Genomic DNA, 53,592 nt, shown 5'->3' with positions numbered 1-53,592 from the left:
GCACCTCCGCGCGATCCAGGACGCCGGCCTCAGCCTGGACACGCCGGGCGGCGTCCTGACCCTCGACGTCGCCGCCGTCGCGGACGCGAGCCAGGTCTCCTGGACCGAGGACACCGTCGTGCTCCTCAGCGTCAAGGGCCAGCAGACCGAGGCCGCGCTCGAGGATCTCGCTGCGTACGCTCCACCGGGCACGCCGGTGGTCGCCATGCAGAACGGCGTCGCGAACGAGGCGCGGATCCTGCGCCGGTTCTCCGGGACGTACGCCATCCACGTCGTCCTCCCCGCGACCTTCCTGACCCCGGGTGCGGTCGTCCAGGACTCCGGCAACACGCCCGGCATCCTCGACATCGGCCGCTACCCGGCCGGCGTCGACGAGACTGCCGGTGCGATCGCGAACGATCTCGTCAAGGCCGGGTTCCTCAGCGAGCCGCGCGCCGACATCATGGCCTGGAAGCACCGCAAGCTGCTCAACAACCTCGGGAACGGCATCAACGCCGCGATCGCCCCCGGGCCCAGCGACGAGGAGATCTACGCCCGTTGCCTGGCCGAGGCGGAGGCCGCTCTCGCCGCCGCCGGCATCAGCGTCGTCACCGCCGACCAGGACCGGGCCCGGCGGGCCGACCACATCACCGGGCGCGGCCGCCGCAACCACAGCTCGACGTGGCAGAGTCTCGCCCGCGGCAGTGGCGTCGAGATCGACTACCTCTCCGGCGAGATCGTCCTGCTCGGCCGCCTCCACGGCGTCCCGACCCCGGTCAACGAGGCCATCCAGCGCGCGGTCCACGACATCGCGCGCACCGGTGCGGAGCCCGGCAGCCTCGACGGCGCCGCGTTCCTCGCTGGTCTCTGAAAAGCACTGTGGCCCGCCACCCTCACGGGTGACGGGCCACAGTTCAGAAGCCGATCAGGCCTTGGCGTCGTCCTCGGTGGTCTCCGCAGCGGGAGCCTCCTCGGCAGCAGCCTCGGTCTCGGTGGTCTCCTCGGCAGCGGTCTCCTCGACCGGCGCCTCCTCGACCTTCTCCTCAGCGGGGGCGGCAACCGGAGCCGCGGCAGCCGGAGCAGCCTTGGTCTTCGGCTCGTAGGCCTCGTTGACGAGCTCGATCACAGCCATCGGAGCGTTGTCGCCCTTGCGGGGACCGATCTTGGTGATCCGGGTGTAGCCACCCGGACGCTCCGCGAACTGCTCGGCGATCTCGGTGAAGAGGGTGTGCACGACGGACTTGTCGCGGATGGTCTTGAGGACCTCGCGACGGTTGTGCAGGTCACCCTTCTTGGCCTTGGTGATCAGCTTCTCCGCGACGGGGCGGAGAACCCGGGCCTTGGCCTCGGTGGTGGTGATGCGGCCGTTCTCGAACAGCGCGGTGGCGAGGTTCGAGACGATCAGCTTCTGGTGCGCGGGCGAACCGCCGAGGCGGGCACCCTTCTTCGGGGTAGGCATCGTGCCTGCTCCTTCTCTCCGGCCGTGCTAGGTACCGGGGTAGACGCCACGTGGGCGATTTTCTTCATGGGTTACGCCGGGCCGTGGCGAAGCCGCCTGGCCCGGCGCTACAACTCAGTACTGCTCGTCCTCGACGAACGCGTCGTCGTCATCGTCACCGTAGGCGGCGAGGGCGGCGGACGGGTCGAAGCCGGGAGCGCTGTCCTTGAGCGACAGGCCCATCTCGTGCAGCTTCAGCTTGACCTCGTCGATCGACTTGGCGCCGAAGTTGCGGATGTCGAGCAGGTCCTGCTCCGAGCGCGAGATGAGCTCACCCACGGTGTGGATGCCCTCGCGCTTGAGGCAGTTGTAGGAACGGACGGTCAGCTGCAGGTCCTCGACCGGGAGGGCGAGGTCGGCGGCGAGCTGCTCGTCGACCGGCGACGGGCCGATGTCGATGCCCTCGGCGTCGACGTTCAGCTCACGGGCCAGGCCGAAGAGCTCGACCAGGGTCTTACCGGCCGAGGCGATCGCGTCGCGGGGAGCGATCGACGGCTTGGTCTCGACGTCGATGACGAGCTTGTCGAAGTCCGTGCGCTGCTCGACACGGGTGGCCTCGACCTTGTAGCTGACCTTGAGGACCGGCGAGTAGATCGAGTCGACCGGGATCCGGCCGATCTCGTTCTCGGCGCCCTTGTTCTGGACCGCGGAGACGTAGCCACGACCGCGCTCGACGACGAGCTCGAGCTCGATCTTGCCCTTGTCGGACAGCGTCGCGATCTTCAGGTCGGGGTTGTGCACCTCGACACCGGCCGGCGGCGCGATGTCGGCGGCGGTGACATCACCGGCACCGGACTTGCGCAGGTACATGGTCACGGGCTCGTCGTGCTCGGAGGAGACGACCAGACCCTTGAGGTTGAGGATGATCTCGGTGACATCCTCCTTGACGCCCTCGATGGTCGAGAACTCGTGGAGAACGCCGTCGATCTTGATCGAGGTGACCGAAGCACCGGGGATCGAGGAGAGCAGGGTGCGGCGAAGAGAGTTGCCCAGCGTGTAACCGAAGCCCGGCTCGAGGGGCTCGATCACGAAGCGGGAGCGGAACTCCTCGACGGACTCTTCCGACAGGGTGGGGCGCTGTGCGATAAGCACTGATTTGTCCTTTCCGGGCCGACCGCTATTTGACGGACCCGAACTTCAAGGGGTGATGACGGAAGGCTGTGGGGGCGGCAAGGCCCCGGCGTACCTCTTCTGTGAAGTTTGAACGCCGGGGACCCACCGTGGTTACTGCTGAGGGCTGATCAGAGCTTCGAGTAGTACTCGACGATCAGCTGCTCCTGGACCGGGACGTCGATCTGAGCCCGGACGGGGAGCTGGTGAACCAGGATGCGCATCCGGCTCGGGACAGCCTCGAGCCAGGCCGGGACGACGCGCTCGCCGTGGGTCTCGCGAGCCACGATGAACGGGGTCATCTCCAGCGACTTCTCGCGAACGTCGATGACGTCGTGAGCCGAGACCTGGAACGAAGGCACGTTGACCTTCTTGCCGTTGACCAGGAAGTGGCCGTGGACGACCAGCTGGCGGGCCTGGCGGCGGGTGCGGGCGAAGCCGGCACGGTAGACGACGTTGTCCAGGCGGCCCTCGAGCAGCTGGAGCAGGTTGTCACCGGTCTTGCCGTCGCGACGGTGGGCCTCGGCGTAGTAGGAAGCGAACTGCTTCTCCATCACGCCGTAGGTGAAGCGAGCCTTCTGCTTCTCACGAAGCTGGAGGAGGTACTCGCTCTCCTTGATGCGGCCGCGGCCGTGCTGACCCGGCGGGTAGGGGCGCTTCTCGAACGCTGCGTCGTTGCCGACAAGGTCGACACCGAGACGGCGCGACTTGCGGGTCATGGGTCCGGTGTAACGGGCCATTACTCTTCAGTCTCCTTCTATGTCTCGGTGGGGATCAAACGCGGCGGCGCTTGGGCGGACGGCAACCGTTGTGCGGGGCCGGCGTGACGTCCTGGATGGTGCCGACCTCGAGGCCGATCGCACCCAGGGAACGGATCGCGGTCTCGCGGCCCGAGCCCGGGCCCTTGACGAAGACGTCGATCTTCTTCATGCCGTGGTCCATCGCGCGGCGGCCAGCGGCCTCGGCGGCCATCTGAGCCGCGAACGGGGTGGACTTACGCGAGCCCTTGAAGCCGACGGTGCCGGCCGAGGCCCACGAGATCACCGCACCGGTCGGGTCGGTGATCGTGACGATCGTGTTGTTGAACGTGCTCTTGATGTGGGCCTCGCCCTGAGCGACGTTCTTCTTCTCCTTGCGACGGATCTTCGTCGCACCCTGACGGGTCTTCGGAGGCATGCATTAACTCCTGTGTTGGCTGGTCTGTGAGATCGAGGCGAAAGCCGGATCAACGCGCAGGGCGCGTCGGATCACTTGGCCTTCTTCTTGCCGGCGACGGTGCGCTTCGGGCCCTTGCGGGTGCGCGCGTTGGTCTTGGTGCGCTGACCGCGGACCGGGAGGCCCTGGCGGTGACGGCGACCCTGGTAGCTGCCGATCTCGATCTTGCGGCGGATGTCAGCCTGGACCTCACGACGGAGGTCACCCTCGGTCTGGATGCCCTGGGCCTCGATCTCGTCGCGGAGCTTGACCAGCTCGTCCTCGGCCAGAGCGTGCACCCGGGTGTTCGGGTTGACGCCGGTGGCCTCGAGGAGCTTCTGCGAGGTGGTACGGCCGATGCCGTAGATGTAGGTGAGAGCGATCTCCACGCGCTTGTCGCGCGGAAGGTCAACACCTTGGAGGCGTGCCATTGTGTTCCTTCTGGTTGCGTCAGAGGTGTCGGTCGGGTCGCGTCCCGGGGTGGCACCCTCGGGCTCCGGCCTCTGCTCCGGAGGTGAGTTCGGACCTGCGTCCTAGCGACTCGATGAAGTATTCAGTTGTGCTGCGAGCTGGGACTCAGCCCTGGCGCTGCTTGTGGCGCGGGTTCTCGCAGATCACCATGACGCGGCCGTGGCGACGGATCACCTTGCACTTGTCACAGATCTTCTTCACGCTCGGGTTGACCTTCATGTCAGCCCTTTCTTGTCTAGACCGGCTTACTTGTACCGGTAGACGATCCGACCGCGCGTCAGGTCGTAGGGGGACAGCTCGACCACCACGCGGTCCTCAGGAAGGATCCGGATGTAGTGCTGTCGCATCTTGCCGCTGATGTGGGCGAGAACCTTGTGTCCGTTGCTCAGCTCCACACGGAACATGGCGTTGGGAAGGGCCTCCACTACGGTGCCCTCGATCTCGATCACGCCTTCTTTCTTCGGCATGCCCTCTGCAATCTGTTGGTCGGTCATCTACCGTTCAAACCACGGATCGGATGACCCGCGGGCGGTCCGGGAACCTCTCCGAGACTCGGAGTGGACCTCGTGAAGCCATCTGCATGTCTCACCCGCGAGCGCACAGGAGCGCGCTGACCGGGCAGCCGCGAGGCACGACGAGACAGACCCACGTTGGACCGACTACCAAGCCTAGACCCCTAGAACAGCAATGCCCTAATCGTCAAGCCCTGGCCGCCGCGTCGGCCTCGGCGACCTCCGCGACGTACGCGAGCGCCGCCTCCGGATCGCCCAGGAACGGCCCGAGGTCCTCCGGGTGCGGGAACAGTCGGGTGAACCGGTCGGCGACGGGCTGATACTGGGTGGCCGCACCGAGCACCTGCTGGACGTGGTCGGGCAGCGGGTTGAGCAGCGCGTCGGTCAGACCGGTCGAGTGCTGGGCCCGGTTCTCCCAGAAGGTCTCGAAGGTCGCCTGCATCCATTCCGGGTCGAACGGCTGGTCACCGCGCTCGAGGATCGCCTGGGTGTAGATGCCCGCGCAGTGGGCGGCATTGTTGGAGCCCTGCCCGGCGATCGGGTCGTTGACCACGACGACGTCGCCCATACCGAACACGTAGGTGCCGTCGGCCACCTCGGCGTACGGCTTGCGGACCATGCCGGTGAAGGCACCAGAGAGCGAGGCGCGGGCGTCGGTCGGCTCGCAGTCACGCATCAGCTCGCCCTCCCACGGCATGTGCTCGAGCATCACGTGCTGCAGCCGGCGCAGGTGCTCGTCGGGCCGTGGGCGGTCCCAGAAACAGTCGAACGGGCCCTCCGGGATCGCCTCGACGAACGCCACCCGGCTCGGTCCGAACTGGGTCAGGGCGCTGATCACGAACAGCTCGCCGACCCCGGGCGCGACGTTGATCCGCATGCTCCCGGCCGGGAAGTCGTCGGGCTCGACCATGCCGTGGAGGTAGATGGCCGACAGCGCACGGCCGGGCTTGTCGTACTTCGACCTCACCGGGTCGCGGTCGAACAGGTCGACGATCTCGCCCTTGCCCGCCGCGATCAGCGTCAGGTCGTACATCGACGCCAGGCCGGCCAGGTCGGAGGTCATCACGGGGTGGTAGATGATCCGACCGCCGCGGTCCTCGAACAGCTCCAGCCAGGTCGACATCTTCAGCCGCTGGTCGACGGACATCGCGTACGGCTCCCACGGGCCGTCGAACTTCAGGGCCCTCACACCGGGCTCCGGACTGACCGAGATGCCGACCGCGGGGATGCGTGGCGCCTCGTCCTCCCACAGGTTCAGGCCGTAGGCGCGCTCGTAGGCGAGCGCGGGCTCGAACATGACCTGGGTCGACATCGGCCAGCCGTCGCGCAGCTCGTCGGGCGTACGCGCGGACATGACCGTCACCTCATAGCCCTCGACCTGGAGGCTGAGGGCGAGCTGCATGCCCGCCTGTCCGGCGCCGACGATCAGGATCTTGCGCAAGGAAACTCCTTCGGAGTTGGCACGCCTCCGGGCTCAGGCGCGTGTGGGGGTGGTTTTCATCGTGTGCGTCAGGCAGGTGACCAGGGTCTTGGCCGTCGACCTGCGGTCGCGGGCGTCCACGGTCACCAGCGGAGTCCGCTCGTCGAGGCAGAGCGCGTCGCGCACCTTCTCCAGCGAGTGCGTCAGCTTCCCGTCGAACAGGTTCACCGCGACGATGAACGGGACGTCGGAGTCGTTCTCGAAGTAGTTGACCGCCGGGAAGGACGCGTCGAGCTGGCGGGTGTCGACCAGCACGACGGCACCGCTGGCGCCGCGGCACAGGTCGTCCCACATCGGCCAGAACCGGGGCTGCCCCGGGGTGCCGAAGAGGTAGAGCAGCAGGTCGGGGGCGAGGGTGACCCGGCCGAAGTCCATCGCCACCGTGGTGGTCGTCTTCGCACTCGCGTCCGAGAGCGGGTCCACCGACTCACCGGCCTGCGTCATCCACGCCTCGGTATTGACCGGCGGGATCTCGGAGACCGAGGCGACCATGGTTGACTTCCCGACGCCGAAACCACCTGCGACCACGATCTTGGCAGAGGTGACGGTCAGCGCCGGGCGGTCAGCCGAGCTCGGAAAGGCCATCGATAACTCTCTTCAACAGACGGTGGTCGAACGGGGAGTCGTAGGCCCCGTCATTGATCTGCAGGTGCTCCGTCGAGGCGAGGTCCTCGAGCAGCACACGAGTCACGCCGAGGGAGATCCCACAGTGTGCGGAGAGCTCCGCGACCGACTGCGGACCGAGGCGTACGCGGTCGTAGAGCCGACGCGACTCCGGGGTCAGCTTGGTCGCCGCGCGCGCGTCGAAGTGCGCCGCGGAGACCAGCGTGTGCACGTAGAGCTGGTGCTTGGTCTGGGTGCGGCCGCCGGTCAGTACGTAAGGACGTACCCACGGGTTACCGCTCACGTCGCCGCCTCCGTAGCGCAGGCGCCAGGGTACGGACGCGGCGACGTGTTGGCCCCTTGGTTCGCTCGCTGACGCTCGTTCACGCCCTCTCCCCTGCCATCGAGCTGACCGTCATCTGACGCAGCTCGTCGCGCATCTGCGGGGTGAGTACGTGGCCGACGGCGTCGACCATCTGCGCCATCTTGTGGGCCACGACGCCCAGGTTGGCGCCGGCACCGACGAGGACGGCGAAGCCGGCCAGGTCACCGATGCCCATGAAGAGGAAGTGTCCGGTGTGGAACTTCAGCATCACCTGGTCGCAGCCCGGCTCGCCCACCTCGCGGGCGATGTTGTTGCCGAGACTGATCACTCCGGCGGTCATCGCGGCGAGCGGATCGGCGACGTTGGCGGACATGCCGCCGGCACCGATCAACGGGAGGCCGTCGGAGGAGACGATCAGCGCATGGGTCACACCGGGGGTGGAGCTGGCGAAGTTGTCGATCAGCCAGCTGAATTCCTTGGGGTCGCGGGGGGCGACCGGGCTTTCCATTACGAAAGGGTTCCTTTCACTACTGGGGCTTAGCTACCAAGGGAGAACGCGTCGAGGTCGTCGGCGAAGGAGTGCCGGGCCGCCGACTGGTCCTCGGGTGACGTCTCAGCGGTCTGCTGTCCAACGGCTGCATCCGGCTCAGTCTGATTGGTGCGCAGGCTGACCGGCTCCCGGCGCGGGAGCGCACCCGACTCTACTGGGCCGCTCTGCTCGGCCGGCGTTGAGGTCTCGTTCGTCTCATCCGTCCCAGCCGTCTCACCCGGGAGCGGGATCGGAGTCTTCATGGTGTCGGTGGACAGATCCTGAGACGGCTGCTCGCTGGGTGGCGGAGCGAACTGCGCCGCGGGGTGTCGTGCCGGCTGCTGCACGGGGAACGATCCCGTCTCCGGCGAGGACTGTTGCATGGGCCTCCGAACAGGCTCGAGGGAGGACGATCGCGTCTCCGGCCGGGCCGCCTGGGCCGCCGGCCGCGGCACGGCCTGGGGTCCACGCCGGCGCGGGGCCGGGGGCAGGACCGCGATGCTGCTCGCGCTTGACGTCGTCGGCGCCTCGGCCCGCTCCATCGGCGCGACCGGGACCTCGCACAGGAGCTGGGCCGGCACCGTCACCATCGCGATCATCCCGTTGCCCGGAGCGGGGCGGGTGGCGAGGCGTACGTCGATGTCGTACTTGCGGGCGATCCGGTGCACCACCGGGAAGCCGGTGTGGCTGCCGGACTTGCTGACCAGCTCCACGATCGGGCCGGCGAGCAGCGCGTTGAGGCGTCCCACCGACCGCTCCGGGATGCCGATGCCGGTGTCCTCGATGCGGAACAGCACATCTCCAGCGTCGGCCAGGTGGACGTTGATCGTCACCGCGCCCGGGGAGTATTTCGTCGCGTTGTCCAGCAGCGCCGCGATCAGGCAGGAGACGTCGTCGGCGGCGTAGCCGATGACAGCCAGGTCGCTCACCCGCCCGATCGTCACCTGGTTGTAGCGCTCGATGCCCGACAGCGCCATCCGGATGATGTCCAGCAGCGAGGTGTCGATGCCGCCCATCTCGTCCTCGGCGCGGCCCGCGAGCGTACGCAGGTCGCGGCTCGCCCGCCGCATGCGGGTGACGGCGTGGTCGACCTCGTAGAGCTTCTTCAGCCGCTCGGGATCGTCCTCGTCGGCCTCGAGCCCGTCGAGCGAGATGCGCATCTGCTCAGCGAGGCTGATGAGCTGGATGCCGAACTGTTCCATGATCTCTGGCCACGCCTCGTCCTCGTCCTCCTGCGGTGGCGGAGGCGTGGAGGAGATCGGTGGCGTCACAGGTGTGGGTGGCACCGGCGGAAAGGGCAGAGCCTGACCGCCGGTCGGTGGGAATGAGCGAGCAAGACCCGGATCTGACTGCTCAGCGAGCGTCGCAGCCTGGGGCCCCCGGCGCTTCAACCAGCGCAGGCTCCAGCGTGTCATGAGGCGGCACTTTCAAATGTGGAGAACGAAACAGAGCGGTGAACAGATTGGCACAACCGGCGCGCGAGCGTAGCGATACGCGCCCGGAACCAGACAGTGTCCTAGGTCCCTCGTACCGACCGGCTCAGGCGCGCCGCGACCTCACGACAAGGTGAGCCGATCCTACGCACCCTCCGAAATCAGCTCGCCAGCAGGCGCAGGGTCTCCTCGCGAGCCGGCGCCGTGCGCGGGTCCGTCCCCTCGTACGCAGATCCGACCGGGTTCACCATGACCTCGTCCACACCGTACTCGTCGGCCATCCCGGCCAGCCGTGCCTTCGCGTACGCGGCGGAGCCGATGACCCAACGGCCGCGCATCGTGTCCACGAGCCCCTGGTGGGCCTCGGGGATCTCGGTCTTCTCGGCCTCCTCGATGCTGGGCTGCGCGGTCAGCGGCTGACCGGTGCGCAGCTTCAGCATGGTCAGCAGCTGCGGCAGCGCCCGGCGGTCGGCCTCCTCGGCGGTCTCGGCGACGCTCGCGTTGACCGTCAGGAACGTCTTGGGCTCGCTGAGCAGCTCGGAGGGCTGGAAGGTCGAGCGGTAGAGCTCGATCATCGCCTTGGTGTCGGTGCCGTTGCCCGCGAAGTGGTGGGCGAAGACGTAGGGCAGGCCCTTCTCGGCGGCCAGGCGCGCGGAGTAGTCGGAGGAGCCGAGCAGCCAGAGCTCGGCGACCGATGCGGCCGACGGGGTCGCGTGCAGCACGTGCTGGCGGCCGCCGGCCATCAGCCCGACCCCCTCGGGCGCCATCATCGAGACGATGTTGTCGAGGTATTCCGGGAACCGGTTGACCGCGTCATCGGTGACTCCCCCGGCGCCGTGGCGCAGCGCCCACGACGTCACCGGGTCGGTCCCCGGCGCACGGCCGATGCCGAGGTCGATACGCCCGGGGAAAGCCGCCTCCAGCAGCGCGAACTGCTCGGCGACGACCAGCGGCGCGTGGTTGGGCAACATCACTCCCCCGGACCCGACCCGGATCCGTTCGGTCGCACCGGCCACCAGCGAGATCAGCACCGGCGGGTTGGTCGACCCGACCGCCGGCATGTTGTGGTGCTCGGCGAGCCAGTAGCGCTCGAACCCCAGCTCGTCGGCCACCTTCGCCAGCGACAGCGTCGCGGCCAGGGCATCAGCAGAGGACTGGTCCTTGCGGACAGGGACGAGGTCGAGAACGCTCAGCTTCACGTCAAGCCTCAACCCCCGCCGAGACGTCACTTATTCCTGCGGAGGCGTCATGTACGTCGACCGAGACGTCCCTTACGTCGGCCGAGTTGGCATCTTCGTGACCACTCGGCCGACGCGGGTGACGCCTCGGCGGGTCAGGTCGGGGGCAGCAGGGCGCGCAGGCCGTCGGCGACGGCCGAACGCCACCAGGCGTAGTCGTGACCGCCGTTGTGCTCGGCGGATACGACGTCGATCCCGGCCGTGCGGAGGCGGTCGACGAGGTCGTGGTGGAGCTCGTCGAGGACCCACTCCTGGGTGCCGTGCGCCAGGTGCACACGGGTCTTGGCGTCCGGCGTGACCGCGTCTGCCAGGTCGTCGAGCCACAGCGACGCCGACTGGCTGGCGACACCGTCGATGTGCCCGGGATAGGTCAGGCCGGCGCGCAGGGCGGTGACGCCGCCGAGGCTCTGACCCACGACGTAGGTCTCCTCGGAGACCGCACGACGCTCGCGCACCCATGGCAGCAGCTGGTTGACGATGTAGTCGGCACCCTCGCCGCCGGCGAGCTCCTCCCACCGCTTGTCGCGACCGCCGGAGGCGGGCAGGACGCAGCGTACGTGGCGGAGGTGGCCGTCGGCGATCAGGTTGTCGAGCGTGGTCGGCAGCGAGTGGTGGTCGGTCCAGATCTCACCGTCGAGCGCGACCACGAGCGGCAGGTCGACGTTGAGCCCGGCGCCGGCGGGGTCGTAGAGCCAGACGTCGCGGCCGTCCGGGCCCGCCTCCAGCGTGACGGTGCCGGGCACGACGTCGTCACGGCGGAACAGCCACGGCTGCAGCGGGGCGTCGGGCAGCGAGACGACCGACTGCTTGATGCCCTGCCGGTTGTGGCACCAGTCGGGGTTGAGCGGGTCGAGGTAGCCGCGGTGCAGGACGGCACGCAGCTCGACCTGCCCCTCGCTCTCCCAGGGGGCCGGCTCGCCGGGGTGCTTGCAGAGGAAGGAGTAGGAGGCCCGCCAGTCGCGCTTCATCAGGAACGAGGCGTGCCACAGGTCGGTGCCGGCCTTTCGCTCGAGCATCGTCTCGCCGAGGTGACGCTCGTCGGTGAGCCGGTTGGCGAAGAGGAGCACCTCCTCGGCCTCGTCGTCGCGCCAGCAGAAGGTGACGATCACCTCGTCATTCGCGGCGTCCGCGCCGGTCTCCTCGACGAGCGGGAGCGAGGTGGCGATCTGGTCCCAGAACATCTCGATGTCCTCAGGACTGAGGCGGTCGATGATCGCGCTCCGCGTCCGTGCTGATGGATTGGGTCGCGCCGCCGTTGGGGGTCGCAACTGCGTACTCATCCGGTTCTTCCTCCCGAGTACGGGGCTCTCCCTGTCCCCGCGGGCTGACCAAGTTACTCACAGTCGAGGCGAGACGCGAGATCCTGAGGTCCCTTTCTCTGTCAACTGATAGGTGATGTCGCATATCCGCTAGTCAAACCTGTGGATAGGCGGGATTCGTTCAGTTTCCTATCAGTTTTCGGTCCACATGTCGGCACAGATCGCGACAGCGCCGAGGAATCCGGAGTCCTCCCACTGGGTGATCCGGACATCGCCGATCCGGTCGGCGGGACCGATCTCGGCGAGGACGTCGAGGCGCTGCGCCGCCGCCATGCTGCCGCGGCCGGCCTTCACCAACGCCTCCTTGCGCACCCACAACCGCGTGAACGCGTACGCAGCGTCCTCCTGCTCCGCCACCCAGACCCTCTCGCGCGGCGAGAGCGCCCGGTCGGGTCCGCGCGAGACCTTCTCGACGTCGATCCCGCACCGCCGGGTGGCGGCCACCGCGGCCACCCGACCGCGGGCGTGGCTCAGGCTCACCTGGACCGCTGCGCCACCGGCCACCGACGGCGCTCCGTGCTCGACGCTGCCGCACCGCGCGCAGCGCTGGTCGATCACGACCTCTGCCCGCGTCGTGCCCAGCAGATCCGCGGCGCACTCTCGGACGAGGACGTGAGCGGCGGCGTACGCCTGCTTGTCGGCCTCGGCCACCAGCCGCTCGTGGCGGGCCCGCTCGGCGGCGGTCAGCAACCCGAGGTCGGCGTCGACCTCGGCCACCGTCGCGAAGCGAACGATCTCGCTCATCCGGGCCCGGAACCTTGGCGGCTCAGTGACCGCCCCAGGGCACACCGAGCTTGCCCAGCATCTCTTCGCCGCCGTCGAGCGCGGTGAGCACCCAGGCGCCGTCGGAGGTGAGCGCGAAGGTGTGCTCGAAGTGGGCCGCCCAGGAGCCGTCGTCGGTCACGACGGTCCAGTCGTCCTCCAGGGTCGTCACCTCGGGGCCACCGAGGGTGAGCATCGGCTCGACGGCCAGCGCGATGCCGCGCTGCAGCTTGGGGCCCTTGCCGGGCTTGCCGTAGTTGAACACCGACGGCTCCATGTGCATCTCGGTGCCGATGCCGTGGCCGCTGAAGTCCTCGAGGATGCCGTAGTCGCCCTGGGAGTCGACGTAGGTCTCGATGGCGTGCCCGATGTCGGTGACCCGTCCGCCGAGACGGGCCGCGGCGATGCCGCGCCACATCGACTCCTCGGTGACGCGCATCAGCTCGGAGACCTCCTCGGGCACCGAGCCCATGGCCACCGTGATGGCGGCGTCGCCGTGCCAGCCGTCGACGATGGCACCGCAGTCGATCGAGATGATGTCGCCGTCCTTGAGCACCCGGGAACCCGGGATGCCGTGGACCACGACCTCGTCGACCGAGGCGCAGATCGAGCCCGGGAAGCCGTGGTAGCCCTTGAACGACGGGACGCCACCGCGGGACCGGATCGAGTCCTCGGCGATGGCGTCGAGCTCGGATGTGGTGACTCCGGGCCGCGCCGCGGCCCGGAGCACCTCCAGCGTCTCGCCGACCACCAGGCCGGCCCGACGCATCTTCTCGATCTGCTCAGGGGTCTTGATCTGGACCTTGTTCAAGAAGCCCACTGCTCCCCCGTTGCGTACAAAGTTGTCCTTCTCAGGATTCCCGGATCAGGATTCCGGGATGATGTCGAGCTCGTCGAAGATCCGCTTGGTGACGTCGTCGACGTCACCCATGCCGTCGATCTCGTGGACCAGGCCGCGGCCCTTGTAGACCTCGATCAGCGGCGCGGTCTCCTCGAGGTAGACCTCCTGGCGACGACGGATGACGTCCTCGGTGTCGTCGGCGCGACCCTCGAGCTCGGCACGCTGCAGCAGCCGCTGCACGATCTCGTCCTTGTCGACGGTCAGCACGACCACCGCGTCGAGCGCGTGGCCGGTGAACTTGATCATCCCGTCCAGTTCCTCGACCTGCGCGAGCGTGCGCGGGTAGCCGTCGAGCAGGAATCCCTTGGCAGCGTCGGGCTCGTCGATGCGGTTACGGACCATCAGGTTCGTCACCGAGTCCGGGACGTACTCTCCCTTGTCCATGTAGGACGCCGCCTCGACACCCAGGGGCGTGCCCTGGGAGACGTTGGCGCGGAAGATGTCGCCGGTCGAGATCGCCGGGATCCCGAAGTGCTCGGCAATGAACTTCGCCTGGGTGCCCTTGCCGGCTCCCGGCGGGCCCATGATGATCAGTCTCATCGGAGGAACCCTTCATAGTTGCGCTGCTGGAGCTGGCTCTCGATCTGCTTCACCGTGTCGAGGGCGACGCCGACCATGATGAGGATCGAGGTGCCACCGAACGGGAAGTTCTGGTTCGCGTTGATGAGCGCCAGGGCGATCAGCGGGATGAGCGCAACCAGACCGAGGTAGAGCGAGCCCGGCAGTGTGATACGGGACAGAACGTAGGACAGGTAGTCCTCGGTCGGCTTCCCGGCCCGAATTCCCGGAATGAAGCCGCCGTATTTCTTCATGTTGTCGGCGACCTCCGGCGGGTTGAAGGTGATCGACACGTAGAAGTAGGTGAAGAAGATGATCAGCGCGAAGTACGTCGCCATGTAGACCGGGTGGTCGCCACGGACGAAGTAGGTGTTGATCCAGTCGACCCACGCCGGCGGGTTCTGCGCGTTCTGGTTGAACTGGGCCGCCATCGCCGGCAGGTAGAGGAGCGACGAGGCGAAGATGACCGGGATGACGCCGGCCTGGTTCACCTTGAGCGGGATGTAGGTCGACGAGCCGCCGAACATCTTGCGACCGACCATCCGGCGGGCGTACTGGACCGGGATCCGGCGCTGGGCCTGCTCGATGAAGATGACCGCCGCCATGATCGCCAGACCGATGACGATCACGATCGCGAAGGTCCACCAGCCCTTGTCGTTCTTGACCGCCCACATGGTGGCCGGGAAGGTCGCGACGACCTGGGTGAAGATCAGGATCGACATACCGTTGCCGATGCCGCGCTCGGTGATGAGCTCACCGAGCCACATGATGACTGCGGTGCCGGCGGTCATGGTGACGACCATGACCAGGAAGGTGGCGGTGCCGTCGTCGTGCAGCAACGGCTGGGTGCAGCCCTGGAGCAGGTCGCCGGAGCGCGCCAGCGCGACGATGCCGGTCGCCTGCAGGACCGCGAGGCCGAGAGTCAGGTAGCGGGTGTACTGCGTGATCTTCGTCTGCCCGGCCTGGCCCTCCTTCTTGAGGCGCTCCAGGCGCGGGATCACCACGACGAGCAGCTGCAGAATGATGCTCGCGGTGATGTACGGCATGATGCCGAGCGCGAAGATGGTCAGCTGCAGCAGAGCGCCGCCGGAGAAGAGATTGACCAGGTTGTAGAGGCCGGCGCTGTCACCGGTCTGGGCGGCGTCAAGACACTGCTGGACGTTCGCGACATGAACGCCAGGAGCAGGGATCTGGGATCCCGCTCGGAAGATCACGACGATCAGGAGAACGAAGAGCAGCTTCTTGCGCAGGTCCGGAGTACGGAACGCTGATGCGAACGCGCCAAGCACGAATGGTTCCTCTTTCGACAATCAGGGGTCGCAGGGCCTGCGCCGATGCGAAAACCCGTGGCAGCCTAACAGCCCCCACGGAAGTTCTTGCACGTAGGGCTGAAACAGCGGGAGCGCGGGCGGGACCCCGAAGGGGCGACCCGGCCGCGCTCCCACGTGACAGGCTCTACGTTAGTAGAACTGTCAGAGAACCGTGACAGTTCCGCCAGCAGCCTCGATCTTCTCCTTGGCAGAGCCGGAGAAGGCGTTGGCGCTGATCTCGACCTTGACGGTCAGGTCACCCTGGCCCAGGACCTTGACCGGGTGGCCCTTGCGGACGGCACCCTTCTCGATCAGGGTCTCGGGGGTGACGACGCCACCCTCGGGGAACAGCTCGTTGAGCTTGTCGAGGTTGACGACCTGGAACTCCACCTTGAAGGGGTTCTTGAAGCCCTTCAGCTTGGGGAGCCGCATGTGCATCGGGGTCTGGCCACCCTCGAAGTAGGCGGGGACCTGGTAACGGGCCTTCGTGCCCTTGGTACCACGGCCGGCCGTCTTACCCTTGGACGCCTCACCACGACCCACGCGGGTCTTGGCCTTCTTGGCACCGGGAGCCGGCGCCAGGTTGTGCACCTTGAGTGCCATATCAGTCGACCTCCTCGACCGTCACCAGGTGACGGACGGTCTGGACCATGCCGCGGATCTCCGGGCGGTCCTCCTTGACGACCACGTCGCCGATCCGCTTGAGACCGAGCGTACGCAGGGTGTCTCGCTGGTTCTGCTTCAGACCAACGAGGCCCTTCTTCTGCTGGACCTTCAGCTGCGCCATCAGGCCGACACCTCCACCTTGGGCGACTCCGCGACCTCGGCCTGCGCCTTCAGCAGCGCCTCCGGGGCAACGTCCTCGACCGGGAGACCACGGCGGGCGGCGACGGCCTCAGGCTGCTCGAGCATCTTGAGGGCCTCCACCGTCGCGTGGACGATGTTGATCTGGTTGGACGAACCGAGCGACTTGCTCAGCACGTCGTGGATGCCGGCGCACTCCAGGACGGCGCGCACCGGGCCACCGGCGATGACACCGGTACCAGGGGCGGCCGGACGGAGAAGGACCACACCAGCGGCCTTCTCACCCTGCACCGGGTGCGGGATCGTGCCCTGGATGCGGGGAACGCGGAAGAAGTGCTTCTTCGCTTCCTCGACACCCTTGGCGATCGCCGCGGGAACTTCCTTCGCCTTACCGTAGCCGACGCCGACCAGACCCTCACCGTCACCGACGATCACGAGGGCGGTGAAGCTGAAGCGACGACCACCCTTCACGACCTTGGCAACTCGGTTGATCGCGACGACCTTCTCGATGTAGGCGGTCTTGTCGGCGCTCTGGTTGCGACGGTCGTCGCGACCTCGGCGCTCGCCACCACGCTGTCCGCGCTGGGCTCCGCTCATCAGACTTTCCTCTTCTCTCGTTCGATCGTTGCGATCAGAAGGTCAGACCGGCCTCGCGCGCGCCATCGGCGAGCGCGGCGACACGGCCGTGGTACTTGTTGCCGGCACGGTCGAAGACCACGGTCTCCACCCCAGCGGCCTTGGCACGCGACGCGACCAGCTCGCCGACCTGCTTGGCCTTGGCGGTCTTGTCGCCCGAGGCCGACCGCAGGTCGCCCTCGATGGTCGAGGCCGAGGCAAGCGTCTTGCCGGCCAGGTCGTCGACGACCTGGGCGGTGATGTGCTTGGCCGACCGGGTCACGACGAGGCGCGGACGCTCCGGCGTACCCTCGATCTTCTTGCGACCACGAGCCTGACGACGCAGGCGCGAGCGGACACGAGAAGCGGTGTGCTTGTTGTTCGACAGCGAGATGGCCATCACTTACCAGCCTTTCCGACCTTGCGGCGGATGTTCTCGCCGGCGTAACGAACGCCCTTGCCCTTGTACGGCTCCGGCTTGCGCAGCTTGCGGATGTTGGCCGCAACCTCACCGACGAGCTGCTTGTCGATGCCCACGACGCCGAGCTTGGTCGGACCGTCGGTGGTGAAGGTGATGCCCTCCGGCGCGTCGAAGATGATCGAGTGCGAGTAGCCCAGCTGGAACTCCAGCTTGGTCGGGCCCTTCGACAGGACGCGGTAACCCACGCCGACGATCTCGAGCTTCTTCTCGTAGCCCTCGGTGACACCCAGGACCATGTTGTTGATCAGCGTGCGGGACAGGCCGTGCAGGGCCTTGCTGTCCCGGCTGTCGTCGGGGCGCTTGACGTCGAGGACGCCGTCACCCTTCTCGACGGTGATCGGGTCGACCACGGTGTGCGACAGGGTGCCCTTGGGGCCCTTGACGCTCACGACCTGGCCGTCGATGGTGACGTCCACGCCGGCCGGAACCGGGACGGGGAGCTTGCCAATACGCGACATTTTCTTCTCTCTCCCTTCCCTGATTACCAGACGTAGGCGAGGACTTCCCCACCTACGCCCTTCTTGTTCGCCTGGCGGTCGGTCAGCAGACCCTGGCTCGTCGAGATGATCGCGACACCGAGGCCGCCGAGCACCTTGGGGAGACCGGTGTGCTTCGCGTAGACACGCAGACCGGGCTTGCTGATGCGGCGGACGCCGGCGATCGAGCGCTCACGGTTGCGGCCGTACTTGAGGGTGATCGACAGGGTCTTGCCGACCTGGCCCTCGGTGGGCTCCAGCACCTCGTACTTGGTGATGTAGCCCTCCTGCTGGAGGATCTCAGCGACGCCCTGCTTCAGCTTGCTGTACGGCATCGAAACCGCATCGTGGTACGCCTGGTTGGCGTTACGCAGACGAGTGAGCATGTCTGCGATCGGGTCAGTCATCGTCATTGGCCGAACGGCCCTTTCTCGTAGTGGTTTCCTCACGACACGGAGTCATGAGGACCTTCAACGTCAGTGGTTGGAACGGTGATCGCTCACCAGGAGGACTTGGTGACGCCGGGCAGCTCGCCGCGGTGGGCCATCTCACGCAGGCAGATACGGCACAGGCCGAACTTGCGGAACACAGCCTTCGGGCGGCCGCAGCGCTGGCAGCGGGTGTAACCGCGAACCGCGAACTTCGGCTTGCGGGCGGCCTTCACCTTGAGAGCGGTCTTCGCCATCTCAGTTCTCCTTGAACGGGAAGCCGAGCGCCTTGAGCAGCGCGCGACCCTGGTCGTCGTTGGTGGCAGTCGTCACGAGGGTGATGTCCATGCCCCGCGAGCGGTCGATCTTGTCCTGGTTGATCTCGTGGAACATGACCTGCTCGGTGAGACCGAAGGTGTAGTTGCCGTTGCCGTCGAACTGCTTGCCGTTGAGGCCGCGGAAGTCCCTGATGCGGGGCAGCGCGAGCGAGAGCAGGCGGTCGAGGAACTCCCACATGCGGTCGCCGCGCAGCGTGACGTGCGCACCGATCGGCATGCCCTCACGCAGCTTGAACTGCGCGATCGACTTCTTCGCCTTGTTGATCAGCGGCTTCTGGCCGGTGATCGCGGTCAGGTCGTTGACAGCGCCCTCGATCAGCTTGGAGTCGCGAGCAGCCTCGCCGACACCCATGTTGACGACGATCTTGGTCAGACCGGGGATCTGCATGACGTTGGAGATGCCGAACTCCTGCTGGAGTGCGGGGGCGATCTCCTCGCGGTACTTCGTCTTGAGGCGCGGGGCCACAGCGGTGTCGGTCATGATCAGATGTCCTTACCGGTCTTGCGCGAGATGCGAACGCTGCGCTCAGCGGCGTACGTCGACCCGTCGGGGCGACGCTTCTGGACCGTCTCACGGCGGAAGCCGACGCGAACCGGCTCGCCACCCTCGAGCAGCTGGACGTTGGAAACGTGGATCGGGGCCTCGGTGGTCACGATGCCGCCGGTGGTGCCGGCGCGACCGCCCTGGTCCTGGACCTTGGTGTGCTTCTTGATGAGGTTGATGCCCTCGACGATCACACGGTCCTCGTTGGTGAGGACAGCGATCACCTTGCCGGAGCCGCCCTTGTCCTTACCGGCGATCACCTTGACGGTGTCGCCCTTCTTGATGTGCGAGCGACCCATCACAGCACCTCCGGCGCGAGCGAGATGATCTTCATGAACTTCTTGTCGCGCAGCTCACGGCCGACCGGGCCGAAGATGCGGGTGCCTCGCGGCTCGCCGTCGTTCTTGAGAATGACGGCGGCGTTCTCGTCGAAGCGGATGTACGAGCCGTCAGCGCGGCGGCGCTCCTTGACGGTGCGCACGATGACGGCCTTGACGACGTCACCCTTCTTCACGTTGCCACCGGGGATAGCGTCCTTGACGGTGGCGACGATGGTGTCGCCGATGCCGGCGTAGCGACGACCGGAACCACCGAGCACACGAATGCAAAGGATCTCCTTCGCACCAGTGTTGTCGGCGACCTTGAGTCGCGACTCCTGCTGGATCATTACTTCTCCTTGTCGAGCTGGTTCTCTCCCCGCTCCAGGGCGGGTGAGCCTTGCCGAACGTAATGGGATTTGATGGGCACAGGCCCAGCGAACAATGGTCGCTGGACCTGCACCCTTTGGTCAATTTGGCGGCGTTTGCAGCCAGCCGGATCCGTCTCCTAGGAGACCAGGATCACTTGGCGCGCTCGACGACCTCGACGAGGCGCCACCGCTTGGTCGCGGACAGCGGCCGGGTCTCCATGACCAGGACGCGGTCGCCGATGCCGGCGGTGTTCTGCTCGTCGTGAGCCTTGAGCTTGCTCGTACGGCGCATGACCTTGCCGTAGAGCGGGTGCTTCACGCGGTCCTCGACCTCGACGACGATGGTCTTCTCCATCTTGTCGCTGACGACGAGGCCCTCGCGCACCTTGCGCGTGTTGCGCTCGGTGGTCTCGGTGGACTCAGCCATTTCAGGCCTCCTCGGTGGTCTCGGTGCCCGGGGCCACGCGGATGCCGAGCTCGCGCTCGCGCACCACGGTGTAGATCCGGGCGATGTCCTTCTTGACGGTGCGGAGCCGACCGTGGCTCTCCAGCTGGCCGGTGGCCGCCTGGAACCGGAGGTTGAACAGCTCCTCCTTCGCCTCGCGCAGCTTCGCCTCGAGGTCGACGTCGGTGAGCTCGTCCAGCTCGAACGCCTGCAGGGAGTTAGCCATCAGAACTCACCAGCCTCTCGCGTGATGAAACGGCACTTCATGGGCAGCTTGTGGATCGCGCGGCGCATGGCCTCGCGAGCCGTGTTCTCGTCGACACCGGAGAGCTCGAACATGACTCGGCCCGGCTTGACGTTGGCGACCCACCACTCGGGGGAACCCTTACCGGAACCCATGCGGGTCTCGGCAGGCTTCTTGGTCAGCGGGACGTCGGGGTAGATGTTGATCCACACCTTGCCGCCTCGCTTGATGTGGCGAGTCATCGCGATACGCGCCGCCTCGATCTGGCGGTTGGTCACGTAGTGACCCTCGATCGCCTGGATGCCGTAGTCACCGAAGGCCAGCTTCGTGCCACCCTTGGCCACGCCGGTGCGCTTGGGGTGGTGCTGCTTGCGGTGCTTGACTCGACGGGGCATCAGCATGGGTCAGCCCTCCTGGGTCGTGGTCTCGGCGGCGGGAGCCTCAGCGGCAGCCGGCGCCTCAGTCTTCGCCGCGCGGTCGGCGCGGTTAGGGCGGTCCCCACGGGAGCCACGCGACGGACGGTCGCCGCGGCCACCGCGACGGTCGTTGCCACCGCGACCCGGGACGCCCGCACGGGCGGCCTGGGCGGCCTGACGCTCGGCGCGCGAGCCGGAGACCTCACCCTTGTAGATCCAGACCTTCACGCCGATGCGGCCGAAGGTCGTGCGGGCCTCGTAGAAGCCGTAGTCGATGTCGGCACGCAGCGTGTGCAGCGGGACGCGGCCCTCGCGGTAGAACTCCGTACGCGACATCTCGGCACCGTTCAGACGACCCGAGCACTGGATCCGGATGCCCTTGGCACCGGAGCGCATGGTGGTCTGCATGGCCTTGCGCATCGCGCGGCGGAACTGCACGCGACCGCTGAGCTGCTCGGCGACACCCTGGGCGACCAGCTGAGCGTCGACCTCGGGGTTCTTGACCTCGAGGATGTTCAGCTGGACCTGCTTGCCGGTGAGCTTCTCGAGCTCGGTGCGGAGGCGGTCGGCCTCGGCGCCACGGCGGCCGATGACGATGCCCGGACGCGCGGTGTGGATGTCCACACGAACGCGGTCACGGGTGCGCTCGATCTCGACCTTGGCGATGCCGGCCCGCTCCATGCCCTTGCTGAGCAGCTTGCGGATCTTGACGTCCTCGCCGACGTACTCCTTGTACTGCTTGTCGGCGTACCAACGCGACTTGTGGTCGGTCGAGATGCCCAGGCGGAAGCCGTTCGGGTTGATCTTCTGACCCATTACTTCTTACCGCCCTTCTCGACGACGTCGGCCGGCTGCACGGCCAGGGTGATGTGCGAGGTCCGCTTGTTGATGCGGGTCGCACGGCCCTGGGCGCGGGGACGCCAGCGCTTCATGGTCGGACCTTCGTCGACCATGGCGACCGAGACGACGAGGTCGTCACGGTCCAGACCCTCGGTCGACACCGCGTTGGCGATGGCGCTCTCGAGAACCTTGTAGACAGTCTCGGAGGCTGCCTGCGGCGCGAACTGCAGCAGGGACAGGGCCTCGTCGACAGGCAGGCCGCGGACCAGGTCGACGACCCGGCGCGCCTTCAGCGGGGTGATCCGCACGAAGCGGGCACTCGCGAAGGCGCCCGGCTGGTCGCCGAGCAGGGAGTCGCGGCGGGCGCTTACGCGCACACGCTCGGTGGTGCTCATCGACGGCGTCCCTTCCGGTCGTCCTTGATGTGACCCTTGAAAGTGCGGGTCGGGGCGAACTCGCCCAGCTTGTGACCGACCATGGAGTCGGACACGAAGACCGGGACGTGCTTGCGACCGTCGTGCACGGCGATGGTGTGACCGATCATCTCGGGCACGATCATCGACCGGCGCGACCAGGTCTTGATGACGTTGTGGGTGCCCTTCTCGTTCTCGGCGTCGACCTTCTTCTGAAGGTGATCGTCGATGAAGGGGCCCTTCTTCAGGCTGCGAGGCATTGCTTACTTCCTACCCTTCCCGCTCTTACGGCGGCGGATGATCTGCGAGTCAGAGGCCTTGCGCTTGCGCGTGCGGCCCTCGGGCTTACCCCAGGGGCTGACCGGGTGACGGCCACCAGAGGTCTTACCCTCACCACCACCGTGCGGGTGGTCGACCGGGTTCATGACGACACCACGGACGGTCGGGCGAACGCCCTTCCACCGCATGCGGCCGGCCTTACCCCAGTTGATGTTGGACTGCTCGGCGTTGCCGACCTCGCCGACGGTGGCGCGGCAGCGCACGTCGACGAAGCGCATCTCACCCGAAGGCATACGCAGCGTGGCCTTGGAGCCCTCGCGAGCGACCAGCTGGGCGCTCATGCCGGCGGAGCGGGCGATCTTCGCGCCGCCACCCGGACGCAGCTCAACATTGTGGATGGTGGTACCAACCGGGATGTTGCGCAGCGGCAGGTTGTTGCCGGGCTTGATGTCAGCGGTCGGGCCGGACTCCACGACGGTGCCCTGGCTCACGCCGACGGGAGCGAGGATGTAGCGCTTCTCGCCGTCGAAGTAGTGCAGCAGGGCGATACGGGCGGTGCGGTTCGGGTCGTACTCGATGTGAGCGACCTTGGCCGGCACGCCGTCCTTGTCGTAGCGACGGAAGTCGATGATCCGGTACGCACGCTTGTGACCGCCACCCTGGTGACGCGTGGTCACGCGACCCTGGTTGTTGCGGCCGCCCTTCTTGGGGAGGGGCTTGGTCAGCGACTTCTCGGGCGTGGTCCGAGTGATCTCGGCGAAGTCGGCCACCGACGAGCCACGACGGCCCGGGGTGGTCGGCTTGTACTTACGAATAGCCATGTTCAGTCAGTCCTTCTCACGCGCCGAAGATGTCGATGCGGTCGCCCTCAGCCAGGGAGACGATCGCGCGCTTGGTGTCGGGGCGCTTGCCCAGGCCGTAACGCGTACGACGGGCCTTGCCCTTGCGGTTGATCGTGTTGACCGAGGTCACCTTGACGTCGAACACCTTCTCGACCGCGATCTTGATCTCGGTCTTGTTCGCGTCGGGGCGAACGATGAAGGTGTACTTGTTCTGGTCGAGGAGGCCGTAGCTCTTCTCGGAGACCACCGGCGCGATCAGGATGTCGCGGGGGTCGTAGTGCAGCGTGCTCACTTGTCAGCCTCCTCAGCCTTCTTCTTGCCGGCCTCGACGAAGCCTGCGGCGATGGCGTCCTCGGCGGACTTGAAGTAGAACTCCGCCTTGGTGGACTCGTACCAACGGCCGCCCGGAGCGTGGAACTTCTTGTCCTTGCCCTTGACGTTGCCCTTGATGTCGTAGCCCTCCGGAGCGGAACCGTCCTCGAGCGGCGCGACTGCACCCTCGGGAAGGTCGATCTCCTTGGTGGGCTCGGCGGCGGGCTTCTTGGCCGCGTCCTTCTCGACCTCACCGATGGTGACGGTCTCCTTGGCGGCGACGACCGGCTTGCCCGAGACGAAGATCTCGTAGGCCGGCTTGGAGAAGACCACGTCGTCGGAGACGAGGACGTCGTAGGTGTTGAGCTGGTCGGCCCAGAGCAGGTGCACCTCGGGCGCGTTGCGCAGGCTCAGCGCGGCGACGGACTCGGAACGGTCCAGCACCACGAGGAAGCGCTTCGCGTCGGAGATCGCCTTGAGGGCGGTCAGCGCGGTCTTGGTCGAGGGCGCCTCGAGGGCGAACTCGGCCACGTGGATCTGGCCGGCGCGAGCCCGGTCGGAGAGGGCACCGCGGAGGGCGGCGGCCTTCATCTTCTTGGGGGTGCGCTGGCTGTAGTCACGCGGCTGCGGGCCGTGGACGGTGCCACCACCGGCGAACTGCGGCGCGCGGGTCGAACCCTGGCGGGCGCGACCGGTGCCCTTCTGCTTGTAGGGCTTGCGGCCACCACCGCGGACCTCGCCGCGGGTCTTGGTGGCGTGCGTGCCCTGGCGCGCAGCGGCCTGCTGCGCGACGACGACCTGGTGGATCAGCGGGATGTTGAGCTCAACATCGAAGATCTCAGCCGGGAAGTCGACCTTGACGGTCTTGATAGCCATGATCAGGCCTCCAGCTTCTTAGCAGCCGAGCGGAGGACCACGAGGCCACCCTTGGGGCCAGGAATGGCGCCCTTGACCAGGATGAGGCCCTTCTCGGTGTCGACGGCGTGCACGGTCAGGTTCTGGGTGGTGACGGTGTCAGTACCCATGTGACCGGCCATGCGGACGCCCTTGAACACGCGACCCGGGGTGGCGCACGCGCCGATCGATCCCGGCTTGCGGTGGTTGCGGTGAGCACCGTGCGAAGCGCTGACACCGGCAAAGCCGTGGCGCTTCATGGTGCCCGCGAAACCCTTACCCTTCGAGGTGCCCGTCACGTCGATCTCCTCGCCCACGGCGAAGGTGTCGACGGAGAGCTCCTGGCCGGCGGCGTAGGACGCGGCGTCGGCGGTGCGGATCTCGGCCAGGTGGCGGCGCGGCGTGGTGCCGGCCTTCTCGAACTGGCCGGCGCCCGGCTTGTTCACCTTGCGGCCGTCGATCTCGCCGTAGCCGATCTGCACGGCGTTGTAGCCGTCGACCTCGGGAGTGCGGACCTGGGTCACGACGTTGGTGTTCGCCGCGATGACGGTCACGGGGACGACGACGTTGTTCTCGTCCCACAGCTGGGTCATGCCGAGCTTGGTGCCCAGGAGACCCTTCACGTTGCGTTCGATCGTCATGTCGTCAACCTCAGAGCTTGATCTCGATGTCGACACCAGCAGGCAGGTCGAGCCGCATGAGGGAGTCAACAGTCTTCGGGGTCGGGTCGATGATGTCGATGAGGCGCTTGTGGGTGCGCATCTCGAAGTGCTCGCGCGAGTCCTTGTACTTGTGGGGCGAGCGGATGACGCAGTACACGTTCTTCTCGGTCGGCAGCGGCACCGGGCCGGCGACCTTGGCACCCGTACGGGTGACCGTGTCCACGATCTTTCGCGCCGAGGTGTCGATCACCTCGTGGTCATAGGCCTTGAGCCTGATGCGGATCTTCTGTCCCGCCATCTGTCTCTCTCGTCCTTCTTGGTCAGCGTGCCGCGTGCTACAGGCTTCCTCCGGCTGAGTCGGCCCGGTTGCTCACCTCTGGCTCCGACCCCCGCGGTCGGGCGTGTCGCTTATTTTCCACAAGCGAACGCCGATATCTCGACGGGACTTTCACCATCAGCTTCACTGGAACCACGCCTTCGGGATGGGCACACGGCGACCACAGACCACATCCGGACAGGCTGATCAGCCTGCTCAGGTGACGCGATTCAGTAGTCAAGGTGTGCGCACCCCAGCGCACATTCACTGGAGCAACCAGAGAATCTTGTCACGCGTACGCAGGTGGCTCCAAATCAACGATGTCGCCTGGGTCGCTCTGAGAGGATGCCCCCAACCGAGCGAGATCGCCGGCCGTCGCGACGAGGAGCATCAGGATGTCAGGAGTGTGGCCACCCCCACCGGGTGAGCAACCTCAACAGGGGGCTGGTGCACCGTCCAGCCCTCCCCCGCCGGGCCAGCCGGTACAGAATCAGCCGGCGTGGGCGCAGCCGCTGCCTCAGCCGGGGTGGGCGCAGCCGCTGCCGCCGGCCCACAAGCCTGGAGCGATCCCGCTGCGGCCGCTCGGCCTCGGCGACATGCTCGACGGCGCCTTCCGGCTCGTACGCTTCAACCCCGGTGCCACGGTCGGCGCGTCTGTCCTCGTGGCGGCGGTCGCGATGGCTCTCCCGCTGGTCGTGACCGGGGCGATCACCGCCACCGGGGACAGTCTCGAAGGATTCGGGGCCTCGCTCGAGGACCCGAACTGGGAGCCAGGCAACTCCGAGATCGTGGGGATGGTGGCCGCGTTCGGCTCGCTGCTCCTCGGCACGGTCCTGCAGGCCTTCGGCACGATCCTGGTGTCGGGGATGATCTCCCACGTCGCCCACGCGGCCGCGATCGGCAAGAAGCTCACCCTCGGCCAGGCCTGGGCGGCCACCCACGGCAACCGCTGGCGCCTGATCGGGCTGGCGGTGTTGTTCCTTCTCCTCTACCTGGTGATGTTCGCGCTGGCCGCGGTCCCCGTCGTGGCGCTCGCCATCATGGTCGACAACCCGGTGCCGGCCATCCTGGTCGGCGTCCTGATGTTCCTGCTCCTGATCGTCGCCTCGATCTTCGTCTCGGTGCGGTTCTACCTGCTCGCGATCCCCGCGCTGATGCTCGAGCACACCGGCGTCGTCGGCGCGGTCCGCCGCGCCTGGCAGCTCTCGGCGCGCCAGTTCTGGCGTCTCCTCGGGATCTGGCTGCTCACCGCGATCATCGCCGGGTTCGCCTCCCAGATCGTCGGCTTCCCGATCAGCCTGGTCTCCAGCATCGTCGGGATCGCCGTGCCGGACCTCTACTTCCTGGCGACCATCGCCGGCACCGCCATCTCGACGGTGGTGGCCGCTGCGATCGCGACCCCGTTCACCGGCGCCGTGACCAACCTGCAGTATCTCGACCAGCGCATCCGCAAGGAGTCCTACGAGGTCGAGCTGATGGAGCAGGCCGGGCTGCTGAGCCGATGATCCTCCTCCAACAGACCCCTCCCCTGGCGCCGACGCCGGAGGAGGGTCGCTCCTGGCTCCGGCGCGAGCTGGCCGGGCCCGAGTATCACGACCTCGACCTCATCGAGCGGATCATGCGCTGGATCGAGCGCACCGTCTCCGGCGGACTCCCCTCGGCCGATGACGTGCCCTGGGCGCAGACCGTCGCCGCGATGGTCGTCTTCGCGGCGATCCTCGTCGGGCTCGGCCTGCTGGTCTCGCGTGCCCGCCGCAGCCCCCGGGTCGCCCGCGACCGCAACGGCGACGTCCTCACCGACGAGTCGCTCTCCGCTGCTGCGCTGCGGGCTCGGGCCGAGGGTGCGTACGCCTCGGGGGATCATGGCACGGCCGTCATCGACGGGTTCCGGGCGCTGGCCAGGCGTCAGGTCGAGCGCGGCCGGCTCGCCGAGGACCCGGGCCTCACCGCCGCCGAGGTCGCCGCGGGCCTGGAGCGGGAGATGTCGCTCGAGGGCCGCGCCGGGAAGGCGGCGGAGCTCTTCAACGAGGTGCTCTACGGCCACCATCCCGCCACGCGCGAGCAGGCCGAGGGCGTGCTCGACCTCGAGCAGGAGCTGGCGGTGGCGCGATGAGCACGCAGACCGCGGAACCATCGGCCGGGTCGACCGGTCGACTGCGGGGCTGGTTCCTCCGGAACCGACCGTGGCTGATCGTGGCGGTGGCCTTCGTGATCGCGGTCGTGCTGGCGTACCTCGCGGCTCCGAAGGGCGGGGAGTCCTTTGCCCCCTACGACCCCGAGAGCCCCGACCCCGACGGCACCCGGGCGCTGGTGCGGGTGCTCGAGGACCACGGCGTCGAGGTCGACATCGTGCGCTCCTCCGAGGCTCTCGACGACACCGGGATCGAGGCGGACACGACCGTCTTCGTCACCGGCACCGACGCGCTCGGCGAGAACACCGCCTCCCGGCTGCGCGAGCGCACCGACGACGCCGGCGACCTGATCCTGGCCGAGCCCGCGCCCTACGTGTCGGCGATGCTGGGCATCCCCTACGCGGTCGCCCAGACGTCCGAGACGGTCGAGGCCGACTGCGACGATCCGCGCTGGGACGGGCTCAGCGTCCATGCCGATGCGGTCACTGCGTACGACGCCGGCTCGTGCTTCCCGCACGAGGGCGGGGCCGTGCTCGCGCCCGCGGAGGGGCTGACCGTCTGGGGTGCCCCTCAGGCGCTGACCAACGACCAGATCCTGCGGGCGGACAACGCGGCGGTGGCGCTGCGGCTGCTCGGTGAGAGCGACCACCTGGTCTGGTACATCCCCTCCATGGACGACCTCGCCCCCGACGAGGGCCACTCGCCCTCTTCGTTGTTGCCGCGCTGGATCAACCCGGCCCTGTGGCTCCTGCTGCTCGCGGTGATCGCCTTCGCCATCGCCCGCGGGCGACGGCTCGGTCCGCTGGCGGTCGAGCCGCTGCCGGTTCACGTGCGCGCCGGGGAGACCACGCGCAGCCTGGGCCGGCTCTACCGCCGCTCCGGCGATCGCACCCACGCCGCGACGATGTTGCGACACGCCGCCCGCACCCGCCTCGCCCGGCGGTTGCGGCTGGGGCGGGAGGCCACCCCGGAAGCCGTCGTACGCGCCGTCTCCCACCGCACCGGACGGCCCGACCTCGAGGTCTCCGCGCTGCTCACCGATGCCCCGATCACCAACGACCAAGACCTGATCACGCTGGCCGGAGCGCTGGCGGCCCTTGAGGAAGAGGTACGACACCCATGACCCAATCCGAGACCATACCCTCCGTGTCGCCCGACGGCGCACGGGAGCGGCTCACCGCGGTCCGGGCCGAGGTCGCCAAGGCGGTCGTCGGGCAGGACGCCGCGGTCTCCGGACTGCTGGTCGCCCTGGTCTGTGGCGGGCACGTGCTCATGGAGGGCGTGCCCGGCACCGCCAAGACCCTGCTGGTGCGATCGCTGTCCGCCGCTCTGTCGGTCGAGACCCGCCGGGTGCAGTTCACCCCCGACCTGATGCCCGGCGACATCACCGGGTCGATGGTCGTCGAGTCGACCCACGGCTCGCTGACCTTCCGGGAGGGGCCGGTCTTCACCAACCTGCTCCTCGCCGACGAGATCAACCGCACACCACCGAAGACCCAGTCGGCACTGCTCGAGGCGATGGAGGAGGGTCGGGTCTCGGTCGACGGCGTCACCCGCGACCTGCCCCGCCCGTTCCTGGTGGCCGCGACCCAGAACCCGATCGAGTACGAGGGTGTCTACCCGCTCCCCGAGGCGCAGCTGGACCGGTTCCTGCTGAAGGTGGTCCTGCCGGTGCCCGAGCGCGCCGACGAGGTGCAGATCCTCACCCGGCACGCCTCCGGCTTCGACCCGCGCGACGTCGCCGGTGCCGGGGTCCGTCCGGTGGCCTCCGGCGCCGACATCGAGGCCGCCCGGCAGCACGTCACCACGGTCCAGGTCTCCCCCGAGGTCACCGGCTACATCGTCGACATCGCCCGGGCGACCCGGGAGTCCCCGTCGCTGTCGGCCGGGGTCTCCCCGCGCGGCGCCACCGCGCTGCTCCGCTCCGCACGCGCCTGGGCCTGGCTCGCCGGCCGCGACTTCGTCACCCCTGACGACGTGAAGTCGTTGGCTCACGCCACCCTCGCCCACCGGCTGGCGCTGCGCCCCGAGGCCGAGCTCGAGGGCGTCCAGGTGAGCCAGGTCCTGAGCTCCGCCATCGGGGCCGTCCCCGTCCCGCGATGACGATCACCTGGCGCGTCCCGCTGCTGATGCTGGCCGGCATCGTCCCGGTCGTGCTGCGGCCTGCTGCGAGCACGGCCGCGCTCTGGGTCCTCCTCGTCGTGGTGCTGGCGCTCCTCGACGTGCTCCTGGCGCCGAAGCCGGCGACCCTCGAGATCAACCGGGTGCGCCTGGGCGGGATCCGGCTGGGCGAGTCGACGACCTCGGAGCTCCTGGTCCGCTCCCCTGCCCGGCGTGTCCGAGCGCTGGTACGGGATGCCTGGCAGCCCACCGCCGGCGCCACTGCGAACCGCCACCGGATCCGGCTCGGCCGCGGCGACAGCACCCGTCTGCGTACGCCGCTGCGGCCGCGCCGCCGCGGTGACCTGCGTGCGCTGGGCGTGACGGTGCGTGCCTTCGGGCCGCTCGGTCTCGGCGCCCGGCAGCGCACCATCCCGGTGGCGGGCTCGGTGCGGGTGCTGCCCGCCTTCGAGTCCCGCAAGCACCTCCCGTCCCGTCTTCAGCGGCTGCGCGAGCTCGACGGCCGGGCCGCGGTCCGGGTGCGCGGGCAGGGGACCGAGTTCGACTCGCTGCGGGAGTACGTCCGCGGTGACGACGTACGCTCCATCGACTGGCGCACCACCGCCCGCTCCCGCACCGTCGTGGTCCGCACCTGGCAGCCCGAGCGGGACCGCCGCGTGGTGCTGGTGCTCGACACGTCCCGCACCTCGGCCGCCCGGGTCGAGGGCGCCGGCGGCGGGGTGCCTCGGCTCGACTCGGCGATGGATGCCGGCCTCCTGCTCGCCGCCATCGCCTCCCGGGCCGGCGACCGGATCGACTTCGTCGCCGGCGATCTGCGCGTACGCTCCCGGGTCCGCCTCGCCGGCCAGCGCGACGTCACCCAGCGGCTGCAGGAGGCGATGGCCGACCTCGAGCCGGTCATCGCCGAGGCGGACTGGTCCAACCTCGCCGGCGCGGTCGCGGGCCTCGGCCGCCACCGCGCGCTCGTGGTCCTGCTGACCCCTCTCGACCCGCACGCGATCGAGGAGTCGCTCCTCCCCGTCCTCCCGGTCCTGACCCAGCACCACCGCGTCGTCCTCGCCTCCGTCCGCGACCCCGAGCTCGAGGCCACCGCCGCCTCCCGCGACACCCTCGACGACGTCTACGCCGCGGCCGCCGCCGAGCAGACCCTCCGCCGCCGCGACCACACCGCCGCCATGCTCCGCACCCTCGGCGTCGACATCGTCGACGCCGACGCCGAGTCCCTCCCGCCCGCTCTCGCCGACCACTACCTGCAGCTCAAGGCCACCGGTCAGCTCTAGAAGCTAGGCCTGGGTTGCGACGCGGTCCTCGAGGAGGCGCTCGTCGATGTCGCCGGTCTCCCCGCGGGAGGCGGCGGCGCGGCCGACGATGAAGACGTACGCGAAGAACGCGAGCTCGGCGAGGATGCCGATGCCGACGCGAGCCCAGGTGGGCAGGGGCGAGGGGGTGACGAAGGCTTCGATGATGCCGGAGATCAGCAGCACGACGATGAGACCGAGGGCGATGCCGCCGGCGGTGCGGCCCTCCCGGGCCATCGACTGACCACGGGTCAGGGAACCGGGGTCGATCCAGGACCAGAAGATCCGCAGGCCGACGGCGCCGGCGACGAAGACGGCGGTGAGCTCGAGCAGCCCGTGGGGCAGGATCAGGCCCCAGAACAGGCCGCCGCGGTCGTGGCGGTGCATCAGGGTGCCGATGATCGCCAGGTTGGAGATGTTCTGGAACATCGAGTAGATCACCGGCAGCCCGAGCACGCCCAGGGCGATGCAGATGAACGAGACCCAGACGTTGTTGACCCAGACCTGGGTGGCGAACGACGAGGCGGCGTGCTCGCTGTAGTAGCCCTCGATGTCGTGCTCGACCAGCTGCTTGATCTGCTCCGGCCCGAGCAGCGACTGCTCGACCTCCGGGTGACGCAGCAGCCACCAGATCATCACCGCCGTGACGACCACGTTGGCCACCATCATCCCCAGCCACCACCACCGAAGCCGGTAGAGCGCCGCCGGGAACCGGTGGGTGAAGAATCGCAGGAAGCCCGACCAGGTGCTGGTCCGGGTGCCGGTGGTGCGGTTGCGGGCCGCGGCCAGCAGCACCGACAGATGTTGGACGACGGTCGGGTCGGGCGCGTTGCTGCGGACCACCGACAGCTGGGTGCTCACCCGCTGATAGAGCTCGACCAGCTCGTCGGCCTGGGCACCACTCAGCCGGCGTTCGGCCAGCAGCTGCTCGAGCCGGGTCCGGTCGGCCGCTGTCGCAGCCAGATACGCGTCGAGATCCACGCCCGCAGCGTACGCTGACCGCCATGACCCCCGCGCCGCAATCGCCCGAGCAGCGCCCCCAAGAGCGGGCGCTGCTCACCGAGGACGACCTGATCACCGGAGACGCGGTGGCCCTCGACCTCCCGGCGGCCGGCCTGGGGATGCGGCTGCTGTCGGGCCTCATCGACGTGCTCGTGGTGACCGCGCTGCTCATCGTGACGCTGTTCGTCTTCATGACCGCCGCCCCGGCGACCGACGAGGCGCTCGCCTGGGCCGCCTACATCGCGGCCACCGCCTCGGTCCTGCTGGTCTTCCCGACGGTCATCGAGACGCTCACCCGCGGCCGCTCGCTCGGCAAGCTCGCACTCGGCCTGCGCACGGTGCGCGACGACGGCGGCGCGATCAGCTTCCACCATGCCTTCGTGCGCGCCCTGGTCGGCGTCATCGAGATCTACGGCACCAGTGGCGCCGCGGCCTTCCTCACCGCGATGATCCACCCGCGTGGCAAGCGCCTCGGCGACATCGCGGCCGGGACGTACGTGATCCGGGTGCGGGTGCCGCTGCGCCCCCCGGCACCGATCCAGATGCCCCCGCCGCTCGCCGCCTGGGCCTCCCGCGCGGACGTCGCCACCATCCCGGTCGGTCTGTCCCTGGCGGTGCGGCGATTCCTGTCCGGCGAGGTCGGCACCCACACCGACCCGGTCCGCCGCCACGCGCTGGCCGAGCGCCTGGCGACCCACGTGCAGGAGTACGTCGCCCCCGGCCCTCCCCCGGGCACGCCGCCGGAGGCCTATCTGGCCGCAGTGCTCGCCACCCGGCGCGATCGCGACACGGCCCGGTTGGCCCGCGACGAGGAGCTCCGGGCGCGCCTCACCGCACGCTAGGAGCCCTTGAGCCGCTTGGCGCTGAGCCCGATGGCCCTCAGTTCCAGCTCGGCCAGCTTCGCCACGACATCGGCGTCACCGTCGCGCCACGCCTTGACGGGGTCGTCGCTGATCTTGACCAGCTTGTGCAGCGGCTGGGTCGACATCGCCCGCAGGGCGACCAGATCGGCACCGGTGCCCGCTTCCAGGAACCGCTGGGTCGAGGTCGCGGTGCGGATGAACCGCCACCGGAGCGGGACATAGACCATCAGCCACATCAGCACCGGGAAGACCACGACCGCGATCGCCAGCCCGATCGCGATGCCGGCGACGGCGTCGACCTGCGCCTCCCCCGCCGCCCGGAGCTGGTCGGCGGCCTTCGCGGCACCCTCGAACGGGGCGGCGATGCCGTCCTTCACGAGCGGCAGGTCATCGACCCGGCCGGCCGCCTCGAGCATCTTCTCCGAGAGCGAGGTGCCGGCCTCGTCCATCTTCTGACCGGGCACGGCCAGGGCCGAGATCAGCTCGTGGACGAGCTTCCCGAGGAGAACCCAACCGACGATCCAGGCCACTGTCAGCAGGTCGGCGAAGAGCTGGGCAACGCGGCGTGAGGGTGTGTCGGCGTACAACTTCATGGCGTCGATCCTGACGGCTCCGAGCCCACAGATCAGTGACGACACGGGTAGTTGGGGTCAACGCCTCCGGTAGAGCAGGTCGGTGATGACCCGATCCTTGGCCAGACCCTTGCGCTCGAACTTGGTCACCGGACGCTCGTCCCAGCGCTCGACCACACCGCCGCTCAGCAGTGGCTCCGCGTCGAGGACCTCGACCATCTGCTCGGCGTACTCGACCCAGTCGGTCGCCAGCCGCCAGGTCCCACCGGACTCGAGCCGCTCCGCGATCATCCGCGCGTTGGCGGGTGTGACCAGGCGGCGCTTGTGGTGGCGGGTCTTGTGCCACGGGTCGGGGAAGAACGTCCAGATCTCGCGGACCGACTCCGGCGCGACGATGTTCTCGAGCATCCAGAGCGCATCGACGCTGCAGAACCGCACGTTCGTCGCGCCGGCGGCGCCCACGCGGCCGAGGCTCTCCGCGACGCCCGGTCGCCACACCTCGAGCGCCAGGATGTTGGCCTCGGGGCGGTTGGCCGCCAGCACTGCGGTCGCTTCTCCTACGCCTCCGCCGATGTCGACGATCAGGGGTGCCTTGCGACCGAACCAGGTCTCCAGCGAGAAGCCGGGCTCGTCGACCGCCACGTCGGGGATCACCCACTCCTCGGCGTACGCGTCCCAGGCTCTTTGCTGCTTGGTGTCCAGGCGGCTGCCGCGGCGGGTGTAGGTGAGGACCTCGCGTACGGTGCGGCCGTCGTCGAGCAGCTTCTGGTGAGGTCTCGGGGTGCGTACTGGGTGATTTGGGTCTGTCATCTTTTCTTGCCTTGGTCTCGTGGCGCGCCGACGCGGCGCAATCCGGTCCTCGCTTCGCTCCGGTCCGTTTGCGCCGAGTCAGCGCTTGCTCGAGCGTATGACCAAAGCGAAAGGCCCCCTTCGCCTAGCGGCTCCGGGGACCTTCCACTTTGGATCAGACGATCGCCGAGACGATCACTTGATGATCTTCGTAACCCGACCCGCGCCGACGGTGCGACCGCCCTCACGGATAGCGAACTTCAGACCCTCGTCCATCGCGATGGGCTGGATGAGCTCGACCGACATCTCGGTGTTGTCACCCGGCATGACCATCTCGGTGCCCTCGGGGAGGGTCACAACGCCGGTCACGTCCGTGGTACGGAAGTAGAACTGCGGACGGTAGTTGTTGAAGAACGGGGTGTGACGGCCACCCTCCTCCTTCGAGAGGATGTAGACAGAGCCCTCGAAGTTGGTGTGCGGGGTGGTGGTGCCCGGCTTGATGACAACCATGCCGCGCTCGACGTCCTCGCGCTTGGTGCCACGGAGGAGCAGACCGACGTTCTCACCGGCCTGGCCCTCGTCGAGCAGCTTGCGGAACATCTCGACACCGGTGACGGTGGTCTTCTGAGAGGTCTCGCGGATGCCGACGATCTCGACCTCCTCGCCGACCTTGACGACGCCGCGCTCGATACGACCGGTGATGACGGTGCCACGACCGGTGATCGTGAAGACGTCCTCAACGGGCATCAGGAACGGCTTGTCGGTCTCACGAGCCGGGGTCGGGATGTAGTCGTCGACGGCCTGCATGAGCTCGGCGACCGAGTTCATCCACTTCTCCTCGCCCTGCAGGGCGGGGAAGGCGGCAACGCGCACGACCGGGATGTCGTCACCCGGGAACTCGTACTCGCTGAGGAGCTCGCGCACCTCCATCTCGACGAGCTCGATGAGCTCCTCGTCGTCGACCATGTCGCACTTGTTGAGCGCGACGACGATCGACGGCACGCCGACCTGGCGGGCCAGGAGCACGTGCTCCTTGGTCTGCGGCATCGGGCCGTCGGTGGCGGCGACCACGAGGATCGCGCCGTCCATCTGCGCGGCACCGGTGATCATGTTCTTGATGTAGTCCGCGTGACCCGGGCAGTCGACGTGAGCGTAGTGACGCGACTCGGTCTGGTACTCGATGTGCGCGATCGAGATCGTGATCCCGCGCTGGCGCTCCTCGGGGGCCTTGTCGATGTCCTCGAACGCGAACTCGGGGTTCAGGTCCGGGTACTTCGCGTGCAGCACCTTCGAGATCGCCGCGGTAAGGGTGGTCTTACCGTGGTCGATGTGACCGATGGTGCCGATGTTGACGTGCGGCTTCGTCCGCTCGAACTTCGCCTTAGCCACTGTGGGCTCCTCCTGGTGTGATTTTCTTACTGACTCGTACTGAGTGGTGTTGCTGCCGAAGTCCCTGGACGGGCGACCCGAAGGTCACTCGCCACGGGCCTTCTTGATGATCTCGTCGGCGACGTTCGTGGGAACCTCGGCGTACGAGTCGAACTCCATCGAGTACGACGCCTGACCGCTGGTCTTGGACCGGAGGTCACCGACGTACCCGAACATCTCGGACAGCGGGACGAGAGCCTGGACGACCATGTCGCCGTGGCGCTCCTCCTGCGAGGACACCTGGCCGCGACGGGAGTTGATGTCACCGATCACGGTGCCGAGGAACGACTCGGGGGTCGTGACCTCGACGGCGAACATCGGCTCCAGCAGGACGGCCTTCGCCATGCGCGCGGCCTCCTTGAAGGCCTGGTTGCCGGCGATCTTGAAGGCGAGCTCGGAGGAGTCGACGTCGTGGTAGGCGCCGTCCTCGAGCGAGACCTTCACATCGACCATGGGGAAGCCGGCGAGAATACCGAACTCCATGGCGTCCTGAGCACCCTGGTCGACCGAGGGGATGTACTCCTTCGGCACGCGACCACCGGTGACGTTGTTGACGAACTCGTAGCCCGCACCCTGGCCGGTCTCCTCGTCGACGTTCGGCTCGACGGAGATGACGACCTTCGCGAACTGGCCCGAACCACCGGTCTGCTTCTTGTGGGTGTAGCTGTGGTTCTCGACCTTCTTGCGAAGCGTCTCGCGGTAGGCGACCTGCGGCTTGCCGACGGTGGCCTCGACCTTGAACTCGCGCTTCATCCGGTCGACGAAGACCTCGAGGTGGAGCTCGCCCATACCAGCGATGATGGTCTGGCCGGTCTGCTCGTCGGTCTTGACCGTGAAGGTCGGGTCCTCCTCGGTGAGGCGCTGAATCGCCGTGCCGAGCTTCTGCTGGTCACCCTTGGTCTTCGGCTCGATCGCGACCTCGATCACCGGGGCCGGGAAGCTCATCGACTCGAGCACGACCGGGTTGGACGGGTCGCACAGGGTGTGACCGGTCTTGGTGTCCTTCAGACCCATGACGGCCACGATCTGGCCGGCGCCCACCGAGTTGATCTCCTCACGCTTGTTGGCGTGCATCTGGTAGATCTTGCCGATGCGCTCCTTGCGGCCGTTGATCGGGTTGACCACGGTCGCACCCGCCTCGACCTTGCCGGAGTAGACGCGCAGGTAGAACAGCTTGCCCAGGTGCGGGTCGGAGGCGATCTTGAAGACCAGGCCGGAGAACGGCTCGTCCTCGGAAGGCTTCCGGGAGACCTCGACCTCCTCGTCCTTGACGTCGTGGCCGATGATCGACTCGACATCGATGGGCGAGGGCAGGTAGTCGACGATCGCGTCGAGCAGGGGCTGGACGCCCTTGTTCTTGAACGCGGTGCCGGTGAGGATCGGGTTGAGCTTGTCGGCGAGGGTCGCACGACGGATGGCGGCCTTCAGGGTGGGAACGTCGAAGACGTCGCCCTCCTCGAGGTAGACCTCCATGATGTCGTCGTCGGCCTCGGCGAGGGTCTCGACGAGCTTCTCGCGCCACTCAGCAGCCTTGTCGGCCATGTCGGCGGGGATCGCCTCGACGACGTAGTCCTCACCCTGCTGGGTCTCGCCGCGCCAGACCTTGGCGTTCATCTCGATCAGGTCGACGACGCCGATGAAGTCGGACTCGGCACCGATCGGCAGCTGCAGGACCAGCGGGGTGGCGTGCAGCTTGTCGACGATCGAGTCGACGACCATGTAGAAGTCGGCACCGGTGCGGTCGAGCTTGTTGACGAAGCACATCCGCGGGACGGAGTACTTGTTCGCCTGACGCCACACGGTCTGCGACTGCGGCTCGACACCGGCCACACCGTCGAAGACGGCGACAGCACCGTCCAGGACGCGCAGCGAACGCTCCACCTCGACGGTGAAGTCGACGTGCCCCGGGGTGTCGATGATGTTGATCTGGTGGTCCTTCCACCAGCAGGTCGTCGCGGCAGACGTGATCGTGATGCCGCGCTCCTGCTCCTGCTCCATCCAGTCCATCGTGGCTGCGCCCTCGTGGACCTCACCGATCTTGTAAGAGATACCGGTGTAGAACAGGATGCGCTCGGTGGTGGTGGTCTTACCGGCATCGATGTGCGCCATGATGCCGATGTTGCGGACCACATTGAGGTCCGTGGTGATGTCGACGGCCACTGTCTTCAGCGTTCCTTAAAGAGATTGTCTTCGGTCTGGATGGGCGGGGTGCCCACGTGGTTCTGCGAGCACCCCGCCGTACGTCACCAGCGGTAGTGCGCGAAGGCCTTGTTGGACTCGGCCATCTTGTGAGTGTCCTCGCGCTTCTTCACAGCGGCACCGAGGCCGTTGCTCGCGTCGAGGATCTCGTTCATGAGGCGCTCGGCCATCGTCTTCTCACGACGGTCCTGGGCGTAACCGACGAGCCAGCGCAGCGCGAGCGTGGTGCCACGCGTGCCCTTGACCTCGACCGGAACCTGGTAGGTCGCGCCACCGACGCGGCGGGACTTGACCTCGATGGCCGGCTTCACGTTGTCCATCGCACGCTTGAGGGTGACCACGGGGTCGGTGCCGGTCTTCTCGCGGCAGCCCTCGAGGGCGGTGTAGACGATGCGCTGCGCGACCTGCTTCTTGCCGTCCTGGAGGACCTTGCTGACGAGCTGGGTTACGAGCTGCGAGCCGTAGACGGGGTCGACGACGAGCGGACGCTTGGGAGCGGGACCCTTACGAGGCATCTCACTTCTCCTTCTTGGCGCCGTAGCGGCTCCGGGCCTGCTTGCGGTTCTTCACGCCCTGGGTGTCGAGCGAGCCGCGAATGATCTTGTAACGAACACCGGGGAGGTCCTTCACACGACCGCCGCGGACGAGCACGATGGAGTGCTCCTGAAGGTTGTGGCCCACACCCGGGATGTAAGCGGTGACCTCGACGCCGGAGGAGAGGCGCACACGGGCGACCTTCCGGAGGGCGGAGTTCGGCTTCTTCGGGGTGGTGGTGTAGACGCGCGTGCAGACGCCACGGCGCTGCGGCGATCCCTTGAGGGCAGGCGTCTTCGACTTCGTCGCCTTGTCCTCGCGGCCCTTGCGGACCAGCTGGTTGATGGTGGGCACCTCGGTGGTTCCCCTTCTTTTCTGCTCTCACGACGCGGCGCTCTGCCACGAAGGATCCAATAGTGTGCGTCCAGGTGGTGCGATACCAACTGGTCCCGCCTCGCCCCCGAGGTCGGGCGTGTCGCCCTTACCTCAACAGCACGAAGACGGATCTTTCGAACCGAATCCCCACTTGAGGGCGCCGAACCCGGGTCCGAGACCCTTTTCTCGAGCTTGTTCCGGGCACGCGCGACGGCCTGGTTGTCCCAGACACGCTTCAGAGGCTACCCGGCGGCTTGAGAGGGGGTCAAAACGGCCCGGATACCACCTCGGAGTGCAGCTAGGAGCAGCACCCCCGCAAGCGTACCGAAGAGGACAAGAGCGCCACTGGCGTAGAGGGTCGTGCGGGCGCCGAAGTGCTCGCCGACGAAGCCGATGAGCGGGGCTCCCAGCGGGGTGCCGCCCATCAGGACGGTCATGTAGATCGCCATCACCCGGCCGCGGAACTCCGGGGCCGCCTCGGTCTGCATGGTGGCGTTGCAGGCGTTGAGCACCGTGATCGTGCAGAACCCGACGACCGGGCCGGTCAGCGCGAACAGGGCGTACGTCGGCATCATCCCGGACACGATGATGGACAGCCCGAACCCGGTCGCCGCCGCCACGATCAGCTTGAGCGGGATCCGGGTGCGGCGGGCGCCGAGCAGGGCACCGGAGAGCGAGCCGACCGCGAGGACGGTGCCGAGCAGGCCGTACTCGCTGGCACCCTTGCCGAACTCCTCGGTCGCCATCAGCGCCGAGGTGATCGGGAAGTTCGCACCGAACGTGCCGACGAAGAAGACGATGACGAGGACCATCAGCATCTTGGGCTGCGTACGGATGTAGCCGATGCCCTCGCGCAGCATCCCGCGCCTTCGGGCGACCGGCTCGGGCGAGCGCAGCTCGGCGGTGTTCATCCGCTGCAGCTGCCCGATCACGGCGAGGTAGGAGACCGCGTTGACGAGGATCACCCAGCCGGTCGCCTCGGGACCGCTGCCGAGCCAGCCGATGAGGAGCCCGGCCAGCGCCGGCCCGATCAGGCGGGCGAGGTTGAACGAGGCCGAGTTGAGACCGACGGCGTTGGTGAGGTCGTCGGGGTGGACCATCTCGGATACGAACGACTGCCGGCCCGGGCCGTCGAAGGCGGCACCGGTGCCGAACAGGAAGGCGATCACGTAGACCATCCACACCTCGGCGTGGCCGCTCACCGCGAGCACACCGAGAAGCAGCGACATCAGGGCCATCCAGCCCTGGGCGGCCTGCAGCAGACGGCGTTTCGGGAAGCGGTCGGCGATGACCCCGGCGTAGGGGCTGAGCAGGAGGATGGGGAGGAACTGGAGACCGGTGGTGATACCGAGTGCCGCTCCCCCACCACCCAGGCTCAGCACGAGCCAGTCCTGGGCGATGCGTTGCATCCAGGTGCCGACGTTGGAGACGACACTTCCGGCTAGGTAGAGGCGGTAGTTGTGGCTGCGCAGGGAACGGAACGTGGGACTCAACTGGTGGCTATTCTCTCCATGATCGAAGCGGCGGTGCGGAGGGCGGCGAGCTCGTCGGCATCGAGGTCGACGAGCTGCTGGGCGAGCCAGGCGTCGCGGCTCAGCCGGTCCTTGCGTACGGTCCGGCGGCCCTTGTCGGTGATCGAGACCAGCACCTGGCGGCGGTCGGTCTCGCCCTGACGGCGCACGACGTAGCCGCCCTCCTCGAGGAAGTTGACCATCCTGGTCATGCTCGGCGGCTGGACCCGCTCGCGTGCGGCGAGAGCGCCGAGGGTCATCTCGTCGCATGAGTACAGCGCCCCGAGCACCGCCATCGAACCCAGCGAGAGGTCGTTGTCGGGGTGGCGCTCGTTGGCCAGGCGGCGGCGCATCCGCATGACGGAGGTGCGCAGCTCGGAGGCGACCTCGGGGATGTCGGAGGCCGCGTCGGGCGCGGATACGGGCTGTGCGGTAGGCATGTCGGTAAGCATAACTGCTTACCGGCGCTAACTATTCCGGGAAGAGACGGCGCCCTGTCGAGGGCGCCGTCACAGGGTCAGGACATCGCGGCGAGCATGAGGATGTCGTCCCGGCTGTAGGTGCGACCGGGGTGAGCCTCGGCGAGGTGCTCCTGCACCTGCTCGACCAGCTCGTCGTCGGTCTCCGTGCGGAAGTTGGTGCCGCATGGGCAGCGGAGCGAAGGCATCAGTGGACCTCCCAGGTCGTCGGGCCGTGCCGAGAGTGCTCGGCAGCCCCAGACTATCGCTCTGCCAAGGGCGTCTAAGGTTGGGTGACATGAGCGACCAGTACCGCGACGAGGACTACCCCGGCACCTACCCGGAGCAGCAGTACGACGCGTACGAGGGCGACTACTACCCCGAGGACGGCGGCTACTCCCAGGACTACGGCTACGAGGAGCCGCCTGTCGAGGAGCCGGTGGAGCCGCGTCCCGAGCCGAAGATCGAGCTGGTCGACGAGGACGGCATCCGCGCCTTCGAGCTCGCCACCCTCGGCTGGCTCGTCGGGTTCGTGGCCCTGCTTCCCTTCTGGGGCCTGCTCAACGACCGCGGCTGGACCTGGTGGATCTGGACCTGCCTGGCCGCCTTCGGCATCGGTGCCATCGGCATCGAGCTGACCCGGCGCCGCAAGGCCAGCCGACTGCGCGCCGAGGGCCTCGCCTAGAAGGCCTGGCCTAGAAGGCCTCGACGTCGTCGCTGATGGTGTCGAAGACCGGGTCCGGCAGCGGCTGCGGCTCGTGCTTCTTCGCCAGCCGCACCTCCGAGTGCGCACCGCACCCGTGGTTGAGGCTGACCACCTTGCCGTCGTCGTTGGCGTCGCCGTTGGCGCAGACACCGAAGGTCGAGGCCAGGTGGCCGGTCAGCCGGACCAGGAAGCCACAGCTGTGGCACTGGTCGGGGGCAGCCTGGGCGAGCGGCGCCTCGGGGCCGCCGTCACCGGCGTACCACCGCTCGGCGGCAGCGTCGAAGCCCGAGGTCGACAGGGTGCGGACGCGACCGAGACCGAGATCCTTGGCGACCTCGCGCACCTGCGCCTTCTCGTCGGCGTCGAGCGGATCGTCACCGAAGGCGTACGTCGGGACCAGCCGGGCGTCGTCGTCCTCGACCGGGAGCAGGTCGCCGGGCGAGAGGTCGCCGGGCTTGATCCGGTCGCGGTAGGGCACCCACGCGGGGGCCACGATCGCGGCGTCGCCGGGAACGAGGACGACCTCGTTGACGGTCACCTCGGAGGCTCCGCCCAGGACCGGGACGTAGACGACCGTGACCGACCAGTGCCAGCCGACGTAGCCCTTGCGGGTGCAGGCGAACAGGTGGGTCACGACGCCTGGGCCGGCACCATCCTCGGCCACATGACCGAGATGTTCTCCGACGTCAGCGGCTGGCACGTCGGACAGGAGCGCGGCGCGGGCCTCGTCGACGGCAGCGACGGCCGTCGCATCGGCGTACGGGGTCGTGATCACGGACCACATCTTCGCCCACAGGCGCCTCAGGTTCCACTTCGGGGTCACCTTGCGCCACCACAACCTGAACTTCCGCACAACGCGTCATCCTCCCAGACGTACGCCGCTACTGCACAGTCACGGCACCCTTTGAAATCGACGACACCCGCCGGAGCAGGGCTGCGGCGGGTGTCGGCGTCGCTCGGCTACTGGAGCGCGCGCGTGGAGACCATGGAGAGGACGTACTCGACGAGCGAGATCAGCGTCGCCTTGGTCGACTGGCGGTCACGGGCGTCGCAGGTGACGATCGGGATGTCCGGGCGCAGTGCCAGGGCCTCACGGATCTGCTCCGGCTTGTAGGCCTGGTTGGCGCCGAAGACGTTGTGAGCCACGACGAACGGCACGTTGCGGGACTCGAAGTAGTCGATCGCGCCGAAGGAGTCGGCGAGACGACGGGTGTCGATGAGCACCACGGCGCCGATGGCACCCTGGGTCAGGTCGTCCCACATGAACCAGAAGCGGTTCTGGCCGGGCGTGCCGAACAGGTAGAGGATCAGGTCGGAGTCGAGAGAGACCCGCCCGAAGTCCATCGCCACGGTCGTGGTCTTCTTGTTGGGCACGGCGGAGAGGTCGTCGACGCCGGCAGTCGCCTGCGTCATCACGGCCTCGGTCGTCAGAGGGACGATCTCCGAGACGGATCCGACGAAGGTCGTCTTACCAACGCCGAACCCGCCGGCGATGACGATCTTCGCAGACATGGTCGCCTGCTTGGAGTCGGTGGTCACTGCATTACTCCTGTCAAAGCTTCCTCAGGCCGGACAGCACGCGCTCGAGGAGAGCGGTGTCCGGGGCGTCCGGGACCTTGCTGGCGTGCACCTGCACCACGCCGCGCTCCGCAAGGTCACCGATCAGGACTCGGGCAACACCCAGGGGCACCCGGATGAGCGCCGCAACCTCGGCGACGGAACGGCTCTCGCGGCAGAGCTCCGCGATCGTCCGCTCCTCTGGCGACCGGACGTAGCCGTCGATCACGTAGCGGTCGGTGATCACCAGGGCTTCCATCGGGAAGACGCGCTTGGGTTGCGTGCGGCCTCGAGTCAGGGCGTACGGCCTGACCAGGGGCGGCGGTTCGGAGGCGTGGTTGCTCACGATCTCGGTCCTAAGCTCGGGCGCGCATCAGGCGCCGGTTCTGGTATCGGGGGTGAGGGCGGTGGCAACACGCGAGATGAGCAGCTGCATCTGGTAGCCAACCTGTCCCAGATCGCAGTCGGGGGCGGCGAGGGCAGCAAGGCTGGAACCCTCACCAACCGCCATGAGGACCAGATAGCCACCGTCCATCTCGATGACCATCTGCTGGACATTACCCGCGGCGAAGCACCGAGCTGCTCCCTGGGTAAGACTCGTGAGACCGGAGGCGATCGCCGAGAGCTGGTCGGCCCGGTCCGGGGGGAAGTCGACGGAGCTGGCCATCGGCATGCCATCAGCCGACACCAAGATCGCGTGAGCGATGTCGGGGGTGCGCTGGGTCAGGCTGTCGACAAGCCAGTCCAGTCCTGCGGGGGCCGTTGTCACTGCTGCTCCTCACCTTCGGGGTTGCTTTCCGCCTCAGCGGGGTTGTTGCGGGCGCGGCTGACGCCCTTCTGGAAGCTGGACATGCCACGGGTCCGGCGCGCGTCCATGTTACGCGGACCTGATGACGGTGGTGTGACCGATGGGGCCGCTCCTGGGATCAGGTTCTGCCCCGGGACACGCACCGGGAGGCCACCCTGGGTGACCGTCGCCGGCTCCTGCTCCTGCAGCTTCTCCAGCTCCTGCGCCCGGCGCCAGCCCTCATCACCCGGCGAGGACCAGCTCATCGGCGTGGTCGGCTCGTCGTCCGGGACGGCCTGCTCGCCGAGCGCGTCGCCCGCGGGAGCGGGCGCAGCGGCATCGGCGTCGGCGGGCTTGGCGCCCTTGCCGACCTTGGCGGCCGGACCGGCAGGACCGGCGGCAGGGCCGGCGAGCGGGTCGCTCAGCGGGTCGCCCTTCGCCTCCATCGCCCGGCGAGCGCCGAGCGGGCGACGACGGGTGAACCACTCCGACTGGAGGTCGTCGAAGATCGAGCTGCCCTCGTCGTCGAGGATCGGAACCTCGGTGGTCGAGTCGAGCGGGTTCGGCGAGTTGGTCGGCTCCGGAGCCATCGGGCCCATCGGGTTCGGGGCGATCGCGTCACCGGCCGGACCGAACGGGTCGTCGTCAGGACCGAACCCCGGAGGCGGCGTACGCGGCGTCGTGCGCTCGGCGGGCCGCTCGAAGGTGCGGAACGCGCCGGTGTCGGTGCCGAACGGGCTGCCACCCTGGGCGCCCGGGTCGCGGCGAGGCAGGTCGCCGGTCTCGGTGCTCGGGTCGAAGCGGCCGTCGGGGAAGCGCGCGGCCAGGTCCTCGGCCTTGCGCACCGGCAGCATGTTGGACAGGAAGTTCTGCTGCGGCCCGCTCGACTGCGCCGGCTGCGATGCCGGCTGGTTGGCGCCGAACGGGTCACCGCCGAACGGGTCGCCGCCGAACTGCGGCTGGCCGCCGCTGAACTGTTGGGGCTGGGCCGGGAAGCTGCCCGTGCGCGCGGCCGGGGACTCGAAGCCCGGGTCGCCCGGCATCGGCGGGACACCGCCGAACGCAGGCTGCTGGCCGGTGTGCGGTCCGGTCTGGCCGAAGCCGTTGTGCTGGCCGGACTGGCCGTTCGCACCCTGCTGGAAGCCGGGGCCTCCGCCGTTGTTGGACAGGTTCGGGTGGTTGGACGCACCCGGCGTACGGCTCGGCAGCGCCGGCGGCGCAGCCGCGGAGGCGGCGGGCGCCTCGGGTGCCGGGAGCGCACCGACGGGGACGTCGTAGGGGTTGCCACCGGCGTAGGGCTGCGCGTCGTAGGCGGGCATCCCGTACTGCATCTCGTAGGGAAGCTCGCCGGCGACCGGGTAGGCACCGGTCTGCTGGCCGTAGGCGCCCTGCTGGAAGGCGTACGCGTCGAAGCCCTGCTGCTGACCCGACGGGGTCTCCGCGTGAGCACCGACGATCGTGGTGACCGGCATCTCGACGCGCGCGACCACACCGCGGGGGCGGTTGGGCACGAGCTCGATGTAGAGGCCGTGACGCGCCGCCAGGCGCGCGACCACGACCAGACCCATCATCCGGGCGACGTCGGCGTCGAGGCCGGTCGCGCGGCGCAGCTTCATGTTGGCCGCGTCGAGCTCCTCCGGCGTCATGCCGATACCGAGGTCCTCGATCTCGACCAGCAGCGGCGCGGCGGGGCCGGCGCGGAAGGTGCGGATCGTGACTGCGGTGTCGGGCGGGGAGAAGTTGGTGGCGTTCTCGATCAGCTCCGCGAGCAGGTGCACGAGGTCACCCGCGATCGCGCCCTCGAACTCGGCGTTCTCCTCGGAGTCGATGTCGACCCGGGCGAACTGCTCGATCTCGGAGGCCGCGGCGCGGAGCACGTCGAGGACCGGGACCGGGCCACGAGCAGCGTGGCCGATCTCGCCGCCGGCGAGAACCAGCAGGGACTCGTCGTTGCGGCGCATACGGGTCGCGAGGTGGTCCAGGCGGAACAGGTTCGCGAGGTCGTCGGGGTCCTGCTCGTTGGCCTCGAGCTGGTCGATGAGCTGGAGCTGGCGCTCGACGAGGCTCTGCGAACGGCGGGAGAGGTTCATGAACATCTTGTCGACGTTCGTACGCAGCTCGGCCTGCTCGCCCGCCAGCCGGATCGCCTCGACGTGGACCGCGTCGAACGCGTCCGCGACGTCACCGATCTCGTCTCGGCGTGCGATGTCCAGCGGCTCCACATGGGTGTCGACCGGGCCGTCGGCCTGGTTCATGTAGGCGACTCGCTCCGGCAGGTCGTGGTTGGCCAGGTTGTAGGCCAGGCGGCGCAGCTGGCTCAGCGGCGACAGGATCGAGCGAGCCGCGACCAGACCGACGGCGAGCGCGAAGATCAGGACGACGAGGACGAGGACACCGATGACGATCGCGTCACGGGTCGCGTCCGTCTTGATCTGCTCGACGTCGTCACTGATCTCCTGCGCGGTCGCGACGATCATCTTCTGCAGACCGCGGATGAACTCCGTGCTGGCGCCGGTGTACTGGTCCGGGGTCATCTTGACCCGGTCGGTGCCACCGCTGGTGATCACCTGGTTGACGACCCGGTGGGCGGGTGCCCCGATCGAGCCGTTGGTGGTGGTCTCGTTGGTCAGCTCGTCGAGCTGCTGGCGGATCTCGTCGGAGGTCTTGAGGTAGTAGTCGGCCGTGGACAGGCGCCACTTGGCCTCGGCCCGGGCGAGCTCCGCGAACTGCTCGTCGGTGAGGACGTCCGGGTTGACCGCCCCGTTCTTCTCGGCCGCGGCCTTCTTGCTCAGCGCCTCCATCATGATCACGCGCTCGGTGCCCATCGCCTCCGAGGCGGGACGCACGTTGCTGATCGCGGCGATCTTGGAGAAGACCTCGTCGTTCTCCAGGGTCGGCATCTGCGCCGAGATCCCGAAGAGGTTGTTCATCACGGTCGTGTAGGCCAGCTGGGCCTCGACCTGGGTGTCCTTCTCCTGGATCTGCGCGCGCAGGTCGTCGATGCCGTTCAGCGCCTGCTGGATCTCGACGATGCTGTTCTCGAGGTCCTTGTCGTCGCCGGCGTCGATCTCCTTCGCCTTGGCGCTCCAGGCCTCGATCGACTCGTCGGTCGTCTGCTGCAGCGGCCGCATGACGACCTCGGGAACACCCGCGAGCGCACCGTCACGCTCGAAAAGGATGTTGATCGCGAGGTTGTAGGTGTCAGGCAGCGCCTGGGCGACAGTCTCGGCCTGGCGTGCTTCCGCCTGGGCTGAGAGGGCGCGCGAAATGCTCAACCCGCCGAACACCATCGCCGCGATGGTCGGGATGAGCAGCACGAAGATCAGACGCGCTCGAATTCCCTGCCAGGGCTTACGTTCCGGACGGTGGGTTGTGCTTGCGTATGGCTCGGCCATTACTCCCTCTCGTGGCCATGTCACATCATTCCCGAGAGGCATGCACCGTCTGTGGCGCACACCCCAGTCCCCCGCCGCGAAGCCTGCTGGCACCCGGGCGTGCCTGTCTGCAGTCTTTGGCGACGTAAACTTACGTCATAAGTGGTCTCGATTACCAATGGTGTACGAAATCATTTGCAAATCTATGGAGGGGTAGGCGGAGTATATGCCCCACCCGCACGAGGGACGAGACACCGAGCCGTCCAGGGATGGCGGCCATGCCCGTCGGGGACCGGAGAGGGGAATACCTCACGCGCCGCTGGGCGCTGAGGACTAGGCTCTCCCGCGTCGGCCGTCACAGTCGCCGGGCGACGTACGTTTGAAGCGCAGATGCGCGAGGAAGGGGCAAGCTGCCGTGCCTACTGGCAAGGTCAAGTGGTTCGACGCCACCAAGGGCTTCGGGTTTCTGTCGCAGGACGACGGTCCGGACGTGTACGTCCACGCCGACGCGCTCCCCGAGGGCGCTGCCAAGACCTTGAAGGCCGGCACCCGGGTGGAGTTCGGCATCGCCCAGGGGCGCCGCGGCGAGCAGGCGCTCTCGGTGACCGTCCTCGAGCGCTCCCCGTCCGTCTCCGGTCGCCAGCGTGCCGCCAAGCGCCGCAAGCCCGAGGAGATGGAGCTGATCGTCGAGAACGTCATCAAGCTCCTCGACGACATCCGCGACGGCTACGCCCAGGGCCGCCCGCCCACCCGCGAGCTGGCCAAGAAGGTCTCGCCCGCACTGCGTCAGATCGCCGACGAGTTCGAGCTCTGATCGGCTAGATCGAGCTAGATCCAGCTCAGGTCCGGGATCAGGGTCTGCACGCCGACCACGAGGCCGGCGATGTTGACGGCCAGCAGGACGAGGATCCAGAGCACCGAGGGGATCCCGGTCAGGCCGGCGAGCTGATCGGGGTCGGAGCCGCGGCGGCCTCGCTCGCCGCGGCCGAGGAGCTCCAGGAGCGGCCTCGGCGAGGCGAGCAGGAGCAGCCACGTCACCAGGGTGGCGACGATGGTCTGGAGGCGGCCATCGGCGTACCAGCTGATCGCGCCGAGCGCGGCGCCGAGCACCAGCAGGACGACGAGGCCGTAGCCGTTGCGTACCCACACCAGCAGCACGAGCATCGCCGCCACCAGGAGCCACAGCAGCCCCAGGGCGTGGCCGGCGGCGAGCATGGTCGCGCTGAGCAGGCCGAGGAGCGCCGGCGCGAGGTAGCCGGCGGCGAGCATCGCCACCATCCCCGGCCCGGACGGCTTGCCGCGCGAGAGCGTGACGCCCGAGGTGTCGGAGTGGAGCTTGATCCCGGCCAGACGCCTTCCCACCAGGACCGCCACCACCGCGTGGCCGGCCTCGTGGACGACGGTGACACCGAGGCGTACGGTCCGCCAGGACGTACGCCACACGACGAGCGCCAGGGCGACGAATCCGGCGCCGATCAGCCAGGGCGCTTCAGGGACGGTCTGGGTCGCGGTGATGGTGTCCCAGAACTCCCTCACTTCACAGCCTTCTGGTTCATCTCGACAGGCTCGATACGCCGCATCGATCCGGAGCGGAAGCCCCGTGGGTCGATCTCGGCGGCGGGGAATCCTGCGTCTGTCACGGTCCTGAGCACCTCGTCGGCATGGTCGGGGTCGAGAGGCAGGAGGTTAGCCGACAGCTCGACCGTCGCCTTCTCCCCGTGGTCGCGCACGCGCAGGTCCACCCGGGCGGCGTCGTGGCCGTGGGTGGCCAGGAGGCTGCGTACGCCTTGCTCCGCCCGCTCCACGCGCGCGAGCCGGCGCGGGGTGACCTCCAGGCCGTAGGCGATCCGGCTGGAGAGGCAGGCGGCGGCCGGCTTGTCCCAGGTCGGCAGGTCCCAGCGGCGCGACGCCTCACGGATCTGCGCCTTGGTCAGGCCGGCGTCCTTGAGCGGGGTGATCGCACCGCGTTCGGCGGCGGCGCGGATGCCGGGCCGGAGACCGTTGAGCCCCTCGATCGCGTCGTCGGCGTTGGTGCCGGTCGCGACGTGGGCCAGCCCGAGGTCGCGGGCCAACGGGACCAGGGTGTCGAGCAGCTCGGCCTTGCAGAAGAAGCACCGGTCGGTGCCGTTGGCCCGGTAGCCCTCCCGCTCCATCTCGTGGGTCTGCGGGGTGATCAGGCGTACGCCGAGGCTCCTGGCGAACTCGGCTGCCGGATCCCGTTCGGCGATCGGGAGGCTGTGTGAGTAGCCGGTCGCCGCGGCGACGTGGTCGCTGCCCAGAGCCCTGGTCGCGGCCGCGAGGAGGAAGGCGCTGTCGGCGCCACCGGAGAAGGCGACCAGCACGCTCCCCCGAGTCTTGAGATCGGCTTCGAGAGCGTGGAGCCGTTGGTCGAGATCGGACACGCGTCGACCCTATCCACGTGCTCCACGCGCGCCCGCGGACGAGCGCAGGACGATCAGCAGGACCGCGAGCACGACGATGACCACCGCGAGGACGCCCAGGACGACGACCGTGAGGACGAAGGCGACCATGGCGCCGCGCAGCGCGTCATCGCGGACGGAACGTCGGTCCACCACGATCTCCTCGGCCGAGGAGACGGCCACCGCCTGCAGACCACGCATGAAATCGATGCTGTAAGCGGCGTACGACGCCAGGGTGAGGTCGCTGCGATCTCCGGCGATGATCTCGTTGACCCCCTGCTGCGCAGGTACGCCGGTGGCACCCTCCATGGCGGTGCCGTTGGTCAGCTCGTCGAGGGCCTGACGCTGCTCTGCCGAGGACTTCTCGTAGAAGCCGGCGAGCGAGCGCCGCAGGTCGGCCTCTGCCTCGGTGAGTGCGGCGACCTCCTTGTCGCCGGCCTGCTTCTCGCCGGGCGACGGTGACCTGGCGAGCACGGCGTTCATCGTCGTGCGCTCCTGGCCCAGCGACTCCCAGATCTCGGGCACGTGGCGGATCGCCTCGATCGACGAGGCCGTCTCGCCCGCGCCCGTGCTCGGCACATCGTCGGTGATGCTGAACAGGTCATCGATCAGGGCCCCGTATCTCTCGGCGACCGAGGCAGGAGCACTCCGCGCCTGCGTACGCAGGTCGTCGAGCCCTTCCTCGATCCGGGTGACGGTCGCGTCGAGATCCTCGTCGCCGCTCTCGATCTCCTGCACCCGCGCGCGCCACGCCTGCGCCGACTCGTCGGTGGTCTGCCATATCGGCCGGAGCACGACGGGAGGTACGCCGGCCAGCATCGCATCACGTTCGAAGGACAGACTTGACCGCGAGGTTGACGGTGTCCGGCAGGGTCTCGGCGAGCGCTTCGGCCTTCCGGGCCGTCTCTGCCTCGGCCGCCGTCCGAACGACGATCATCGTGCCGACCGCACCGGCCGCGACGGCGAGGAGCACGGCCACGATCAAGATGATCCCGATCGTCCGGGTGCCGTTCGTGGCGGGCCGGCGGGTCGGGGTTGCCAGTGCATTGGTCATGGGGCCCTCTCGGGTCGGCCTGGGTGAGGGAACCCTAGGACAGGAGCCGCGGCGCGCGCCTCCCGAATTCCGGATTGCACCGGAGCGGGACCGTGGTCTGGATAGGGTCGGGGCCATGGGGGCAGAGAGGGAGGCGCCGGTGCAGTCTGGCCGGCGGCCGAGGGGATTTCTGGGGTCGCTGGTCGAGATCGTGATCATCGCGGTGACGGCGATCCTGCTCGCGGTCGTCATCAAGACGTTCCTCGCCCAGGCGTTCTACATCCCCTCGGAGTCGATGCGGCCCGGGCTGGAGGTCAATGACCGGGTCCTGGTGGAGAAACCGTCCTACTGGACCGGCACACCTGAGCGTGGCGACGTGGTCGTCTTCGCCGATCCCGGCGACTGGCTCTCGACGAACCAGGTGCCGCCGGCGCCGACCGGTTTCCGGGCGGTGCTCGCCAAGGTCGGGCTCTACCCGACCGGCGACCACCTGGTGAAGCGGGTCATCGGAGTCGCCGGCGACACCGTCGAGTGCTGCGATTCGGGTCGCATCGTGGTCAACGGAACGCCTCTGGACGAGTCCTCGTTCATCGCTCCGAGCGATACCTGTGACGGCCCGATGGCACAGGACAACGGGGCGTACGTCAAGGGCGGCTGCCGCGGCTGGAAGGCAGTGGTCCCCGAGGGCCGGCTCTTCGTGATGGGCGACAACCGCGCCAACTCGGCCGACTCGTCCTTCCACCTGTGCAACCCCGAGCGTCAGGAGTCCGGCGACGAGTCCTGCGCGAACGCGTTCGTACCGGTCTCGGACGTCGTCGGTCGCGTCGCCGTCGTCTTCTGGCCCACCGACCACTTCGACGTCGAGCACCGTCCGGAGACCTTCGACTCCGTCGACTGAGGATCGCCGAATCGGCAGTTGTTTCGCGCGAGAACGCAGTTGTGGGCGACGAAACTGCTGTTTCGTCGCCCACAACTGCAGACTCGGCGCGAGCGGGTCAGGCCTCGCGAACCACATCCATGGTGCGGTCGCCGAACTTGACCTTGTCGCCGTCGACGAGCGCCGCGGGCCGGCGGGCGCCGAGGGCGCGTGCGGCACCCTGGCGGATCAGGGTGGTGCCGTTGGTGGAACCGCGGTCCATGACCACGAGGGTGCCGTCGGCCGCGACCTGGAACTGGGCGTGGGTCTTGGACAGCGACATGTCGCTCGAGGAGAGGGCCACCCGGTGGGAGACCTCCTCGCCGGGGCGTGGCTCGGGGCCGCGGCCGACGATGGCCAGGCCCTCGACCACGAAGCTCTGGCCGGTGTCGAACGTGACCCGCCAACGAGCCGTCGCCGCGAGCGGCGGGGCCGTTGTGGGCGGTGCCGGAGGGGCAGGCTGCGCCGCGGGCGCCACTGCCGGAGGGGCAGGCGGGGCGGGCGGCGCGGGAGGGGCCGGGGGCGAGACGGGAGCCGCCGGCGCCTGACGAGCGACCGGCACCCCGACCTGGGTCGGAGCCGCCTGAGCCTCGGCCACGGCCTGCGCGGCCGCTGCTTGGCCTGCGGTGCTCTGGGTCGGAGCCGCCGGAGTCTGCGGCCGCTCGGCGCGCTCGGGGGTGGCCTCTGCCTGCTTCAGCCGCATCGTGGTCAGGTTGACGATGCGGCGCGGCGCCGGGGCCTCTTCCTCGGCCTCGACGACGGCCGGAGGACGTACGTCGACCACGACCGAGCCCGCACGGCGGTCATGCCACCCCTGGCGGCGGCCACGCTCGTCCATCGCCGCGACCCAGGCGAAGGTGGCGGTGCCGATGCCGAGCGTCGGGATCGTGCAGAGACCGAGGAGTGCCTGGCGTACGAACGCCTTGCCGACGCCGATCGGGCGACCCGCGGCCCCGGAGTCGTCGCTGACCACGCGGAGCCCGAGGGCCATCTTGCCGGGGGTCTTTCCACCGGAGCCGGTGAGGACGGTGCCGACCAGCCAGACCACCAGCACCACACCGGCGACCAGGCCGATCCCGGCCAGCGCGTTTCCGTTGCGGAAGAAGATCAGCCAGGCGGCGAATCCCGCCGCGGCGAAGATCGCCCACGCGATCACCCGGTCGATGGCGAACGCGTAGAACCGGCGATCCGGCTCCGCAATCGCTGCCTCGACCGACGGAGCCTGGAGGCCGGCCACGCTCATGCCGCCGCCTCCGTGCGAAAAAACAAAGAATACGGAGGCGACGACCTGAGGCCCATCGGCGCTCGCTGACGCTCGCTCATGCCGCCGTCTCCGAGGAGGACGGCGACACGAGCGAGAGCCGATCGCTCACGGGTTGGTCACCCGGATCGTCAGACTGTCACCGAGGTCGATGACGGCGCCGGGCATGAGCTGGACGGGTACGCCGGGACGCAGGTCCTCCGGGCCGAGCCCGGGCTGGACCAGGACGGTGCCGTTGGTCGAGCCGAGGTCGGTGACCACCGCGGCACCGTGGTCGACACCGGCACCCGGACGGATCTCGCAGTGGGTCGAGGAGATCTCCTGGTGCGGGCTCGGCACGGTCACCAGCATCGGCTGCTCGGTGGGCGTGAACCGGCTCGCCTCGGGAGCACGACCGACGAGCACGACCCGGTCGACCTCGACGCGGTCGCCGCTGGAGAACTCCAGGCGCGCGACCGGGTAGGCGGTCACCTTCGGGGCCTCGGGCTGGCCGGGGATCCCGGCGAGACCGGCGTTGAGGTCCTCGCCGACACCGATGCGGGTCAGACCGTCGTGGTCGTCCTCATCGGGGTTGGGCTCCTCCCAGACCGGCTCGTCGTGGGTCTCGGGGACCGGAGCCACCGGCGGGGCCGGCGGCGCGGGCGGGGCCGGGAAGGCGGGCGGGGCCGGAGGGGCCGGCGGGATGTCGGTCAGCGGCGCGGGGGGCGGGCCGTCCACGGGCGGCGCCTCGATCGGGGCGTCGACCGGCGCGGACTCGATCAGGCCGGCGGCAGGCGCGTCCTCGAAGGAAGCGGGCGCGTCGACGGGCGGAGGCGGAGGCGCGGTCAGGGGCGGCGGAGGCGGCATCGACGGCGGACCGAAGTCGGGCGCCTGTGCGGACTCGGGCTCGTAGGACTCGGGCTCGTCGTAGGACTGCGGCTCGTCGTAGGACTGCTCCGCCTCGACGGCGGGGAGAACCTCGGTCTCCGCGTCGGGGGCGACCTCGGCGTCGGACACC

The 53,592-nt window shown here is 68.4% G+C and carries 70 protein-coding genes (2 of these 70 cut by a window edge); 10 read left to right on the top strand and 60 right to left on the bottom strand.

Annotated elements, in window-relative coordinates:
* Positions 1-850, top strand: partial view of a ketopantoate reductase family protein gene (locus OG984_RS25560; RefSeq protein WP_328528937.1) — the 3' portion only. It extends 98 nt beyond the left edge of the window; only the last 850 of its 948 coding nucleotides appear in the window; its start codon lies off the left edge, out of view; the stop codon is at positions 848-850.
* Positions 851-904: 54 nt separating this feature from the next.
* Here OG984_RS25560 and rplQ read toward each other — a convergent pair whose 3' ends face one another.
* The 39 genes from rplQ to rpsJ form a co-directional block, all read right to left on the bottom strand.
* On the bottom strand, positions 905-1,438 hold the full coding sequence (rplQ, locus tag OG984_RS25555) for a 50S ribosomal protein L17 (protein WP_008361063.1): 534 nt from the start codon (positions 1,436-1,438) through the stop codon (positions 905-907).
* Positions 1,439-1,552: 114 nt separating this feature from the next.
* Positions 1,553-2,569 (bottom strand): DNA-directed RNA polymerase subunit alpha, encoded by a 1,017-nt coding sequence (locus OG984_RS25550; RefSeq protein ID WP_008361061.1) that lies wholly within the window; start codon positions 2,567-2,569, stop codon positions 1,553-1,555.
* Between the two features lie 149 nt (positions 2,570-2,718).
* Entirely contained in the window at positions 2,719-3,327 is a 609-nt protein-coding gene (rpsD, locus tag OG984_RS25545; protein WP_008361060.1) for a 30S ribosomal protein S4, read from the bottom strand.
* Positions 3,328-3,361: 34 nt separating this feature from the next.
* Positions 3,362-3,763, bottom strand: a complete 402-nt coding sequence (rpsK, locus tag OG984_RS25540) for a 30S ribosomal protein S11 (RefSeq protein ID WP_008361058.1) — start codon at positions 3,761-3,763, stop codon at positions 3,362-3,364.
* Positions 3,764-3,834: 71 nt separating this feature from the next.
* On the bottom strand, positions 3,835-4,212 hold the full coding sequence (gene rpsM / locus OG984_RS25535; RefSeq protein ID WP_008361056.1) for a 30S ribosomal protein S13: 378 nt from the start codon (positions 4,210-4,212) through the stop codon (positions 3,835-3,837).
* A 145-nt stretch (positions 4,213-4,357) separates the two neighbouring features.
* Positions 4,358-4,471, bottom strand: coding sequence for a 50S ribosomal protein L36 (gene rpmJ / locus OG984_RS25530; protein WP_008361054.1), 114 nt, complete (start codon positions 4,469-4,471; stop codon positions 4,358-4,360).
* Positions 4,472-4,497: 26 nt separating this feature from the next.
* Complete coding sequence (infA, locus tag OG984_RS25525; protein WP_011757309.1) at positions 4,498-4,719, bottom strand: translation initiation factor IF-1; 222 nt, start codon at positions 4,717-4,719, stop codon at positions 4,498-4,500.
* Between the two features lie 232 nt (positions 4,720-4,951).
* Positions 4,952-6,205 carry a styrene monooxygenase/indole monooxygenase family protein gene (locus OG984_RS25520; protein WP_328528936.1) on the bottom strand — a complete coding sequence of 418 codons (1,254 nt, stop codon included), beginning with the start codon at positions 6,203-6,205 and terminating at the stop codon, positions 4,952-4,954.
* 33 nt (positions 6,206-6,238) lie between these two features.
* A complete protein-coding gene (locus OG984_RS25515) occupies positions 6,239-6,829 on the bottom strand; it encodes a GTP-binding protein (protein WP_008361042.1) in 591 nt (196 codons plus the stop codon).
* On the bottom strand, positions 6,807-7,151 hold the full coding sequence (locus tag OG984_RS25510) for a DUF742 domain-containing protein (protein ID WP_328528935.1): 345 nt from the start codon (positions 7,149-7,151) through the stop codon (positions 6,807-6,809). Before OG984_RS25510 ends, OG984_RS25515 begins: the two co-directional genes overlap by 23 nt.
* A gap of 79 nt (positions 7,152-7,230) precedes the next feature.
* The gene (locus OG984_RS25505) at positions 7,231-7,680 is read right to left on the bottom strand and encodes a roadblock/LC7 domain-containing protein (protein ID WP_008361038.1); all 450 of its coding nucleotides are present in this window, start codon (positions 7,678-7,680) and stop codon (positions 7,231-7,233) included.
* A gap of 29 nt (positions 7,681-7,709) precedes the next feature.
* Entirely contained in the window at positions 7,710-8,987 is a 1,278-nt protein-coding gene (locus OG984_RS25500) for a sensor histidine kinase (RefSeq protein WP_328528934.1), read from the bottom strand.
* Positions 8,988-9,295: 308 nt separating this feature from the next.
* A complete protein-coding gene (locus OG984_RS25495; protein WP_328528933.1) occupies positions 9,296-10,333 on the bottom strand; it encodes an LLM class flavin-dependent oxidoreductase in 1,038 nt (345 codons plus the stop codon).
* A 134-nt stretch (positions 10,334-10,467) separates the two neighbouring features.
* A complete protein-coding gene (locus OG984_RS25490; protein WP_328528932.1) occupies positions 10,468-11,553 on the bottom strand; it encodes an enterochelin esterase domain-containing protein in 1,086 nt (361 codons plus the stop codon).
* Between the two features lie 270 nt (positions 11,554-11,823).
* Positions 11,824-12,435, bottom strand: a complete 612-nt coding sequence (locus OG984_RS25485; RefSeq protein ID WP_328528931.1) for a 4'-phosphopantetheinyl transferase family protein — start codon at positions 12,433-12,435, stop codon at positions 11,824-11,826.
* Positions 12,436-12,457: 22 nt separating this feature from the next.
* Positions 12,458-13,273, bottom strand: coding sequence for a type I methionyl aminopeptidase (gene map, locus OG984_RS25480; RefSeq protein ID WP_328528930.1), 816 nt, complete (start codon positions 13,271-13,273; stop codon positions 12,458-12,460).
* Positions 13,274-13,318: 45 nt separating this feature from the next.
* Positions 13,319-13,894: an adenylate kinase gene (locus tag OG984_RS25475; protein WP_328528929.1), complete on the bottom strand. Its 576-nt coding sequence runs from the start codon at positions 13,892-13,894 to the stop codon at positions 13,319-13,321.
* The gene (gene secY, locus OG984_RS25470) at positions 13,891-15,201 is read right to left on the bottom strand and encodes a preprotein translocase subunit SecY (RefSeq protein ID WP_328528928.1); all 1,311 of its coding nucleotides are present in this window, start codon (positions 15,199-15,201) and stop codon (positions 13,891-13,893) included. Before secY ends, OG984_RS25475 begins: the two co-directional genes overlap by 4 nt.
* Before the next feature lie 183 nt (positions 15,202-15,384).
* On the bottom strand, positions 15,385-15,825 hold the full coding sequence (gene rplO / locus OG984_RS25465; protein ID WP_008361030.1) for a 50S ribosomal protein L15: 441 nt from the start codon (positions 15,823-15,825) through the stop codon (positions 15,385-15,387).
* Between the two features lies 1 nt (position 15,826).
* On the bottom strand, positions 15,827-16,009 hold the full coding sequence (gene rpmD / locus OG984_RS25460; protein ID WP_008361029.1) for a 50S ribosomal protein L30: 183 nt from the start codon (positions 16,007-16,009) through the stop codon (positions 15,827-15,829).
* On the bottom strand, positions 16,009-16,623 hold the full coding sequence (gene rpsE, locus OG984_RS25455) for a 30S ribosomal protein S5 (RefSeq protein WP_008361027.1): 615 nt from the start codon (positions 16,621-16,623) through the stop codon (positions 16,009-16,011). Before rpsE ends, rpmD begins: the two co-directional genes overlap by 1 nt.
* A 34-nt stretch (positions 16,624-16,657) precedes the next feature.
* Positions 16,658-17,041: a 50S ribosomal protein L18 gene (gene rplR, locus OG984_RS25450; protein WP_008361025.1), complete on the bottom strand. Its 384-nt coding sequence runs from the start codon at positions 17,039-17,041 to the stop codon at positions 16,658-16,660.
* Positions 17,041-17,580, bottom strand: coding sequence for a 50S ribosomal protein L6 (gene rplF / locus OG984_RS25445; RefSeq protein ID WP_328528927.1), 540 nt, complete (start codon positions 17,578-17,580; stop codon positions 17,041-17,043). The genes rplR and rplF overlap by 1 nt, the downstream gene beginning before the upstream one ends.
* Positions 17,581-17,603: 23 nt before the next feature.
* Positions 17,604-18,011 carry a 30S ribosomal protein S8 gene (gene rpsH / locus OG984_RS25440; protein WP_040755997.1) on the bottom strand — a complete coding sequence of 136 codons (408 nt, stop codon included), beginning with the start codon at positions 18,009-18,011 and terminating at the stop codon, positions 17,604-17,606.
* 86 nt (positions 18,012-18,097) lie between these two features.
* Positions 18,098-18,283: a type Z 30S ribosomal protein S14 gene (locus OG984_RS25435; protein WP_017932844.1), complete on the bottom strand. Its 186-nt coding sequence runs from the start codon at positions 18,281-18,283 to the stop codon at positions 18,098-18,100.
* A 1-nt stretch (position 18,284) separates the two neighbouring features.
* On the bottom strand, positions 18,285-18,845 hold the full coding sequence (gene rplE / locus OG984_RS25430; protein WP_008361018.1) for a 50S ribosomal protein L5: 561 nt from the start codon (positions 18,843-18,845) through the stop codon (positions 18,285-18,287).
* 2 nt (positions 18,846-18,847) lie between these two features.
* The gene (gene rplX / locus OG984_RS25425; protein WP_008361017.1) at positions 18,848-19,207 is read right to left on the bottom strand and encodes a 50S ribosomal protein L24; all 360 of its coding nucleotides are present in this window, start codon (positions 19,205-19,207) and stop codon (positions 18,848-18,850) included.
* Positions 19,207-19,575, bottom strand: a complete 369-nt coding sequence (gene rplN, locus OG984_RS25420) for a 50S ribosomal protein L14 (RefSeq protein ID WP_008361015.1) — start codon at positions 19,573-19,575, stop codon at positions 19,207-19,209. Before rplN ends, rplX begins: the two co-directional genes overlap by 1 nt.
* Positions 19,576-19,747: 172 nt before the next feature.
* Positions 19,748-20,023 (bottom strand): 30S ribosomal protein S17, encoded by a 276-nt coding sequence (gene rpsQ / locus OG984_RS25415; RefSeq protein WP_328528926.1) that lies wholly within the window; start codon positions 20,021-20,023, stop codon positions 19,748-19,750.
* 1 nt (position 20,024) lies between these two features.
* Complete coding sequence (gene rpmC, locus OG984_RS25410) at positions 20,025-20,267, bottom strand: 50S ribosomal protein L29 (RefSeq protein WP_008361011.1); 243 nt, start codon at positions 20,265-20,267, stop codon at positions 20,025-20,027.
* Positions 20,267-20,686 carry a 50S ribosomal protein L16 gene (gene rplP, locus OG984_RS25405; protein ID WP_008361009.1) on the bottom strand — a complete coding sequence of 140 codons (420 nt, stop codon included), beginning with the start codon at positions 20,684-20,686 and terminating at the stop codon, positions 20,267-20,269. The genes rpmC and rplP overlap by 1 nt, the downstream gene beginning before the upstream one ends.
* 3 nt (positions 20,687-20,689) lie before the next feature.
* Complete coding sequence (gene rpsC / locus OG984_RS25400; protein WP_045550115.1) at positions 20,690-21,517, bottom strand: 30S ribosomal protein S3; 828 nt, start codon at positions 21,515-21,517, stop codon at positions 20,690-20,692.
* Entirely contained in the window at positions 21,517-21,936 is a 420-nt protein-coding gene (gene rplV, locus OG984_RS25395) for a 50S ribosomal protein L22 (protein WP_328528925.1), read from the bottom strand. Before rplV ends, rpsC begins: the two co-directional genes overlap by 1 nt.
* A complete protein-coding gene (gene rpsS / locus OG984_RS25390; protein WP_008361004.1) occupies positions 21,933-22,214 on the bottom strand; it encodes a 30S ribosomal protein S19 in 282 nt (93 codons plus the stop codon). Before rpsS ends, rplV begins: the two co-directional genes overlap by 4 nt.
* A gap of 3 nt (positions 22,215-22,217) precedes the next feature.
* Entirely contained in the window at positions 22,218-23,054 is an 837-nt protein-coding gene (gene rplB / locus OG984_RS25385; protein WP_008361002.1) for a 50S ribosomal protein L2, read from the bottom strand.
* Between the two features lie 16 nt (positions 23,055-23,070).
* On the bottom strand, positions 23,071-23,367 hold the full coding sequence (gene rplW / locus OG984_RS25380; RefSeq protein ID WP_008360999.1) for a 50S ribosomal protein L23: 297 nt from the start codon (positions 23,365-23,367) through the stop codon (positions 23,071-23,073).
* Complete coding sequence (rplD, locus tag OG984_RS25375; RefSeq protein WP_328528924.1) at positions 23,364-24,263, bottom strand: 50S ribosomal protein L4, sunset domain variant; 900 nt, start codon at positions 24,261-24,263, stop codon at positions 23,364-23,366. The genes rplW and rplD overlap by 4 nt, the downstream gene beginning before the upstream one ends.
* 2 nt (positions 24,264-24,265) lie before the next feature.
* The gene (rplC, locus tag OG984_RS25370; RefSeq protein WP_328528923.1) at positions 24,266-24,922 is read right to left on the bottom strand and encodes a 50S ribosomal protein L3; all 657 of its coding nucleotides are present in this window, start codon (positions 24,920-24,922) and stop codon (positions 24,266-24,268) included.
* Between the two features lie 10 nt (positions 24,923-24,932).
* On the bottom strand, positions 24,933-25,241 hold the full coding sequence (gene rpsJ / locus OG984_RS25365; protein WP_008360994.1) for a 30S ribosomal protein S10: 309 nt from the start codon (positions 25,239-25,241) through the stop codon (positions 24,933-24,935).
* 413 nt (positions 25,242-25,654) lie between these two features.
* On the opposite strand from rpsJ, the gene OG984_RS25360 reads away from it, so the two are divergent.
* Genes OG984_RS25360 through OG984_RS25340 form a run of 5 tightly spaced genes read left to right on the top strand, consistent with a single transcriptional unit; the run spans position 25,655 to position 30,792 of the window.
* Positions 25,655-26,764, top strand: coding sequence for a hypothetical protein (locus tag OG984_RS25360; protein ID WP_328528922.1), 1,110 nt, complete (start codon positions 25,655-25,657; stop codon positions 26,762-26,764).
* On the top strand, positions 26,761-27,372 hold the full coding sequence (locus OG984_RS25355) for a DUF4129 domain-containing protein (protein ID WP_328528921.1): 612 nt from the start codon (positions 26,761-26,763) through the stop codon (positions 27,370-27,372). Before OG984_RS25360 ends, OG984_RS25355 begins: the two co-directional genes overlap by 4 nt.
* Positions 27,369-28,514: a DUF4350 domain-containing protein gene (locus tag OG984_RS25350; RefSeq protein ID WP_328528920.1), complete on the top strand. Its 1,146-nt coding sequence runs from the start codon at positions 27,369-27,371 to the stop codon at positions 28,512-28,514. The genes OG984_RS25355 and OG984_RS25350 overlap by 4 nt, the downstream gene beginning before the upstream one ends.
* Complete coding sequence (locus OG984_RS25345; RefSeq protein ID WP_328528919.1) at positions 28,511-29,494, top strand: AAA family ATPase; 984 nt, start codon at positions 28,511-28,513, stop codon at positions 29,492-29,494. Before OG984_RS25350 ends, OG984_RS25345 begins: the two co-directional genes overlap by 4 nt.
* Positions 29,491-30,792, top strand: coding sequence for a DUF58 domain-containing protein (locus tag OG984_RS25340; protein ID WP_328528918.1), 1,302 nt, complete (start codon positions 29,491-29,493; stop codon positions 30,790-30,792). Before OG984_RS25345 ends, OG984_RS25340 begins: the two co-directional genes overlap by 4 nt.
* 3 nt (positions 30,793-30,795) lie before the next feature.
* On the opposite strand, the gene OG984_RS25335 is transcribed toward OG984_RS25340, so the two are convergent.
* Positions 30,796-31,791: a stage II sporulation protein M gene (locus tag OG984_RS25335; RefSeq protein ID WP_328528917.1), complete on the bottom strand. Its 996-nt coding sequence runs from the start codon at positions 31,789-31,791 to the stop codon at positions 30,796-30,798.
* Between the two features lie 23 nt (positions 31,792-31,814).
* Between OG984_RS25335 and OG984_RS25330 the strand changes: the two genes are divergently transcribed.
* Positions 31,815-32,654, top strand: a complete 840-nt coding sequence (locus tag OG984_RS25330; protein WP_328528916.1) for an RDD family protein — start codon at positions 31,815-31,817, stop codon at positions 32,652-32,654.
* Here OG984_RS25330 and OG984_RS25325 read toward each other — a convergent pair.
* From OG984_RS25325 to OG984_RS25285, 9 genes are all read right to left on the bottom strand, one after another.
* Positions 32,651-33,268, bottom strand: a complete 618-nt coding sequence (locus OG984_RS25325) for a hypothetical protein (RefSeq protein ID WP_328528915.1) — start codon at positions 33,266-33,268, stop codon at positions 32,651-32,653. The genes OG984_RS25330 and OG984_RS25325 overlap by 4 nt on opposite strands.
* Before the next feature lie 57 nt (positions 33,269-33,325).
* Entirely contained in the window at positions 33,326-34,057 is a 732-nt protein-coding gene (gene trmB / locus OG984_RS25320) for a tRNA (guanosine(46)-N7)-methyltransferase TrmB (RefSeq protein WP_328528914.1), read from the bottom strand.
* A gap of 174 nt (positions 34,058-34,231) precedes the next feature.
* Entirely contained in the window at positions 34,232-35,425 is a 1,194-nt protein-coding gene (gene tuf, locus OG984_RS25315; protein WP_196872811.1) for an elongation factor Tu, read from the bottom strand.
* Between the two features lie 84 nt (positions 35,426-35,509).
* Positions 35,510-37,624 (bottom strand): elongation factor G, encoded by a 2,115-nt coding sequence (gene fusA, locus OG984_RS25310; RefSeq protein ID WP_328528913.1) that lies wholly within the window; start codon positions 37,622-37,624, stop codon positions 35,510-35,512.
* Positions 37,625-37,707: 83 nt separating this feature from the next.
* A complete protein-coding gene (rpsG, locus tag OG984_RS25305; protein ID WP_008360967.1) occupies positions 37,708-38,178 on the bottom strand; it encodes a 30S ribosomal protein S7 in 471 nt (156 codons plus the stop codon).
* Between the two features lies 1 nt (position 38,179).
* On the bottom strand, positions 38,180-38,551 hold the full coding sequence (gene rpsL, locus OG984_RS25300) for a 30S ribosomal protein S12 (RefSeq protein ID WP_008360965.1): 372 nt from the start codon (positions 38,549-38,551) through the stop codon (positions 38,180-38,182).
* A gap of 263 nt (positions 38,552-38,814) precedes the next feature.
* A complete protein-coding gene (locus OG984_RS25295; RefSeq protein ID WP_328528912.1) occupies positions 38,815-40,065 on the bottom strand; it encodes an MFS transporter in 1,251 nt (416 codons plus the stop codon).
* Positions 40,062-40,523: a MarR family winged helix-turn-helix transcriptional regulator gene (locus OG984_RS25290; RefSeq protein WP_328528911.1), complete on the bottom strand. Its 462-nt coding sequence runs from the start codon at positions 40,521-40,523 to the stop codon at positions 40,062-40,064. Before OG984_RS25290 ends, OG984_RS25295 begins: the two co-directional genes overlap by 4 nt.
* A gap of 77 nt (positions 40,524-40,600) precedes the next feature.
* A complete protein-coding gene (locus OG984_RS25285) occupies positions 40,601-40,750 on the bottom strand; it encodes a DUF1059 domain-containing protein (RefSeq protein ID WP_165112346.1) in 150 nt (49 codons plus the stop codon).
* An 89-nt stretch (positions 40,751-40,839) separates the two neighbouring features.
* Here OG984_RS25285 and OG984_RS25280 point away from each other — a divergent pair, with 89 nt between their 5' ends.
* On the top strand, positions 40,840-41,226 hold the full coding sequence (locus OG984_RS25280; RefSeq protein WP_328528910.1) for a DUF2530 domain-containing protein: 387 nt from the start codon (positions 40,840-40,842) through the stop codon (positions 41,224-41,226).
* A 10-nt stretch (positions 41,227-41,236) separates the two neighbouring features.
* On the opposite strand, the gene OG984_RS25275 is transcribed toward OG984_RS25280, so the two are convergent.
* From OG984_RS25275 to OG984_RS25255, 5 genes are all read right to left on the bottom strand, one after another.
* Positions 41,237-42,031: a DUF3027 domain-containing protein gene (locus tag OG984_RS25275; RefSeq protein WP_328532390.1), complete on the bottom strand. Its 795-nt coding sequence runs from the start codon at positions 42,029-42,031 to the stop codon at positions 41,237-41,239.
* A gap of 176 nt (positions 42,032-42,207) precedes the next feature.
* The gene (locus OG984_RS25270; protein ID WP_008360949.1) at positions 42,208-42,786 is read right to left on the bottom strand and encodes a GTP-binding protein; all 579 of its coding nucleotides are present in this window, start codon (positions 42,784-42,786) and stop codon (positions 42,208-42,210) included.
* A gap of 13 nt (positions 42,787-42,799) precedes the next feature.
* Positions 42,800-43,150, bottom strand: coding sequence for a DUF742 domain-containing protein (locus OG984_RS25265; protein ID WP_008360948.1), 351 nt, complete (start codon positions 43,148-43,150; stop codon positions 42,800-42,802).
* A gap of 27 nt (positions 43,151-43,177) precedes the next feature.
* Positions 43,178-43,573: a roadblock/LC7 domain-containing protein gene (locus OG984_RS25260; RefSeq protein WP_008360946.1), complete on the bottom strand. Its 396-nt coding sequence runs from the start codon at positions 43,571-43,573 to the stop codon at positions 43,178-43,180.
* Positions 43,570-46,908, bottom strand: a complete 3,339-nt coding sequence (locus OG984_RS25255) for a nitrate- and nitrite sensing domain-containing protein (RefSeq protein ID WP_328528909.1) — start codon at positions 46,906-46,908, stop codon at positions 43,570-43,572. The genes OG984_RS25260 and OG984_RS25255 overlap by 4 nt, the downstream gene beginning before the upstream one ends.
* Before the next feature lie 472 nt (positions 46,909-47,380).
* Here OG984_RS25255 and OG984_RS25250 point away from each other — a divergent pair, with 472 nt between their 5' ends.
* Positions 47,381-47,779 carry a cold-shock protein gene (locus OG984_RS25250; RefSeq protein ID WP_008360941.1) on the top strand — a complete coding sequence of 133 codons (399 nt, stop codon included), beginning with the start codon at positions 47,381-47,383 and terminating at the stop codon, positions 47,777-47,779.
* A 14-nt stretch (positions 47,780-47,793) separates the two neighbouring features.
* Here the strand turns inward: OG984_RS25250 and OG984_RS25245 are convergent, their stop codons facing one another.
* The 4 genes from OG984_RS25245 to OG984_RS25230 are packed head-to-tail and all read right to left on the bottom strand — an operon-like array spanning position 47,794 to position 50,439.
* Positions 47,794-48,501, bottom strand: coding sequence for a M50 family metallopeptidase (locus tag OG984_RS25245; RefSeq protein ID WP_328528908.1), 708 nt, complete (start codon positions 48,499-48,501; stop codon positions 47,794-47,796).
* Positions 48,498-49,367: an ExsB family transcriptional regulator gene (locus tag OG984_RS25240; RefSeq protein ID WP_328528907.1), complete on the bottom strand. Its 870-nt coding sequence runs from the start codon at positions 49,365-49,367 to the stop codon at positions 48,498-48,500. The genes OG984_RS25245 and OG984_RS25240 overlap by 4 nt, the downstream gene beginning before the upstream one ends.
* A gap of 9 nt (positions 49,368-49,376) precedes the next feature.
* Positions 49,377-50,204 carry a nitrate- and nitrite sensing domain-containing protein gene (locus OG984_RS25235; protein WP_328528906.1) on the bottom strand — a complete coding sequence of 276 codons (828 nt, stop codon included), beginning with the start codon at positions 50,202-50,204 and terminating at the stop codon, positions 49,377-49,379.
* A 4-nt stretch (positions 50,205-50,208) separates the two neighbouring features.
* Complete coding sequence (locus OG984_RS25230; protein WP_328528905.1) at positions 50,209-50,439, bottom strand: hypothetical protein; 231 nt, start codon at positions 50,437-50,439, stop codon at positions 50,209-50,211.
* A 115-nt stretch (positions 50,440-50,554) separates the two neighbouring features.
* Here OG984_RS25230 and lepB point away from each other — a divergent pair, with 115 nt between their 5' ends.
* Positions 50,555-51,316, top strand: coding sequence for a signal peptidase I (gene lepB, locus OG984_RS25225; RefSeq protein ID WP_328528904.1), 762 nt, complete (start codon positions 50,555-50,557; stop codon positions 51,314-51,316).
* Positions 51,317-51,413: 97 nt separating this feature from the next.
* Here lepB and OG984_RS25220 read toward each other — a convergent pair whose 3' ends face one another.
* Both OG984_RS25220 and OG984_RS25215 read right to left on the bottom strand, forming a co-directional pair.
* On the bottom strand, positions 51,414-52,577 hold the full coding sequence (locus OG984_RS25220) for an RDD family protein (RefSeq protein ID WP_328528903.1): 1,164 nt from the start codon (positions 52,575-52,577) through the stop codon (positions 51,414-51,416).
* A gap of 126 nt (positions 52,578-52,703) precedes the next feature.
* Positions 52,704-53,592: the final stretch of an FHA domain-containing protein gene (locus OG984_RS25215; protein ID WP_328528902.1), read on the bottom strand. Its footprint extends 998 nt past the window's final position; 889 of the gene's 1,887 nt are visible here — the last part of the coding sequence; the start codon falls outside the window, past its right edge; it ends in the stop codon at positions 52,704-52,706.

Origin of the sequence: Nocardioides sp. NBC_00368 (genome assembly GCF_036090055.1) — a bacterium.
Classification (GTDB): Bacteria; Actinomycetota; Actinomycetes; order Propionibacteriales; family Nocardioidaceae; genus Nocardioides.
This window is presented reverse-complemented; position numbering and strand designations above follow the sequence as displayed.

Excerpts from the sequence above, each read along its gene's own strand:
- OG984_RS25290 (WP_328528911.1), bottom strand. The coding sequence starts at position 40,523 with ATGCCTACCGCACAGCCCGTATCCGCGCCCGACGCGGCCTCCGACATC.
- rpsS (WP_008361004.1), bottom strand. The coding sequence starts at position 22,214 with ATGCCTCGCAGCCTGAAGAAGGGCCCCTTCATCGACGATCACCTTCAG.
- OG984_RS25235 (WP_328528906.1), bottom strand. The coding sequence starts at position 50,204 with ATGCTGGCCGGCGTACCTCCCGTCGTGCTCCGGCCGATATGGCAGACC.
- rplE (WP_008361018.1), bottom strand. The coding sequence starts at position 18,845 with ATGACCGACACCGCTGTGGCCCCGCGCCTCAAGACGAAGTACCGCGAG.
- OG984_RS25515 (WP_008361042.1), bottom strand. The coding sequence starts at position 6,829 with ATGGCCTTTCCGAGCTCGGCTGACCGCCCGGCGCTGACCGTCACCTCT.
- rplX (WP_008361017.1), bottom strand. The coding sequence starts at position 19,207 with ATGGGTCGCTCGCACATCAAGAAGGGCGACACCGTCAAGGTGATCGCC.
- rpsE (WP_008361027.1), bottom strand. The coding sequence starts at position 16,623 with ATGAGCGGAGCCCAGCGCGGACAGCGTGGTGGCGAGCGCCGAGGTCGC.
- rpsH (WP_040755997.1), bottom strand. The coding sequence starts at position 18,011 with ATGACGATGACTGACCCGATCGCAGACATGCTCACTCGTCTGCGTAAC.
- rpsM (WP_008361056.1), bottom strand. The coding sequence starts at position 4,212 with ATGGCACGCCTCCAAGGTGTTGACCTTCCGCGCGACAAGCGCGTGGAG.
- OG984_RS25475 (WP_328528929.1), bottom strand. The coding sequence starts at position 13,894 with ATGAGACTGATCATCATGGGCCCGCCGGGAGCCGGCAAGGGCACCCAG.
- OG984_RS25340 (WP_328528918.1), top strand. The coding sequence starts at position 29,491 with ATGACGATCACCTGGCGCGTCCCGCTGCTGATGCTGGCCGGCATCGTC.
- OG984_RS25505 (WP_008361038.1), bottom strand. The coding sequence starts at position 7,680 with ATGGAAAGCCCGGTCGCCCCCCGCGACCCCAAGGAATTCAGCTGGCTG.
- OG984_RS25285 (WP_165112346.1), bottom strand. The coding sequence starts at position 40,750 with ATGCCTTCGCTCCGCTGCCCATGCGGCACCAACTTCCGCACGGAGACC.
- OG984_RS25275 (WP_328532390.1), bottom strand. The coding sequence starts at position 42,031 with ATGTGGTCCGTGATCACGACCCCGTACGCCGATGCGACGGCCGTCGCT.
- rpmC (WP_008361011.1), bottom strand. The coding sequence starts at position 20,267 with ATGGCTAACTCCCTGCAGGCGTTCGAGCTGGACGAGCTCACCGACGTC.
- lepB (WP_328528904.1), top strand. The coding sequence starts at position 50,555 with ATGGGGGCAGAGAGGGAGGCGCCGGTGCAGTCTGGCCGGCGGCCGAGG.
- OG984_RS25280 (WP_328528910.1), top strand. The coding sequence starts at position 40,840 with ATGAGCGACCAGTACCGCGACGAGGACTACCCCGGCACCTACCCGGAG.
- OG984_RS25230 (WP_328528905.1), bottom strand. The coding sequence starts at position 50,439 with ATGACCAATGCACTGGCAACCCCGACCCGCCGGCCCGCCACGAACGGC.
- rplP (WP_008361009.1), bottom strand. The coding sequence starts at position 20,686 with ATGCTGATGCCCCGTCGAGTCAAGCACCGCAAGCAGCACCACCCCAAG.
- rpsD (WP_008361060.1), bottom strand. The coding sequence starts at position 3,327 with ATGGCCCGTTACACCGGACCCATGACCCGCAAGTCGCGCCGTCTCGGT.
- OG984_RS25325 (WP_328528915.1), bottom strand. The coding sequence starts at position 33,268 with ATGAAGTTGTACGCCGACACACCCTCACGCCGCGTTGCCCAGCTCTTC.
- rpmD (WP_008361029.1), bottom strand. The coding sequence starts at position 16,009 with ATGGCGCAGCTGAAGGTCCAGCAGAAGAAGGGCCTCGTTGGTCTGAAG.
- rplR (WP_008361025.1), bottom strand. The coding sequence starts at position 17,041 with ATGGCCATCTCGCTGTCGAACAACAAGCACACCGCTTCTCGTGTCCGC.
- rplQ (WP_008361063.1), bottom strand. The coding sequence starts at position 1,438 with ATGCCTACCCCGAAGAAGGGTGCCCGCCTCGGCGGTTCGCCCGCGCAC.
- rplB (WP_008361002.1), bottom strand. The coding sequence starts at position 23,054 with ATGGCTATTCGTAAGTACAAGCCGACCACCCCGGGCCGTCGTGGCTCG.
- OG984_RS25360 (WP_328528922.1), top strand. The coding sequence starts at position 25,655 with ATGTCAGGAGTGTGGCCACCCCCACCGGGTGAGCAACCTCAACAGGGG.
- OG984_RS25220 (WP_328528903.1), bottom strand. The coding sequence starts at position 52,577 with ATGAGCGTGGCCGGCCTCCAGGCTCCGTCGGTCGAGGCAGCGATTGCG.
- OG984_RS25350 (WP_328528920.1), top strand. The coding sequence starts at position 27,369 with ATGAGCACGCAGACCGCGGAACCATCGGCCGGGTCGACCGGTCGACTG.
- OG984_RS25345 (WP_328528919.1), top strand. The coding sequence starts at position 28,511 with ATGACCCAATCCGAGACCATACCCTCCGTGTCGCCCGACGGCGCACGG.
- trmB (WP_328528914.1), bottom strand. The coding sequence starts at position 34,057 with ATGACAGACCCAAATCACCCAGTACGCACCCCGAGACCTCACCAGAAG.
- rplD (WP_328528924.1), bottom strand. The coding sequence starts at position 24,263 with ATGGCTATCAAGACCGTCAAGGTCGACTTCCCGGCTGAGATCTTCGAT.
- rpsQ (WP_328528926.1), bottom strand. The coding sequence starts at position 20,023 with ATGGCTGAGTCCACCGAGACCACCGAGCGCAACACGCGCAAGGTGCGC.
- OG984_RS25485 (WP_328528931.1), bottom strand. The coding sequence starts at position 12,435 with ATGAGCGAGATCGTTCGCTTCGCGACGGTGGCCGAGGTCGACGCCGAC.
- rplF (WP_328528927.1), bottom strand. The coding sequence starts at position 17,580 with ATGTCGCGTATTGGCAAGCTCCCCGTCCCGGTTCCGGCCGGCGTGGAC.
- OG984_RS25435 (WP_017932844.1), bottom strand. The coding sequence starts at position 18,283 with ATGGCGAAGACCGCTCTCAAGGTGAAGGCCGCCCGCAAGCCGAAGTTC.
- rpsG (WP_008360967.1), bottom strand. The coding sequence starts at position 38,178 with ATGCCTCGTAAGGGTCCCGCTCCCAAGCGTCCGCTCGTCGTCGACCCC.
- rplC (WP_328528923.1), bottom strand. The coding sequence starts at position 24,922 with ATGACGATCGAACGCAACGTGAAGGGTCTCCTGGGCACCAAGCTCGGC.
- OG984_RS25490 (WP_328528932.1), bottom strand. The coding sequence starts at position 11,553 with ATGTTCTGGGACCAGATCGCCACCTCGCTCCCGCTCGTCGAGGAGACC.
- OG984_RS25355 (WP_328528921.1), top strand. The coding sequence starts at position 26,761 with ATGATCCTCCTCCAACAGACCCCTCCCCTGGCGCCGACGCCGGAGGAG.
- rplN (WP_008361015.1), bottom strand. The coding sequence starts at position 19,575 with ATGATCCAGCAGGAGTCGCGACTCAAGGTCGCCGACAACACTGGTGCG.
- infA (WP_011757309.1), bottom strand. The coding sequence starts at position 4,719 with ATGCCGAAGAAAGAAGGCGTGATCGAGATCGAGGGCACCGTAGTGGAG.
- rpsC (WP_045550115.1), bottom strand. The coding sequence starts at position 21,517 with ATGGGTCAGAAGATCAACCCGAACGGCTTCCGCCTGGGCATCTCGACC.
- rplO (WP_008361030.1), bottom strand. The coding sequence starts at position 15,825 with ATGGCACTCAAGGTGCACAACCTGGCGCCGGCTCCCGGTGCCAAGAAG.
- rplV (WP_328528925.1), bottom strand. The coding sequence starts at position 21,936 with ATGAGCACCACCGAGCGTGTGCGCGTAAGCGCCCGCCGCGACTCCCTG.
- rpsJ (WP_008360994.1), bottom strand. The coding sequence starts at position 25,241 with ATGGCGGGACAGAAGATCCGCATCAGGCTCAAGGCCTATGACCACGAG.
- OG984_RS25330 (WP_328528916.1), top strand. The coding sequence starts at position 31,815 with ATGACCCCCGCGCCGCAATCGCCCGAGCAGCGCCCCCAAGAGCGGGCG.
- rpsK (WP_008361058.1), bottom strand. The coding sequence starts at position 3,763 with ATGCCTCCGAAGACCCGTCAGGGTGCGACGAAGATCCGTCGCAAGGAG.
- rpmJ (WP_008361054.1), bottom strand. The coding sequence starts at position 4,471 with ATGAAGGTCAACCCGAGCGTGAAGAAGATCTGTGACAAGTGCAAGGTG.